This is a genomic window from Ruegeria sp. L11, assembly GCF_056531755.1.
Genome location: NZ_JBQFMI010000008.1, coordinates 1 through 56,500 on the forward strand (window position 1 = coordinate 1; position 56,500 = coordinate 56,500).

Genomic DNA, 56,500 nt, shown 5'->3' on the forward strand with positions numbered 1-56,500 from the left:
ACGAAGGACGAAACATCCTCGCCGAAAACCTCGGAACCTCTCTGCAGATCTACCAAAGCATCGAAAAACAAATGGGACGAGAAAAACTCAACCAACTCCTCGACCTGCTCGAAGAACTACAAGCCGTCAAAGTCTGACCGAACGCGCATTTGGCTGCGCGGGTCAGCATTGCCGCTTTTCTTTGAAAGACACAGGCTGGAGTTGCCTGGGCGACCGCACACTCCCATCACAAAACGTATTCCGTCTCAAGCTGAAATCTCCCCAGCCTCTGAGCACAATGCACCTTCACGTTTGACGACGGGCCACGTTCAGCCAAAAACCTCCAACTCCAGTAGCACATGGTGTCAAATCCATTTGGCCGCCAACGAACGAGGGCCTTCCACGCGGGCCAAGTCAGTCATTTCAATCACATCCAAGAGCCACGACACCTTTTGAAAGCTGGCTTTTCCTGCTCAACAAAATACTGGATGTTGGATACAATATCCTCTATAGCTGCACGTATCGATTGATTCAGGGAGGATCACATGCTCAAGAAACTCGCCGCACTGGCGGCCCTCACCACTATCACCACAGCTCCTGCGATGGCGGACACGCTGGACGATGTCGTAGATCGCGGGACATTGCGCTGCGGAGTTGTGTTGGATTTTCCGCCAATTGGGTATCGCGACGCGAATAACGAACCGGCAGGCTTTGACGTCGAATACTGCAATGATCTGGCCGCCGCACTTGAAGTTGAGGCCGAAATCCTGCCGTTGACCTGGGCCGAACGCCTGCCAGTGATCGTCACCGGACGCGCAGACGTTGTGTTCGGAGCAACCTCGGACAGCCTTGAACGGGCGCGGACGGTGGGCTTTACCATTCCTTACGCCATCTATTATGCGCAGGGTGTCGTGAATGCCGAAAGCGGCATTGAGACCTTCGAGGATATCCGTGGCAAGCGCGTGGCCGCCGCGATCGGCACCGTGCCCGAGCAGGAATGGCTGAAGATCGCCGCCGAATGGGGCGAAGAAGGCAATTACCAGGGCTACCAGTCCGAGAATGAGGTTTTCCTGGCGGTGGCTCAGGGCAAGGCCGATATCGGCATTACCACAAACACTGCCGTGCTGCCGATTACCCAGCAATATGACACTGTTGTTGCCGGCCCTCGCATGCCATGGACCACCGACTACACTTCGGTTGTAGGCAAGCGCGAAGATGTCACCTGGCTGAACTTCCTGAACCTGTTCGTGACCCACCAGGTGCGATCGGGCCGCTATCAGGAGCATTGGGGTAAATATGTCGGCGGCGAAGCGCCTGAGCTGCGCATTCCCGGCGTAATGTACTGACCCTTTCCTACTCCATGCTTTCGTCCGGCTATGGCCGGGCGAAAGGACCGGTAGATTGCGTGAGGAACACCCGTGTTCGACTATAACTTCCATTGGCGGCCGGTGATGAAAAGCCTGCCGGACCTGCTTGAGGCATCGCTGCTGACGATACAGGTTGCCGTGCTGGCAATGGTCCTTGGCATTATCATCGGACTTTGTCTGGCGCTGACGCGGCTGCACCTGAAAGGTCCGCTTTACTGGTTCGCCTCAGCCTGGGTCGAACTGGCGCGCAATACTCCGGCGCTGTTCCAGCTGTTCTTTTTCGGCTTCGGGCTTGGTGCCTTTGGCCTGCATCTATCGCCGTACTTCATCGTGCTGGCCGGGCTGACATTCAATTGCGCCGGTTATCTGGCTGAAAACTTCCGTGGCGGCTTTCAGGCCGTCCCCGAGACACAGCTACGCGCGTCCCGATCGCTGGGCATGACCGCGTGGCAGGCTTACACACGCGTCGTGATTCCGCAGGTGTTTCGCATTGTCTATCATCCGATCACGAACCAGATGGTCTGGGCTGTTCTAATGTCGTCACTGGGTATGCTGGTCGGCTTCCGGGAATTGTCGGGCGAGACCCAGTTCTTTGCCTCGCGCACTTTCCGAATCTTTGAATATTTCGCCGTCACCGCGGTCATTTATTACGTGATCGTCAAAATCATCCTGCTTGCCTCGCGCCTGCTGGCGTCCCGGCTTTTCCGCTACTGAAGGAGGCACAGATGCAACCCACTGTCAGCTTTTTCAGCGGCTTCAACATCAACGATCTGTGGTTTCTGGGCGAAGCCGCGCTGCGAACGCTCTGGATTTCAGTGCTTTCGATTTCCATTGGAACGGTTTTTGGCGTGGTGTGCGGTTGGCTTCTGTACGAGGGCAAACTGGCAGCGACCCTGACGTTGGCTCCGGTTCTGGATATTTTCCGGTCGGTCCCTCTGATCATCCAGCTGGTGCTGTTTTACAACTTTGCACCTATTGTCGGGCTCAATCTGGACCCGTTTGCCTCGGGCGTGGTGATCCTGTCCATCTACACGGCAGCACTGGTTGCGAATGTGGCGCGCGGCGGGATTGAAGCCGTTGGTGATCCGATGCGCCGCGCCGCGCGCAGCCTGGGCATGACCTATTGGCAGGATCTGCGATATGTCGTCTTCCCGATCGGAGGGCGCGCGGTGTTCCCTGCATGGGTCGGGGTCGCGCTGGGTGTGATGAAAGACAGCGCGCTGGTCTCGGTTCTGGGCTATGTTGAACTGCTGAAAGCCAGCCAGATCCTGATCACCCGCACGCAGGAACCATTCCTGATCCTGACAATCGCTGGCGCGTTCTATTTCGCGCTCAGCTATCCGATTTCGCGGTATTCCGCGTCGCTAGAAAAAAGGTGGGCCCAATGATCGAAATTCGCGACCTGCACAAATATTTCGGATCGCTGCATGTGCTGAAAGGTATCGATCTGGATGTGCAGAAAGGAGAAGTTCTGTCGGTGATCGGTGCGTCAGGCTCCGGCAAATCGACCCTTCTCTATTGCATCAACGCGCTGGAACCGATCCAGCAGGGATCGGTCAGGGTTGATGGCATTGATGTTCATGCAAAAGGCACCGACATCAACAAGCTGCGCACAAAGCTGGGGATGGTGTTCCAGCAATGGAACAGCTTTCCGCATCTGACAGCACTGGAAAACGTTGCGTTGGCCCCGAAGATTGTCAAAGGCAAGTCGAGAGACGAGGCGCGTGACATTGCCGCAAAGCAGTTGACCCATGTAGGGTTGGGCGAAAAGCTGAACGTCTTCCCCTCGGCCTTATCGGGTGGTCAGCAGCAGCGTCTTGCCATTGCCCGCGCGCTGGCGATGGAGCCGGAATACATGCTGTTTGACGAAGCAACCTCGGCGCTGGATCCTGAACTGGTGGGCGAAGTTCTCGACACGATGCGGCTTTTGGCCGAAGAAGGGATGACGATGATTTGCGTCACGCATGAGATGGGTTTCGCTCGTGATGTATCAGACCGGGTTGCTTTTTTTCATCAGGGCGTGATGGAAGAGATCGGCCCGCCCGCCCAGATTTTTAACGAAGCCCAATCTGAACACACCCGCAAATTCCTGGCGAATGTGCGATAAAAGCCCCCGCCCCAAAACAATTAGGAAGGTTACCTTCATGTCCCAGAATATCTTCACCGGCACCATGCCAGCCCTGATGACCCCCTGCAAACCGGACCGGACACCGGATTTTGACGCGCTGGTGAAAAAGGGCAAGGAAATGATCGCAGCGGGTATGTCTGCCGTGGTCTATTGCGGCTCGATGGGCGACTGGCCTCTCTTGTCGGATGCCGAACGGATGGAAGGTGTCGAACGTCTGATCGCGGCCGGACTGCCCGTTGTCGTCGGCACAGGTGCGATAAATTCGAAATCCGCCGTGGCGCTTGCCGCGCATGCGCAAAAGGTTGGAGCGGCAGGGCTTATGGTGATCCCGCGTGTATTGTCGCGTGGATCGTCCATCGCGGCGCAGCGTAATCATTTCAAAGCGATCCTGTCGGCCGCACCTGATATTCCGGCAATCATCTATAACAGCCCGGTTTACGGCTTCGCGACGCGCGCCGATCTGTTCCTGGAATTGCGCGCAGATCATCCCAACCTGGTTGGGTTCAAGGAATTCGGTGGCAAAAGCGATCTGCGCTATGCGGCGGAACACATTACCTCGAAGGATGATCAGGTTACACTGATGGTTGGTGTGGACACCGAGGTCTACCATGGCTTCGTCAATTGCGGCGCCACCGGTTCGATCACAGGGATTGGCACTGCCCTGCCGAAAGAAGCACTGCTGCTGGCTGCCCTGTGCCAGAAAGCGGCGGCCGGTCATGCCGAAGCGCGCCTGCGCGCGCGGGAACTGGAAGAGGCCTTTGGTGTGCTGGCCAGCTTTGACGAGGGCACCGATCTGGTGCTGTATTACAAACACCTGCTGGTCCTGAACGGCGAAGAGGAATACCGTTTGCACTTCAACGAAACCGACGAGTTGACAGATGCCCAGCGCAACTATTGCGAACAGCAATACGACCTGTTCCGCACTTGGTTTACTGATTGGTCCGGCCAAGGCGGGGTCATTGCTGAATGCATGTGATTGACAGTCACACAGGGGGAATGCCTACGCGGGTGATCCTCGACGGCGGCCCCGATCTGGGGTCCGGCCCGCTGGCAGAGCGTGCACGACGCTTGGCCACCGAGCATGAGGCGTTCTACAAATCCATCTTGCTGGAGCCGCGTGGGCAGCCCGGAATGGTGGGGGCGCTTCTGGTCGCGCCCGAAGATCCAGGGTGTGAGACCGGCGTGATCTATTTTGATGCGGATGCAGTTCTTGGCATGTGCGGGCATGGCACCATCGGTCTGGGCGTCACTCTGGCACATATGGGCAGAATCCGGCCGGGCACGCATCGGGTTGAAACTCCGGTCGGTGTCGTCTCGGTGGATTTACTGGACGCCAATACCGTACGCGTCACAAATGTCGAGAGCCGTCGCGTGCGGGCAGCAGTGCAGATTGAGGTTGGCGGCTATGGGTCGATAACCGGCGATCTTGCCTTTGGCGGAAATTGGTTCTTCATTGTTGATCCCAGCCCAATCCCGGTGAACCCGGGAAACATTCGGGCGATGACCGATCTGACCATCACCATACGCGAAGCCTGCATCGCACAGGGCGTGCATGGCGAAAACGGAGAACTGGTCGACCATGTGATCCTTCAGGATCAATCCCCCAACAAGGATGTTCACAGCCGCAACTTTGTACTGTGCCCGGACAATCAATATGACCGGTCGCCCTGCGGTACCGGCAGTTCGGCGCGCCTCGCCTGTCTGGCGGCAAACGGGGTGCTGGAAGCAGGGGAAGAGATTGTGCAGGAAAGCGTGATCGGCAGCCCCTACGTGCTGAGCTACCAACCCGGCCCGAACGGGGGTGTCATTCCCACCCTGACCGGGCAGGCGCATATCATGTCGGAAGGCAGGTTGGTTTTCGCGCCGAATGATCCGTTCCGTGATGGCATCGCGCTTTGAAGTCAAGGCCGGGGACAGACGCTGTCCGGTCCCCGACCCCGTACCACTATTTGAGAACCTGTAACCATGCAGCATGACACCAAGACGGACATAGTTGTGATCGGTGCTGGCATCATTGGCATCAGCGCTGCGCTAGAGTTGCAAAAGCGGGGAAGGCAGGTGCTTGTGCTGGACCGTGAAGGCGTTGCAGCCGAGGCGTCAAAGGGCAATGCCGGGGCCTTTGCCTTTACAGATATCGTGCCGCTTGCAACGCCTGGGATCATGCGCAAAGCGCCAAAATGGCTGCTTGATCCGTTGGGGCCTTTGTCGATCCCGCCCGCTTATGCGCTGAGTATTGCACCGTGGATGCTCCAGTTCTGGCGGGCCAGTTGGCGCGATCGTTATGCAGCCTCACTATCCGCACAAGCCGCGCTGATGAACCACAGCCGTGCGGCGCTGGAGCGTCAGATCGAGCATGTAGACGGCGAGGCGCTGATGCAGCGCGAAGGCCAGTTGCAGTTGTTCGAGAGTGAGGGCGAATTCCGTGCCAGCCTGCCCACCTGGAACCTGCGCAAGGACCATGGCATCCCGTTTGATCTTCTGGACAGCCCGGATGCTATTGCCGAAATTCAGCCCGGGCTGAACCGGCGATTTACCCATGCGGGTTTTACCTCGACATGGATGAATACCGTCGACCCTGCCCGCTGGACCGAGCATCTGGCGGCACAGTTCATCGCGCGCGGTGGGCAGGTAAAGATCGCAGGGATCACGGCACTGAAACCAACCGATGACGGCGTGCGCCTTGACACGGACAACGGCGACATTTCGGCAGGTCAGGTGATTGTTGCCGCCGGAGCCTGGTCACACCAGCTGGCCAAGACCCTGGGGGATCATATCCCGCTTGAGACCGAGCGGGGTTATAACACGACCCTGCCCGAAGGCGCTTTTGACCTGCGCACTCATCTGACCTTTGGGGGGCATGGGTTTGTGGTAACCCGGATCAACGGCGGCGTGCGCATCGGCGGTGCAGTCGAACTGGGTGGATTGAAGCTGGCCCCGAATTACCGGCGCGCTGACACGTTGCTGGCCAAGGCCGGGCGCTTCATGCCAGACCTGAACCTGGAAGGCGGCACGCAATGGATGGGCTTTCGCCCATCACTGCCTGACAGCCTGCCAGTGATTGACCGATCTTCGCGCGCACCACACGTACTTTATGCCTTTGGCCATGGTCATCTGGGGCTGACCCAATCCGCAGGCACGGCCGAACTGGTGGCCGATCTGGTCACTGACGCCAAGCCGGTGCTCGATATGTCACCTTTCTCATCCACACGCTTCTAATCTGGAGAACACCTTATGAAAATCACCGGGCTGAACGTATATCAGGTGGATCTGCCGCTGAAAGAAGGCCGCTATAGCTGGTCCAACGGCAATTTTGTCGAAGTGTTTGACAGCACCGTTCTGGAAATCATCACAGATGAAGGGTTGAAGGGCTATGCCGAATGCTGCCCGCTTGGCTCGGCCTATCTGCCGTCTTTTGCGCTCGGCGTCCGGGCCGGGCTGGCAGAGCTGGCCCCGCATTTGATCGGGCAGGACCCACTGAATATCGGTCAGATCAACCGTACGATGGATGCGGCCTTGCGGGGTCATCCCTATGCTAAGGCTCCGGTGGATATTGCCTGCTGGGATCTGCTGGGCAAGGCCACGGACCAGCCGCTTTACACATTGCTGGGGGGCGCTGCGCAGGATGATGTGGTGCTTTATCGCGCGATCAGTCAGGAAGCTCCCGAGATCATGGCCAAAAAGATCGAAGGCTATGCTGCCGAAGGCTACACCAAGTTTCAGCTCAAGGTGGGTGGCGAGGCCAATGACGACATCGACCGTATCCACGCCACCCGCGCCGTTCTGAAAAAGACGGACCTGCTTGTAGCAGACGCCAATACCGGCTGGACCCGGCACGAGGCCGCACGCGTGGTGGGCGCGATTTCGGGTCTGGATGTCTATGTGGAACAGCCTTGCCTGACCTATGAGGAATGCGTGTCGATCCGCCGCCGCACCGCGTTGCCTTTCGTGATGGACGAGGTGATCGACACTCCCAACACGCTGGTCCGCGGCATTGCCGAAGACGCGATGGATGTGATCAACCTGAAGATCTCGAAAGTCGGAGGGTTGACCAAAGCCCATCTTATGCGGGACCTGTGCGTGGCGCACGGCATCCCCATGACGATCGAAGACACCTGGGGTGGTGACATCACCACCGCAGCCATTGCACATCTGGCCCGTTCAACGCCGTCCGAGTTCACATTCTCTGCCACGGATTTCAACTCTTACGGCACCGTGGACATTGCCGAGGGTGCGCCAAAGCGTGTCAACGGCCGGATGACCGCACCCGCCCGTCCGGGTCTGGGTGTTACACCGATTTTCGACGCTCTGGGCGAGCCTGTCGCACAATATTGAGAGATCCGATGCGGAGCAGCAAAACCGTTCATGTCATTTCAGCCCACGCAGAAGGTGAAGTCGGGGATGTTATCGTTGGGGGCGTTGCCCCGCCACCAGGCGACACCTTGTGGGAACAGCGCAGCTTTGTCGCGGGCGACCAGACGCTGCGCAACTTCGTTCTGAACGAACCTCGGGGCGGTGTTTTCCGTCATGTCAATCTTCTGGTGCCCCCGAAACACCCCAAGGCCGACGCGGCCTTTATCATTATGGAACCCGAAGACACACCGCCGATGTCGGGTTCGAACTCGATCTGTGTTTCAACCGTATTGCTGGATGGCGGGGTCATTCCGATGCAAGAACCAGAAACTCATATGGTGCTTGAGGCCCCGGGCGGGCTGGTTCATGTGCGGGCGGAATGCAGCGGTGGCAAAGCGCAACGCATTTTCGTGCAGAACCTGCCCAGCTTTGCCGACAAACTGTCCGTCCCACTTGAGGTACCCGGATTGGATACGATCATGGTTGATACCGCCTATGGGGGTGACAGTTTTGTCGTGGTCGATGCACAGGCGTTGGGATTCGAGATTGTCGAACATGAGGCCCGTGACATTGCCCGATTGGGGGTGAAGATCACCAATGCAGCCAATGAACAGCTTGGGTTTTCGCATCCTGAAAACCCGGATTGGGACCATATCTCATTCTGTGCTTTCTGCGGCCCGATCAGCGAGACCGAAACCGGATTGACCGGAAAATCTGCCGTGGCGATCCAACCCGGCAAGGTTGATCGGTCGCCTACAGGTACAGCGGTTTCCGCGCGCATGGCGCTGATGGCGGCAAAAGGATTGATGTCGCCGGGTCAGACGTTCGAGGCGGTCTCGATCATCGGATCACGGTTCACCGGTCGGATTGTCGATACCACCGAAGTGGCCGGCCGTACCGCGATTGTCCCCGAAATCAGTGGGCGCGGCTGGATCACCGGAATTCACCAACACATGCTTGACCCGGATGACCCCTGGCCTGGCGGGTATCGCTTGTCGGACACCTGGGGTGTCTGACTAAACAGTGCATTGGCCGCGCCCGCTCTCAGGGAAAGGCAGTTACAGAAGGTTCCATTCGCTCTTGGTCTTACCTCGCTGTCTCAGCAGGGTTGAATCACCATGGATATTGGATGCATTATCAAGCGGAGTGTCCTTAATCAGCTTTCTGGGTGGCCGAGTCGCGGCTCAGCTTGGAATAACGCCGGTAACCGGTAGCTGTACCCAAACAAGTGGCAGGAAAGATATGGCAGGAAAGCGCGCTATAACCAAGCAAAGCCTACCAGATGTCATCGCGAACGATCTTCGTGAACGTATTCTGAACGGTGAACTTGCCGAAGGTGAAGCTATTCGTCAGGAAGCTCTGGCCGAAGAATACGACGTATCTCGGATGCCCATCCGCGAAGCCCTAAAGCGTCTGAACGCTGAAGGCCTGATTCAATGGGCCAATAATCGGGGCGGATCCGTTACCAAACACTCCCTGAATGAAATTGGAGAAATATTCGACCTTCGAATGCTTATTGAAGTCGATCTTTTCCGCAGAGCCATTCCGCAGATGACATCTGCCGACTTTGCACGATGCAACGAGATATTGACGCAGATGGAAGCGTCTTATGACGAGAATGACGTCAGCAAGTGGGGGATCCTGAATTACCAATATCACTCCGCCCTTTACGCGGCGTCGCAGAGGAAACTGACGAATGAATTGCTGGACCGCGTCAATCTGCAATCAGACCGCTATGTCCGAATGCATTTGAGCGTGATGAAGCAGCGGGAACCCGCGAAAAAAGAGCATCGAGAGCTGTTGAAACTGGCGCAAGCAGGGAACGTTGACGAAGCCTGTAACATGCTGATGCGGCACATCCGGCGAACAAAGGAACAGCTGCTGGAGATGATCGTAGCAAAACGCGCCATGGAGGAGACCTAACAGGGCGCTTGATTGTCTCTCTTAATTGGATACATTATCCATAGCTTCAGAATCGTAAATATGGAACCTTCATGACCTGCTCCCCCCATGGTAAGCACCTCATCGCTGGAAATTGGCTTTCAGGTGACACGTTTTTTCAGTCACAGCCCGCTTTTGGACCGTCACACAGTTTTTCGGTGGGGCGCCTTCAGGATGTTGACGCGGCTGCGGAAGCTGCCGAAGAAGCGTTCTGGAGCTATGGTTTGTCGACCCGGGAAGACCGCGCGGCATTTCTGAATGCCATCGCAGATGAGATCGAAGCCCGCGCCGAGGCGATTACTGCAATCGGAACGCAGGAAACCGGCCTGCCCGAGGCCCGTCTGCAAGGAGAGCGGGGTCGCACATCGGGCCAACTTCGCTTGTTTGCCACACATATTCTGAGTGGTGAGTATCTGGATCGGCGTCACGACGGCCCGTTGCCAGACCGCTCGCCGCTGCCGCGCCCGGATCTGAAAATGATCCAGCGCCCAATTGGCCCTGTCGCCGTATTCGGTGCTTCGAATTTCCCTTTGGCCTTTTCAACCGCAGGCGGCGACACCGCGGCCGCCTTGGCTGCTGGGTGTCCCGTTGTCGTAAAAGGGCACAGCGCCCACCCGGGTACCGGTGAGATCATAGCCGAGGCTATACATGCTGCCATCGAACGCTGCAAAATTAATCCCGGTGTCTTCAGTCTTATTCAGGGGGGTGACCGGACCGTGGGTTCCGCTTTGGTACAGCACCCGCTGATCAGGGCTGTCGGGTTCACTGGCTCATTGGCTGGTGGTCGGGCACTGTTCGATCTATGTGCCGCACGTCCTGAACCAATCCCGTTTTTCGGTGAACTTGGCTCGGTCAACCCGATGTTCATTCTCGATGCTGCTCTGACGAACCGGGGCGACAACATTGCTCAGAACTGGGCAGGGTCGCTGACCATGGGCGCAGGTCAGTTCTGTACCAACCCCGGGGTCGCCGTTTTGCTGGCGGGTGCAGCAGCGGACCGCTTCGCCGAAACCACGCGAACCGCCTTGTCAGAAACACCCGCGCAGACCATGCTGACCGACGGCATCGCCGACGCTTACCGAACTGGTCAGGCAAGGATCGCCAATACAACAGGTGTGCAGGAGGTTCTGACCTCGATGTGTGACCAACGCACCGCGTCCCCGTACCTGTATCGTACCAATGCTGCGAACTGGCTGGAAAACCAAACCCTTGGTGAAGAGGTTTTTGGCCCGCTGGGCGTAATAGTGACCGCCGAAACGCCTGACGAAATGCGGGCCGTCGCACACAGTCTGCAAGGTCAGCTGACCTGCACCCTGCATATGGATGATGCGGACATGGACACCGCGCGTTCCCTGATGCCGATCCTCGAGCGCAAGGCCGGGCGTGTACTGGCCAATGGCTTTCCCACGGGCGTCGAGGTCTGCGACAGCATGGTGCATGGCGGCCCCTACCCCGCTTCGACCAATTTCGGTGCTACTTCTGTCGGCACATTGTCGATCCGGCGGTTCTTGAGACCCGTGTGTTACCAGAACATGCCGGACGCATTGTTGCCCGAACAATTCCTCTGATCCTTCAACAACACGCTGCAAGAGCGTCAAGGCTCATCGCAAGGATAGCGATGAGCCACGTGTCCTATGCTCGAATTTACCGAAGGCTGTGCTTCGGCCTGTTCAGTTACCTTGCTAAGCGCCTATCAGTTTGCTCGACTTACGGCTCTCAGTTCCATAGGTGTAAGCCTGTTGTTCACACGTTCTGACCATGGCGGAGACAACCGCCTGCATACCCGTATGTGCTCAAACTAGAAATCGTGGGCCAAAAAACAACTTGCTACAAATACACACCATAATGCATAAATATTGCTAGCATTTTAGAGTATTTGAATAAGAATAACACATTTCTGGGGGCAAAAATCGAGCTTGGCGCGCTTCGCGCTTACTTAGACCCGTTGGGGGAAGGGGCTCTGGTTTGACTTGGTTAAAGATTGTGTTGGTTGTATTTGTTGTCGCGCTCATGCCGGCGCAGGCCCTTGCCAACATCGGAACTGTCATCAGCGCCAAACAAGGCGCTCAGATCATTCGCGCCGGAAACGCGCAACCTGTCATTTCAGGAATGGATGTGGTGTCGGGCGATACGATTTCTACAGACCACAGCGGTTTGGTGCAGATCGTTTTTGTGGATGAAACCAAAATTGCCGTTGGCCCCAATGCGCATATGGTTTTGGACGTGACCATGCTGCGCGGCAACCGAAAGGCCAAAAGCTTTGCCGTGCAGGCCTTGGGCGGCAGCTTTCGATTCATTTCAGGCAAAAGCAGAAAAAGAGCCTATTCGATCAAGACCCCGACAGCGACAATGGCAGTTCGTGGCACAACCTTCGATATGTGGGTCGTATCACAAACCCAAAGCGCAATGCTTGTCCTGCACGGAACTGTTCAAATGTGCAGTGCACAAGGGTCTTGCAGGTCCACAGGCCGCGTGTGCAGCATGTATGCCACCGGTGGAGGCGGAACAGTCGGGCGGCCCGCTGATCAGGCACAGTACGATCAAGCACTGAAAGAGGGATTCCCATTTATTCAGTCGCAGGAAGGCCTTCTGCCTCCTTTGCAGGTACGGGTTGAGGGATGTTCTGGCGAAGGCGCGCCCGTGCAGCAGGCCAAAGTCGACAGGGCCGATTTTCGCAGAACTGCGCCCCAGCCGCGCCCAGTCAGCGTCGCAGCGCCGCCAGCACCTCCGTCAAACCCAGAGCCAGAAGTAGAACCAGAACCGGAGCTGGAAGAACCAGAACCAGAACCGGAACCGGAGCCAGAAGAACCGGAACCGGAACCGGAAGAGCCTGATCCGGAAGAGCCTGAACCGGAACCCGAAGAACCTGATCGAGAGGAACCAGGTCAGGAAGATCCAGAGCAGCAAGAATCAAATAGTGAGCTGTTCCGGTAGCGATGTCGAAAAAGCGGAAATGGACTCACTTGTCCGGGGAACGACATGAGCGACGAAAAGCGCAAAACCAGGACAGGGAAATGGGCGTTCCGCCTTGTCGGATTGTGTCTGATCCTGGTGGGTTGTTTCATCCGGGTCATGGATCCTTATCCTGTGCGAATGACCCGTCTGATCTATTTCGACGTTCTGCAAAGGTCGTCTCCGCGAGAGTTCAATCCTGACCTCCCCATCCGGGTTGTAGATATCGACGAAGCCTCTCTGGCCAATTGGGGGCAATGGCCCTGGCCCCGAACACTGGTGGCGCAGATGGTTCAAAATCTGGGTGAATACGGTGCTGCGGCCATCGCGTTTGATATGTTGTTCGCTGAACCTGACCGATTTTCGCCCTCGCGTCTTCTGAACGATCCATCTTTGGCAGGGGTCCTCACAGTGGAACGCCACGCTCAGAAGCTCGATAACGATGTCTTGCTTGGGATGGAAATCGCCTATTGGCCAGTCGTTCTTGGGACTGCCGCACGATTGTCGGCGGAAGGAAACCCCATCACTGCAAAAGCAGGTATCATTGAGTTCGGGGAAAATCCCGCCGCGGGTCTAATTTCAGTTCCTCATTGGACGCCAATCGCGCCCCCTTTGGACCGGACCGCTGCGGGTATTGGTGGGGTCAACGTCTCGCCCATCGGCGGAACCGGCATCATGCGCCGTGTGCCGGTTCTTTGGCGCGGGCCGGACGGGCTGTTGCCGGGTCTGTCAATTGAAGCCCTGAGAGTTGCCTTGGGTGAAACCAATATCGTAGCCGAAGGTGCGCAGGACGAAACAGGCATCATGTTGGCGGTTGAGGTCGGGGGATACCGTATACCAACGACAGAAAACGGCGAGATTTGGCTGAGATACCGGCGGGATGCGCCCGAACTGTACATCTCGGCCAGCGATATCCTCAAAAGCTCGGATGATGCGGATGTTCGGGCGGAAGTTGAGGGGCGGATCATCCTGATCGGAACGTCGGCCGCCGGTTTATTCGATATGCATCAGACAGCGCTTGGAGAGAGCGTTCCCGGCGTTTCAATTCATGCTCAGGTGCTGGAACAGGTCCTGACCAACGAAATGCTAAGCCGTTCGGACGTGACCGCAGCGCAGGAAATGCTTGCCTTCGCCTTTCTCGGGCTTGTCGTGATTGCCGTCATGTCCAGTTTTGGTGCGGTTGCATCTTTCATTGCAGGCGGTGTCGCCGCTGCCGCCGTTCTGATATTGAGTTGGCTGGTCTTTCAAAACCAGTCGGTTTTGTTCGACGCCACATTTCCGCTTATCGGTGGCATGGCCAATTTCGGGCTGCTGGCAGGGTATCTTTTCCTGTCCACCGAACGGGAAAAGCGCCAAATCCGGAAAGTCTTTTCTCATTACGTCGCCCCGGAAATCCTTGATGAGATGGAAGCCACCGGGCATCAGCTGCAATTGGGAGGCGAGACGCAGGATATCACAGTGATGTTTTCCGACATCCGGGGTTTTACACCTCTGTCTGAATCCGCATCTGCCACCGAACTGGTCTCGCTGCTGAATGCGCTTTTTTCCAGTATCGGCGACCAGATACTGGCTGAACGGGGAACCATCGACAAGTTTATCGGCGACGCCGTTATGGCGTTCTGGAACGCGCCTCTTCCTGTCGCTGACCACCCGTGCCGGGCGGCACTTGCCGCACTGAAAATGCGGCGCGCTTTGGCAGAGTTCAATGCATCCGACATCATGCGAAACCGCCCCCCTATCGCGCTGGCAACGGGGCTTGCCACCGGGCAGGCCTGCGTCGGCAATATCGGATCGCAGAAACGGTTCAACTATACGGTCATCGGCGACGTCGTGAATGTCTCAGCGCGGATCGAACAATGCTGTCGAACGGTCGACTACGACATCGTCGTTTCAAACGGTGTCCATGAAATCACGCAGGGGGATCTGGCCATGTTAGAGGCCGGGCATGTTGATCTGAAAGGCAAAGCCAACCCGGAACCCGTCTTTGTTTTGGTGGGCGATCAGACCCTGTTGAAAACAGCGGCATTCCAGGATCTCAGGGCTGCACATGCAGAGCTGATTTTGGCGATCACAAATCGACACCCAAACAGTCTGGTCAAGACCTTGTGCCAACAGTGCGAAGAACTGGCTGAAGACATCGAGCCCGGCTTGCGTCAGTTCTACAAGGCGCTGCCCGGTCGGGCCGCTGACTTCCGGTCGAACCTGCCATCCGGGCAATTCATGTTCACACGCCACAGTCTTGGATAACCGGTCACATCTTCCGGCGCTTGCACTCTTTGGGTCACGCTCACACCGGACCAAACTGGCGCAGAACGGGCTAGAAAAACTACCGTTACTGTAATCTTTGCCCGTCATTCCCGAAGTAATATGCGCGGTTGGGATCAAACCCGAATTGTACATCGTCACCCGGGGCAATTGCATGCTGGCCAAACAAACGGACTGTAATTGGCACGTTGCTGGTTTGCAGAATGACATTGGTATCACCGCCCAATTGCTCAACATGCGAAACGGTGCCGGCGATCGGCCCACCGCTTTCCAGGCGGATGTCTTCCGGGCGCAGCCCCAGTTCGCGCGGATCGCCCGGGGTCAGATTGTCCGCCGGAAGAAAATTCATGGACGGTGCACCAAGAAAACCCGCGACAAAGCGGTTTGCCGGGTTGTTGTACAGCTCCATCGGGCTGCCGACCTGTTCCACCCGTCCGTCGCGCAGCACCACTATCTTGTCGGCCAATGTCATCGCTTCTGTCTGATCGTGCGTGACATAAATCATCGAGGCCGAGAGTTGCCTGTGCAGATTTGCGATCTCGATCCGGGTGTTCATGCGCAAAGCAGCATCAAGATTGGACAGCGGTTCGTCGAACAGAAACAGCTTGGGTTGGCGAACGATGGCACGACCGATTGCAACACGCTGGCGCTGCCCCCCCGACAGTTCGGATGGGTAGCGGTCAAGGTAGGGCTCCAACCCCAGCATCCGGCTCGCCTCGGCGACGCGCTCGTCGATCACGGCTTTCGGCTGGCGTTCCTGTTTCAGGGCAAGGGTCAGGTTGCCGCGTACATTCAGGTGCGGATAAAGCGCGTAGCTCTGGAACACCATGGCGATGCCACGTTTCGAGGGCGGGGTCAGATTGACCTGCTCGCCAGCAATTCTGATCTCACCCGATGTGGCATCTTCAAGCCCTGCAATAACGCGCAGAAGAGTGGACTTGCCGCATCCGGAGGGGCCGACAAAAACCACAAACTCGCCGTCCTCAACCTCAAGATTGATGTCCTTCAGGACCTCTACATTGCCAAAGGATTTGTGAATGTTTTTCAGTGAAAGGGCGGTCATTGGCGGGTCTCCTCAAGAGAAACGGGTTGGCCAGTGCGGATGCTTTGATCAGCGGCCAGGCAGATGGCAAGGGATTGTACGGCGTCGGACATATGGCGGGTCAGGTCGATATCCTCGGCGATGGCGCGCAGCATATAGGCTTGTTCAGCATCGCACAGTTCCTGATGGCCGGGCTCATCAGGCATGTCGATAATCCTGTCGCCCTGCGGCGTGTGAACCAGAAGGCCACCAACCTTGGTGTGACCATCGATGTCTGCGGACGCGCCCTTGTTTCCGTCGGTGATCGAAACAGACCCGTTGGGCGAGACAATGTCCTTCACAAAAAACGCGGTTTCGGACATCATCGGACCCCAACCAGCCTCGTACCACCCGACCGAACCGTCGTCGAACACGACCTGAAACTGGCCGTAATTGTACATGTCAGGCGCGATTTCATCCGACAGGCGCAGACCCATGCCATGAACGCGAAGGGGTTTTGCGTCGGTGATCTGGCACATCACATCGACATAATGCACACCGCAATCCACGATGGGCGACGTGGTCTGCATCAGGGCCTTGTGCGTCTCCCACTCAGGACCCGAGGATTGTTGATTCAGGTTCAGACGGAACACATAGGGGCCACCCAGAGTGCGAGCCTCGGCGATCAGACGCATCCAGGATGGGTGGTGGCGCAGGATATAGCCGACCACCAGCTTACGGTTCAGCCGCGTTGCTGTTTCGACCACACGCTGCGCATCGGCAACGTTGGTGGCGAGCGGTTTTTCGACAAACACATGCGCACCCGCCTCCATCGCGGCGCAGGCGTAATCCGGGTGACTGTCCGAATAGGTCGCAACCACAACCAGATCCGGTTTGGTTTCGGTCAGAGCGGCCTCAAAACTTGAATACACCGAATAGCGCGTCAGATCAGGGTGATCCACGCGGCCGGATCGGTTCACCAGCCCGACAATCTGTGCGTCCGGGTGGTGGTGATGTGCCAGCGCATGGCTCAGCCCCATATTTCCAAGGCCTGCGATCAGGACGCGGGTCATTTCACCGCTCCTGACGTGATGCCGCGGATAAGCTGTCGCGAGAAGATCACATAGAGGATCAGCACCGGCAGGATCGCCATTGAAAGGGCTGACAAGACCGCATTCCAGTCTGTCACAAACTGACCGATGAAGACCTGGCTGCCCAGCGTCAGTGTCTTGGTCTCTTCCGCAGGAGCCAGGATCAGCGGGAACCATAGATCGTTCCAGATCGGGATCATGTTGAACACGGCAACCGTTGCCATTGCCGGACGCACCAGCGGCAACACAAGCCGAAAGAAGATTGTGTATTCGCTTAGCCCGTCAATGCGGCCCGCATTCTTGAGGTCGTCACTCACCTGTTTCATGAACTCGCTGAGGATGAACACCGCCAAGGGCAGGCCCTGCGCCGTATAGACAAGGATCAGCGCCCACAGGGTGTTCACCAGCCCGGTCGCCACCATCATTTCCAGGATGGCCACAGTGCCGATGCGGATCGGGATCATGATTCCAAGCGCCAGGTACAGACCCATAAGCATGTTGCCCTTGAACCGGTACTCACTCAGCGCATAAGCCGCCATTGCGCCAAACAGCAGGACCAAGGTCAGGGATGCAACTGTCACAATCAGAGAGTTCTGGAAATAAAGGAAGAAATCCCCCTGCTTCATCACTGTCTGATACCCGATCATCGAAAAACTGTCGGCATCAGGCAGCGCCAGCGGTTCGCGAAAGATCGCCTTGCGGGTCTTGAAGCTGTTGATCAGGATCACGAAAACCGGAAACAGTGCGATCAGCGTATAGAAGATCAGTGCACCATGCATCGCGAAGGTGTTTAGCGGGTTGGAGCGGGCCTTGTTCATGTCATCTGCTCCTTACAGCTGGTACCGGCGCATCCGGGTCTGGATGCCGAAAAGGTAGACACAGACACCCAGCAGGATGATTGCAAACATCGCACCAGCGATGGCCGAACCCATATGCGGATCACCCAATTGCAGCTGGAAGCCAAAGAATGTGCGATACATGAAGGTGCCAAGAATATCGGTCGAGAAGTCAGGCCCCGCCAGAGCGCCCTGTGCAGCATAGATCAGATCGAAGGCGTTGAAATTGCCGACAAATGTCAGGATTGAGATGATCCCGATCGAGGGCAGGATCAGCGGCAGCTTGATTTTCCAAAAGGCACTTGTACCGGTGATGCCATCCACTTCCCCGGCTTCCAGGATTTCCTCGGGGATCGACAGCAAGGCCGCGTAGATCAACATCATCGGGATGCCAACGAACTGCCAGACCGAAATCAAAGCCAGTGTGGTCAGGGCATATTCCTCCTTCCCCAACCACGGGGCAAAGAGGGATTTCAGCCCAACCGCGTCCAGCATCGAAGGCGCGATGCCCCAGATGGGCGACAAGATCAGTTTCCATGCAAACCCGACAATCACAAAACTGAGGATTGTCGGAATGAAGATCGCCGACCGATAGAGCACCGCAAATCGCAGGCGCGGATGGCTGAGAAGCGCGGCCAGCGCGATGCCGATGGGGTTCTGCACCAGCATATGGATCAGAAAGAACCAGAAATTGTTGCCCAGCGCATTCCAGAACTGTTCCGACCAAATCGGATCGAAGAACAGCGTTTGAAAGTTCTGCAGTCCAACAAATATGCGGCTCTGGTCGACTTCAGAGTAAAGGGCCAGACGGAGCGTGTTGAACAGGGGAAAGATCATCACCGCTGTGTAGACAAGCACGGCTGGTGCCAGAAACACGACGATATGCCAGCGGATGCGGGGGCGGGTCATGGGGAGCGCTTTCGATGGAATGCCGGGCGTACCCGGGCAACTCATGCTGCCCGGGTATGGTTCAGCTTACTGATGTGGTGCGTACCACGAGGCGAGGCCCGCCTGTAGTTCTGCACCCAGCTCTTCGGGCGACTTGGCACCTTTGATAGCGGCAACGGATGCACCCCAGGTCTCGTTCTCGAGGTTTGGTGTGCCGCGCGACAGGATTTGATAGGTCGAGCGGATAGTCGATTCACATTCTTCACGCCAGCCGACGATTTCCTTGGCCAGCGGGTCCTGCAACTCGACCGGAGTGCTCGACAGCGGGAAGAAGCCGGGCAGAGCGTTGCCGAAGATTTCAGCAAACTCAGGGCTTGCGACCCAAGTCAAAAAAGTTTCGGCGGCTTCAGGATTCTTCGTGGCCGCGTTCATGCCGATGCCGATATCCGTATGGTCCGAGATATAGCAGGTGTCGCCCGCGTTCTGAACCGGAGGCTTGAATGCACCCATCTCGAAATCGGCTTGTGCGTTGAAGCCGGAAATCTCCCATGATCCCGCAGGATAGATGGCCGCGCGGCCCAAAGTGAAGATGTTCTGGCTGTCGGGATAGGTCTGTGCTTCGTACCCGTCACCCAGATACGCACCCCAGCGGGCCAGCGTTGCGTACGGGGCTGTCCAGGCTTCATCGGTCAGCTTCTGTTCGCCTGCGATCAACGCCTGACGACCTTCTTCACCCTTCCAGTAGTTCGGCCCGATGTTATTGTAACCCATCGTGGCAGCTTCCCATTGGTCGTTGGTACCCATCGCCATTGGGATGTAAGTGCCGTCTTCCTTGATCTTGTCCAAGGCGGCAAAGAACTCGTCTTCCGTGGTCGGCACTTCGAGGCCCAACTCGGCAAAAGCGTCCTTGTTGTAGATGAAGCCGTGAATTACCGACGCCATCGGCACGCAGAAGCTGGCCGAACCGTCATCCGTCTGCCAGGCAGACTTTGCAACGTCCGAGAAGTTGTTCATCGCCTCGACCGAGGACAGATCGGTTAGATGACCAGCCTCATAAAGCGCCAACGAAGCATCGAAGGGGCGGCAGGTAATCAGGTCACCGGCAGACCCCGCATCAAGTTTCGAGTTCAAAACCGCGTTATATTCTGCTGGGGCAGACGGCGTGAACTGGACTTTGATGCCAGGATGCTTTGCTTCAAAGGCCGGGATGATCTGGTCCTGCCACAGTGTCAGGTCATCGTTACGCCAGCTTTCGATAGTCAGGGTGACGTCCTCGGCATAGGCGGCAGAGGCTAACAGCGTCCCACCAAGCAAGGCCAGTTTCAGGCTATTACGTTTCATTGTACTCTCCCATTTGGTTTGCAGTTATTTATCAGGTGTCAGTGCCGCGCTCAGAACTCCGCCCGCTTCTTTCAGGCGCGCATTGGCTGCCGCCAGTGAAACGCCGCGAGCGGCGATGAGAATGGCGGATTTGGTGTCTCCTTGCGCTTCAGCCAAGGCGTTTTGGGCGGTGCCTGCATCAACTCCGGCGATCCGGGCGACGATGCCGGTCGCACGCGCCCGCAGCTTTGCGTTGTCTGCTCGCAGGTTGACCATCATGCCCTCGTGAACATGACCCAACTTGATTGCCATAAGGCTGGACAGCATGTTCAGCGCGATTTTCTGGGCTGTACCGGCGCCCATTCGGGTTGAGCCTGAAATCAGTTCAGGCGGGGTGGCAAGCAGAATCGCGTGATCGCATTGCGCCAACAGCGGGCTGCCCGGGTTGTTGGCTATCCCGATCGTGCTGGCACCCGCGGCACGCGCAAGTCGCGCGGCCTCAAGTGTATAGGGGGTGGTGCCACTGGCAGAGACAGCAATGACCGTATCGTTGCACGTAAGCACGGCCAGCCCGTCGATCAGCCCATCGGTATCGTCCTCGGTTCCACCGGGCATATGCGCGGATTGCGGCAACCCTCCGGCCATCAGGATATGGACTTGGTTTTCATCAATGCCGAAAGTACCGCCCAGTTCCATTGCATCAGCCGCAGCCATCAGCCCCGAAGACCCCGCCGCCGCGTAATACAATGAACCACCTGATGCCAGACTGCGGGCCATGGCGTCGGCACCGTCGCAAATCGCACGCAGGGCGCCCTGTGGGGCACCGGCCGCTTCCTGCTGACCCCTGGACAGGGTCAGCGCCGCCTCTTCCAGCGGTCGGTTGCCCAAATCGTATGCGTCCGGGTGGAGTTGTTCTGTGATGTGTGGCAGCACGTGTTTCTCCTCGTTGCCAGAAAGCATACCTATACAATACCATTTGTCCACTAATTTTTTTTCAGCCGCTATTGGCCTTATTTTTCAATGTATTTTCGATCTTTCTGCCCTTATTGGATTTACTTTGGCATTTACAATTCAGCATAGGCATTATATAGGTATCATCATGCTTAGGTCGAAAAACAATCCAATCATCGCAGCAGACGGCGGCGGAACAACCTGTCGGATCGCCTATGACGATGGGGAGCAGCGGCTGGTGGTCGAGGTTGGCCCCGCCAACGTCGCCAGCGATTATGACGGCGCGATTGTGCGGCTGAAAGACGGCCTGAAGATGCTTGCAACCAAGCTCAATGTTCAGCCCGACACCCTGAGACCGGTACCGGCGTATTTTGGACTGGCCGGTGTTACCGGCGAACAGATCGCCCAGCGAGTAGCCGCGGATTTGCCGTTGGACAGGATACTGGTCGAGGATGATCGTCACCCTGCGCTGGCGGGTGCGCATCAGGCAACCGATGGTGCAATCGCCCATTGCGGGACGGGTTCGTTTCTGGCCCTGCAATCGCAAGCCGGCCGACGCTTTGCCGGTGGCTGGGGCTCTGTGCTGGGGGATGAGGCTTCTGCTCAGTGGATTGGGCGCAGAGCGCTTTCCGTTACGCTGGATGCATGGGACGGGCTGGTCTCAATTTCCAACCTGACCGAGGCCTTGCTGAACGAATTTGGCAGTACAAGCGGCATTGTCGCTTTCGCGGCTGCGGCCCAACCTCATGAATTCGGCCAAATTGCGCGACAGGTGACAGCGGCGGCGAGGTCAGGGGATGAACGGGCGGTTTCGCTTATGCGCGAAGGCGCCGCGCATCTTTTGCGGGCACTGGAAGCAATGGGCTGGACCCCGGCCATGCCATTATGCCTGACCGGGGGTATTGGCCCCCATTACGAGGCGTATCTGCCGGATCGTGCGCGTGGCGCAGTAACAGAGCCCAAAGGTGCGCCTATCGACGGGGCCATCGCCTTGGCCCGGGCTTTTCAAGTGGAGCATTCGGCATGAACGCAGCATCTTTTCTGGCTTCTGACGACTGGCTCGAAAACAGCGGCGGGCCGCGTTATGTCCGGCTGCGTCAGCGACTGGAGGAAGGCATCGACGCTGGTGTCCTGCCCCCGAATTCCTCATTGCCGCCCGAGCGCGAGATCGCCGAGATTACCGGCCTGTCCAGGGTCACCGTGCGCAAGGCCATTCAGGAACTGGTGAAACAGGGCGCAATCGTGCAGCGGCAGGGTTCCGGATCTTTCGTACGGAACGCCGCACCGAAACTGGAACAATCGCTTTCGCATCTGACCTCGTTCAGCGAGGACATGCGCCTGCGCGGCATGGAATCAACCTCCAAGTGGTTGGAACGGGGCGTTTTTCTGCCATCACCCGAGGAAACGGCGGTGCTCGGGTTGCCCGCTGACGGACAGGTGGCGCGCATTTGCCGCCTGCGAGAGGCTGGTGGACGCCCCATGGCAGTCGAACGTGCCTCGTTGCCATTGGACATTCTGCCAAATCCGCTTGCCGTGCGCGACTCACTCTATGATCTACTGGAAGAAAGCGGCTGCCGACCTGTTCGCGCCATCCAGAAGATTTCCGCCGTAAATCTTGAGGCTGAAGATGCAGCTCTGCTTGGTGTCGCCGAAGGCGCGGCAGGGTTGAGCATCCAGCGGATTTCCCATCTGGAAGGCGGGCGCGTCGCCGAATTCACAAAATCCAACTATCGCGGCGATGCCTATGACTTTGTGGCTGAGCTGCGACTTACTCCATGATCTGCGATTCTGATGGAAAGGCTGCCCCGATGACCCCGAAAACGACCCTGATGCGTCAGGAAATCGAAGAAATTCCTGTCGCTGTTGAGCGATTACTCAGCAATGGCGGAGACGCCCTGAGCACAGCAGCGGACGTCGCCCGGAACGGTGGGCTGAAGTTCATGATTTCGGCGGCGCGTGGCTCTTCAGACCACGCCTGCACCTTTCTGAAATACGCAAGTGAATTGCTTCTTGGCTTGCCGATGGCATCCGTCGGCCCATCGGTCGCGTCAGTGTATGGCGCTGACCTGCATGTGGCCGGGGCGCTTTGCCTTTCTGTTTCACAATCAGGAAAAAGCCCGGATATCGTGCAACTTACGCAAAGTGCCCGAAAGGCCGGGGCCAGCACCGTAGCAATCACAAATGACCCATCTTCCCCCCTTGCACTGGCGGCTGAGGCGGCTTTGCCGCTGCACGCAGGCCCCGAGCTTAGTGTAGCGGCGACAAAAACCTTCGTGACCTCGCTGGTTGCCGGGCTTTGGCTGCTGGCGGAACTGAAAGACGACAAAGATCTTCTGGCTGCGCTGCGTGGCCTGCCCAGGCACCTTGATGCCGCGACTCGGTGTGACTGGAGCAGGGCGGCGGCGGCTGTCACCCAAAGCTCGCTGTATACGCTTGGTCGCGGACCAAGCGTGGCGATCTCGAACGAGGCCGCGCTGAAATTCAAGGAAACCTGCCAGATCCATGCCGAAAGTTATTCCTCGGCCGAGGTGCTGCATGGCCCTGTCTCGATCGTGGAAGGCGGATTTCCGGTTATTGCCTTTGCCGCCAATGATCCCGCAGAGCCGCTGTTGGCCGAGGTTGCCGACACGCTCGCGGCCAAGGGGGCACAGGTATTTGCCACCAGCCCAATGGTCACAAAGGCCGAGGTACTGCCTCATGTCCGCACGGATCACTGGCTGACGGACCCGGTAGCCGCCATCGTGTCCTTTTATTCAATGGTCGAGCAGGTCGCTGTACAACGCGGGATCAACCCGGACGCGCCACGTCACCTGCGAAAAGTGACGGAAACGGTATGAGCGGCCAGGCGACCATCTACCACGGCGGGCTTGTTTTTGACGGCACCAAATTGCACGACGGTGCCGCGCTGCGGCTGGAGGCTGGCCGCATCACTGACATAGGCGTTGACGTGAATACAGACGCTTGCAAGCTTGTCGATCTGCAAGGCGACATACTGGCCCCCGGCTATGTTGACCTGCAAGTGAATGGCGGCGGCGGAGTGATGTTTAACGCCGCCCCGTCTGTCGAAACGCTTGCGCGCATTGCCGAGGCGCACCGGACGCTTGGTGCAACCTCGATCCTTCCCACCCTGATCACGGATACCGCAGCCAAGACCCGCGCCGCCATCGAAGCGATCAAGGCCGCGATTTCTGCGGGTGTTCCGGGGATCGCTGGCCTGCATCTGGAAGGGCCGCATCTTTCGGTGGCTCGGAAAGGTGCCCATGATGCAGCCCTGATCCGCCCCATGGATGACGAAGACCTGACGACGCTTGTCACGGCTGCGCATGCCCTGCCCGCATTGATGCTGACGGTTGCGCCTGAAAACGTATCAATTGCGCAGGTAAAAGCGCTGGTCTCGGCCGGTGCCGTTGTATCGCTGGGCCACAGTGATGCGGATTTTGATACCTGCCTGTCTTATGCCAAGGCCGGTGCGTCCTGCGTGACGCATCTGTTCAATGCCATGAGTCAACTGGGCAATCGATCTCCGGGGCTTGTCGGGGCGGTTCTGGCCTCGGGTCGATTGAACGCCGGACTGATCGCTGACGGCATTCACGTTCACCCTGAAGCCATGCGCACAGCCTGGGCCGCCAAGCGGGGTCCGGGCCGGATATTTCTGGTCAGCGATGCGATGGCACCAGCTGGCACGGACCAGCGCATGTTCGAACTGGAAGGCCGCCGCATCTCCCGCAAAGACGGGCGTTTGACACTGTCTGATGGTACTTTGGCGGGGGCTGATCTGGACTTGACCACAGCGCTGCGTGTCCTGACCACTCAAGTAGAAGTGCCGCTGGAAGACGCATTGGCAGCCGCAACTCGTATACCCGCCGAAGTGATGGGATTAACCGACGCGGGTCGGCTGGCCATAGGTGAGCAATGCCCGCTGATCCGTATTGCCAGAGATCTGAGCAACGTAGACGTGCTGGTTTGACCCAGCACACCAAACGTTTTTTGCTTTGCTCAGAACCAGTGCCACAAGACCTGCACTGACAAAATCCAGAGTTTCTGCAACCATTAGTCAATTCTCTGAACGGGAACGGATTTCAGGTAAGCAGCAATGGCCAATCGGTCTTCATCGCTTAGTTTCGAGGTGTTCTCGATAACTTCGACCATTTCGCCTCCGGCGCTGTCATAATCCGGTGTGAAACCGGATTTCAGATATTCAGCGATGTCAGCCTCAGACCAGTCAAGCTGGGCAGTGGTCAGACCGGGGATGCGCCCTTTGCCATTCGGATTTGGCGCTCCGGTCAGCCAAAGATCCCGCTTCAACCCTCCCAGTCTGTTTCGTGGTGTATGGCATTCTGAGCAGTGCCCCAATGCTTCCACCAGATACCGGCCCCGGATTTGCTGATCGGTCAAATCACCTTCAACCACCCAGCCCGAGCCTGAAAACAGAAATTTCCACAACCCCAGCGCGCGCCGGATATTGAAAGGGAAACCAACGTCATGCGGGATACTTGCCGCATCAGAGGCAGGCAGGGTGTTCAAAAACGCATGAAGCACCGCGACGTCCTCGACCGTCATCTTGGCATAAGACGTATAGGGGAAGGCCGGGTAATAATGTTGTCCCTTTGGTCCTGTTCCGTGTTTCAGGGCATTGGCCAGATCCAGCACGGACCATGATCCAATTCCGGTGTCTGGATCACTGGAGATGTTTGGAGCTACAAACGTACCGAAATCCGTTTCAAACCGGCGCCCGCCTGCTAGAACAAGCTTTCCTTCCGCGCGGGCATCCGGGGCCGAGTGGCATGAGGCGCATCCTGCTGAATAGAAAACAGACGCCCCTCTGGTCACGTCGGGGGTCAGACCGGCCAACTGTGCCGAATCAACTCTTTGCGGCCGGGTTAGCAGCAAACCGGCCAACCCGACCATAAGCATGACTAGAACGGCGAAAAGTAGAATGCGCCGCACTGATCAATACTCCTTTAATTTTCTGGTGCTCTGTAAGCTTTGTGACAGGCAGAGCAAGCTCCGCCAAGCTGACCCATCGCCCCTTTCAGGGCTTCAACATCCTGACCTGCCGCAGCCTGCATCGCAACAGCGGCATCGGCCAGTGCCTGCCCTTTAGCGCCGACATCTGCAAAGTTCTCCCAAATAGCGGGCAAGGCGCGGGTGGACGGGTCTGACACATTATCCGAACCGGCTGGCCACATCGCGGATTGGTCGATCTGCGACACGACGACGATATTATTTGCGGCACGCGTAGCCGCTTCGGCATCATATTCTGCCTCTCCCTTGGCCATGGCACCCAGCGTGCCAAGGTTGAAAGCGTAAAGCTGCATAATCGAAGTCCGCGCTTTTACAGCCGGGTTTTCGCTATCCTGAGCAATTGCAGTTCCAACTACGGCCAAGGACAAAAGACCTGCCGCAAAGATCGAAGATTTCTTCATCATGGTGTGGCTCCCTGTTTAATGTGCCATATGATAGCTTGAACGATTTTTCTTGTAATTGTTTGTTATTCGGCCTCACCTGTTCATTTATGAACAACGACAATTGGGACAATATTCGGTATGCCCTCGCCGTCAGCAAACACGGCTCGTTGAATGCGGCGGCGACAGCCCTGGGCGTTGCACATGCAACCGTCCTGCGCAGGGTTGCAGCCTTTGAACACCGATATGGCTGCGCTGTTTTTCGGAAAGACCCGTCGGGGTATTCGGTTCTTCCTGAAGCCAGAACAATTCTGTCCGCCATGGAAAGCGTTGAAGACGCCGTACTTTCGGTCGAACGCGCCGTTGTAGGCGCAAATCGTTCGCCTGCGGGTCATGTGCGTATCGCGTCTACGGACAGCCTTTGCCAGTTTATCCTGCCACAGATACTAAACTCAATTTCCGCCCTCTATCCCAGCCTCGAACTGACGATCCTCAGCGGTAACAGCCACCATGATCTGACCAGGTTAACTGCGGATATCGTTGTCCGCCCTTCGGTTCAACTAGGTGAAGGGTTGACCGGAGAGCGCGCAGGAACGTTGCGCTTCGGGGTTTATAGTGACGGTACCCATAACCAAAAATGGATGCGGCTTGATGGGGCCCTCAGCCGTTCACTCCCGGCCAAATGGTTGGCTGAACATGTTCGTGCCGATGACATGACAAACGGAGCAGACAGTTTTCTGGTGCTTCAGCAGATGGTAGCATCCGGTGTGGGGAGAGCTTTCTTACCTGCATTTATTGGCGACGCTGATCCCCGGCTTCACAGGTTGAACGACATTGATCCCGGGATCGAGGTTGCGCTTTGGGTCGCGACACTTGAGGAAATCGCACACACGCCAAGGTTTGCGGTCGTGCAACGGGCTTTGCTTGAACACCTGCCGCACGCACTGGCTGGATGACGTCACAACTAAAGTGAATTGGTGGGTCATTTGGCGTTGAAATCTCCAGCAAGTCGTGGCGGGTGCCCTGCACCCGCAACAAGACGTCCTGCGCCACGATGCTCAGGTTTTCACCGCCGCTCCAGGTAGTCGTTTCTAAATCTGTTTCGCCAAGACGTGTCAAAGGTACTTTAGGAAGGGCCAGATATGCGACACCTTGCTGCGAACGTTCCAACGCAAGTGGTGAAAAGCCCCAGAGAGAATGTGCCGCCCGTGCCATTCATCATTTACAAATATAAACATTCATCTTATTGATTTTGTATGAACAGAGACCCAAATTTCTCCCGGCGGACCTTCCTGTCCCAAGGCGCATGTCTGGCGGCGCTCTGCCTGCGACCCAGCTTTGCGATTGCGGAAATGACACTTGGCCAATCGGCAAGGATATCAACTTTGTCAGATGGGAATCTGTCATTGCCGCCCGAAATGGTCTTTGGGGCAATGCCCGAGGCAGAGCTGACAGAACTTCTGAACCGCTATCAGGCAGATCTGACCAGCTACGAGCCCGAGTGCAACATTGTGCTCTATCGCGATGACCAGAATACCATACTGTTCGACGTTGGGGCCGGGCCGGATTTCATGCAAACCGCTGGCAAACTTCCGGAAACTCTGGACGCCGTCGGGTTGTCTCCGGATGAGGTCACGCAAGTAGTTTTCACCCATGCTCATCCGGATCACATCTGGGGTGTGCTGGACGACTTCGGAGATCCCCTCTTTCCCAATGCCAGATATCATCTTGGCCGCAAGGAATGGGACTATTGGTGGAACCCTGCAACCGTTGACACGATAGGAGCCGACCGCACGGCATTCGCGGTGGGCGCAAAGCGGCGCATGGAAGCCATCGAAGACATGGTTGCGTTCTTTGATGACGGGCAGGAAATCCTTCCCGGTATCGCAGCACGCGCTAGTTTCGGGCACACGCCCGGACATATGGCGTTCGAAATTCGCAAAGGCAGTGACGCGGTGATGGTCGTCGGCGATGCGCTCGGCAATCCGCACGTCGCGTTCGAGCGTCCGGACTGGCGCAGCGGTACGGATCAGGACCCTGACGCCGCGGCAAGTGCCCGGAAATCGCTGCTGGATCAGATTTCTCATGCCCAAATGAAGGTTATTGGATTCCATTTGCCAAATGGCGGAATTGGCCGTGTCGAAAAGGCCGGTTCGACCTATCGATTTATTGGAGAGCCTGCATGATGCGCGCTTTGTTGATTGCCTGTTCCCTGGCCACACAAACCTGGGCCAGCGAGGATATTGCAGACCAGTACCCGCAGAGCGTTCTTTACTCGAAACCTGTCGAATTTATTCCCGGCGTCTTTTCCGCCATCGGTGCAACCGCACCCCCGACCTATGAGAATTCGGGCCACAACAACAACCTCAGCTTTATCGTGACCGGGGAGGGCGTTGTCGTCATCAACGGTGGCGCGGCCTATGTGCTTGCCGAAGCGCTTCATAAGGAGATTCAAGCGCTCACGGATCAGCCCGTGAAGCTTGTCTTCAACGAAAACGGTCAGGGGCACGCCATGCTGGGGAACGCCTACTGGTCGGAACTTGGGGTGCCCATCGTCGCTCATTCAGATGCGGCGGCTGAATTCGAAGAATATGGGCCGCAAATCCTTGAAGGGATGCAGGAATATAACAAGGACAAGGCAGAAGGAACGTTTCTGTCCAGTCCGACAGAAACGTTTGACGATGAATACGTTGTCGAACTCGGCGATTTTCGCATCGAGGCCAAACATCTTGGACCTGCGCACAGCCCCGGCGACATTTCGATCTGGCTGCCCAATCAAAGCCTTGTCATTGCCGGTGACATGGCATTTCACGAACGTATGCTGCCGATCTTTCAGGACACCTACACCGCAGATTGGCTTGAGACCTGGGACAATGAGTTCGAAGCACTGGAAGCCACATATGTGATCCCCGGGCACGGTCATCCTACGAACATGGATCAGGTGCGCCGGTATACACGCGACTATCTTGTCTACCTGCGCGCAAAGATCCAGGAACATATGGATGCAGGCGGGGATCTGGCCGAGGCCTATTACGTCGACCAAAGCCCTTATGCCCATTTGGACACGTTCGAAGAACTGGCCACGAAAAACGCGGGTCGGGTCTACGAACAGATGGAATTCGAATAAGTCAGGACCGCCGAAGAACGGGCATTCGCATCATCATCCGATGGGTGGCGACGGCCCCAACCCACATCGAGAAGACGGCAAGCCACGCAGTCAGCGACAAGGCCGATCCCCCGGACAATCCGGCACCAACGGCGCAGCCACCTGCCAACATTGCACCAAAGCCCATCAAGACGGCCCCGACAAGGTAACGCTCCATCGGAGTATCCGGGCCGAACTGTTCGATCTTCCACTCGCCGGAAAGAACTGCAGAAACAGCGGCGCCAATTGCAACGCCCGGAACCAGACCAATGCCAAAGGACAGCGCAATGTTCCGTTCGGCCACCAGCGCCATCAATGTGTCCGTTGCCGGGCCGGTGAACGTGACCGAAGACACCGGCACGACTTCGAAGGAGGCTTGCGCAATCGCAAATGTCATCAACCAGCCAAGCGCCACGGCGACACCAACTCCGGCTGCCGTGACAATCTTTGTCACTGTCACCTGCTGGCGCGTTGCAAACACGACGGCCAGAACAAATGTCCCTGCGGCAAAGACTGTGTATGCGATAGGCGAAAAACCAAGTAGTGCCGAAAGGTCGCGCGCATTGCCACCTGTGATCGTCCAAAGACCGGACAGCGCCTCGCGCGCGGGGCTGAGCACACCTGTGTAAGCCGCTTGCGCGACCAACGTCAGAACCAACCCTGTCACCATTGCCCGCAGATTGCCGCATGAGGCCAACACCAACAGGCGCGACGCGCATCCGCGCGCCAAAATCATTCCGACGCCAAACATCAGACCGCCGATCACCGCCCCACTCAAGCTGCCAGTCGACGCAATCGATCGCGCCCCGGACAAATCCAGCCATTCAATCGAAACGAACCCCTGAACCAGGGTCAGCGCCGACGTGAATGCGATCAGCCAGACGGCCAGACGGGGCCCAAGCTCGCCCTCGGCGACTTCAACAGTGGATGCCCGCAAACAGAAATGAGATTTCTGAGCGGTAACTCCGAACAGGATGCCAACAAGCAAACCGGCGACAGCCAATGTGCCCGAATCTCCCAGCAGATCGATGAGGCGTTCCATAGACAAAAACTCTCACCTCTTTACGTGTCCGTCTTTGCCTTCCGTCAAGTTCTCACTGTGCGGCCATCGGTTTGCGCGCAAGCTGGCACTGTGTCCACAACGCACCCAATGCCTCGACCAACAGGGTTACATCTTCTGACGAATGTACAGGTGAAGGCGTAATCCGAAGACGTTCGGTGCCTTTTGGGACAGTGGGATAGTTTATCGGCTGGATATAAATCCCGTAGTCGCGCATCAAGACATCCGAGATAAAGCGGCACTTAACCGGATCGCCGACCATGACCGGGATTATGTGGCTTGGATTGGGTGTGTGCGGTATGCCCAAAGCGTCCAGCCTGCCTCGAACCTCGCATACGCGTTGTTGATGCAGACACCTCTCCTCATTGCTTTGTTTGAGGTGCCGTACGGACGCTGCGGCACCAGCGGCGACGGCCGGGGGCAATGCGGTAGTAAAGATAAATCCGCTGGCAAAAGAACGGACAAAGTCGACAAGTTCCTTTGACGCCGCGATGTATCCACCAACCACGCCGAACGCTTTGCCCAACGTGCCTTCGATGACCGTCAGGCGATCCATCAACCCTTCGCGTTCGGCGATGCCACCACCACGCGGCCCATACAGCCCTACTGCATGAACCTCGTCCAGATAGGTCATCGCGCCGTACCGATCCGCCAGATCGCAGATTTCGGCTATTGGTGCTATATCGCCATCCATCGAGTACACACTTTCAAACGCGATCAGTTTTGGCGCGTTGGACGGCAGGTTCATGAGATGTCGTTCAAGGTCTTTCAAATCGTTATGCTTCCAGACCCGCTTTGCGCAACGACTGTGGCGGATACCCTCGATCATCGACGCGTGGTTCAATTCGTCGGACAGAACCGTGATACCGGGAATTCGAGAGGCCAGAGTTCCCAAAGCAGCCCAATTTGAAACATACCCGGACGTGAATAGCAGCGCTGCTTCCTTGCCATGCAGATCTGCAAGCTCGCGCTCAAGCAGAACATGCTCATGCGTGGTCCCCGAAATATTCCGGGTCCCACCAGCCCCTGCGCCGCAGCTATCAATCGCCCGGTGCATGGCTGCCAGAACCTTTGGATGCTGACCCATTCCCAGATAGTCGTTCGAGCACCAGACAGTGACTTTCTCAGGTCCGTTTTCTGCGTGGTTGTGTGCAGTTGGAAATGCTCCGCAATGACGCTCAAGCTCGGCGAAGACCCGGTAATTTCCTTCGTCCTGCAATTGCCTCAACTGGTCACGAAAATACTGTTGGTAGTCCATGTCAGTTTCCAACGGCTTCTTCTACAATACCGGCCAACAGGGCTTCGACTTTCTCCATCGGTCCGTCAGGATAGCTTCGGTAGCCCACTTTGACACCGCCTTCGTCCTCGGCCACAAAGATCCCGTAGGGGCAATAGCCGATATTCATCGGGTCGGCCTCCATCATCTCGCGCGAGAGCTTTGCGGAACAGAAGATAAATATTTCAGCGGCTGTGAAAATCTGCTTGTCGCTGCCGACATCCGCCCCCGTCCGATTCAGCATGTCACCAACATGGCTCACATAATCGATAACCAGCCCCTGCCCAACAATTGCTGATTCAACGGCAAAGGTTGCATCATCAAAGCTCCCGTCAAAGGGAACGGCAATGACCTCCTCAGCAATAACCGGGTTTGCCAATACAACTGAAAGTGCGGCTGATGCGATAAAGTGTTTCATGATGATGTTCCTCCTCCTGAACCACATTTCTTCAGATTTCACCGCCAAGACTTTGACACCGGTCAAAGCCTTGGCGTTTCTTAGCCGAACATGTCCGATGTGATACCAGCATACCAACCCAGCGACTCTTGGTAGGTTGCTTTTCTCAGGTCGGAATCTTCGCCGGTTTGGCTGATAAAGCCATCCACCTTGGCAATTTTTTCAGGCGTCGCCTCATAAGTCGCACCGACCTTGACCCCGTCATCCGTATCAATGAGCGACCAGCACGTGTTCGAGAACTTGGCCGGGAAGATCTTTGATCCGGTCAATGCGCCACGAACCGCATTGGCACAGACTTTCGCCTGGCTGTTGGCCGAAAAACCGGATTTCGGCATGTCACCTTGCTGGCTGGCATCACCAAGAACATAGATGTCAGGATCAGCTTTCGATGACATGTCCGCCGCGTTCACCGGTGCCCAGTTGCCATCGGTTACACCGGCCATTTCCGCAATACGCCCGGCTTTCATGGCCGGGATCACGTTGCAGACGTCGACCTTGGTTTCTTCACCGTCGATGGTCACCGTCATGGCATCCGGATTGACCGAGACATTGCCGCCGCCAAAATCCTCTCCGATCCAGTCGATCATGCCTTCGTAGTGGTCGGCCCACCCCTCCTGGAACAAAGACATCTTGGAGAATTTGGCTTTCGGATCAGCAATGATGATTTTCGCTGTCGGATTGTTCGCCTTCAGAACATGCGCAACCATCGAAACCCGCTCATAAGGTCCGGGCGGGCAACGGAACGGGTTCGGTGGTGCGACCATCGCAAAGGTTCCGCCTTCGGGCATCGCCAGAACCTGCGCCTTCAACAGCTCGGTTTGAGAGCCCGCCTTATACGCATGCGGCATCTTGTTCTGTGCAGTTACATCCCACCCCTCGACCGCGCCGTCGACAAAGTCGATACCCGGGCTCAGGATCAATTTGTCATAAGGAATAGATCCGCCACCCGCCAATGAGACAGTTTTGGCGTCGCGGTCGACACCCACGGCCCAATCGTGAACCACGTTGATACCGTATTTTGCGGCAAGCGTGCCATAGCTGTGCGCAATGTCCGAAAGCTCTTGAAACCCGCCCAGATACAGGTTCGAGAAAAAACAGGTGTAATATGTTTTGGACGGCTCGATCAGAATGACATCAATCTCACCCTTGCTGTCTTTGGCGATATAGCGCGCCGCGGTTGCGCCGCCTGCCCCGCCCCCGATCACCACGACACGGGGCTTGCCCTGCGCCAGCACCATCGGGGCCGACAGCCCGGCAGCAAGTACCCCTGCGGTTCCCAGAAATGTCCGTCTGTCGAGTGTCATCGCGTTTCCTCCCCTTAGGCATTGTCACTGTGGGTTGTTGAAGTAAGCGGCCAATGCCGCGATCTCATCACTGCTCAGGCGGCCCGCGATCATCTGCATGACGGGATGGGGCCGCTGCTTGTCCTTGTAGGCGTGCATGGCGACAACAAAATCCTGGTCGGGCCAGTAAACGATCGAAGGAATCCCATCATCGCCACCCTCTATCTGGTGGCACGTCGTGCATTCGCTGCTCAGGTATTCGCCATATTCGGGATCGCCCTGAATCGCGAGGATTTCGGGGTTGACGGAATGGTCCGTTCCCTTTGCCGTTGGGTCGGCTTCGGGGATGTCTTGCGGGTTGTCGGAAAACACACGCAAATAGGCAATTACATTGGCCCGGTCTTCCGGGTTCTCGAGCCCGCGAAAGCTCATTCTGGTGCCGGATGCGAATGCGCGGGGGTTTTCAATGTAAGCCGACAATGTGTCGGCATGCCATTCCAGACCCGAGGTACCCGCACGGATCAGGCTTTTGGAATAGGTGAACTCCTCAAGCCCGGCAGCCCGGCGGCCAAAAATACCATTCAGGTGCGGACCGATCCTGTTTTCAGCGCCCGCGCCGACCTGATGACATCCTTCGCATTGGGCAAACACAAGTTTGCCAGCTGCTGCATCGCCAAGGTCCTCAGTCGCGGCGGCAGCGGTTGCCAGGATACTCGCAGCAAACATGACACCTGTTGCCCACCGCCGCCACATGATCAGCTTCCGAACGACTTAAGGTAAACAATGACAGCGTCGATATCATCCTGTTTCTTGAGGCCGGCAAAGGACATACGTGTCCCCTTCATATAGGCTTTGGGTTTGGCCAGAAATGCAGCCATTTCTTCATCTGTCCAAACCAACCCATCCTCGGCAGCAGCTTTCATCGCCTGAGAGTACTTAAAGCCTTCGGCACCAGCCGCATTGGCACCGGCGACACCGTTCAGTGCCGGACCGGTGCGATGCTTGGCCCCGTCCCCGACCTGATGGCAGGACTTGCACTTCTTGAAAACTTTTTCGCCATTTTCGATCATCTCAGGATCAAGTGCCGCTATGTCCTCAGCAGGTTCATCGACTTCGACGGATGCTTCTTCGGAAACAGCCGCCTGGTCCGGACTGTCAGCCCCGGCTTCGTCAGGCGTTACATCCAGAACGGCGGCGCGCTTGGTGATTTCCACGCCTTCTTTGCAATCCGTCAAGCATGGCTCATCCGTCCAGAAATGCGCCTCGGCCGCTTCGCGGTCATCCACGATGAAACCCCCGGCATTCGGCATTTCCACTTCAAGGAAATTTTCGTGCGACAGCGTGAACTCATCATCAACGATGTCGTTGGAATACAGTATATAAGCGACAATCGCGTAAACTTCGTCAGGCTCCAGCGTTTGTGCGTCTCCAAACGGCATCGAACGGTTCACATAATCCCATACCGTCGAAAGGTGCGGCCAGTAAGAGCCCACTGTTTTCAGCGGGTCTTTATCTGCAAGCGTGCCCTCGCCGCCCGCCAGTTTCGGCCAGTTGTCCACACCTTCAGCAAAATCGCCATGACAGATCGCGCACCGTTCGGCAAAGACCTCTTCGCCGGTGAACACGTCGCCAGAACCTTCGGGCAATCCGGTTCCGTCAGGTGCAATGTCGTGGTCCCACGCCGCGATTTCTTCGGGCAACGCAGGGCGCCCAAGTCCTAGCTTGTCTGCATGGGCTGGAACCGCCACGCTCAACCCAAGGGCCGAGGCGGCCAATAGCTTACGATACTTCGACATTTTCCGCCTCTCCGTTTTCCTTGATCCACCAGGTCTGGATACAATTGTTGTGGTAGATCGAGTTCTCGCCCCGCACGTCCCGCAGTTGAGCTTTGCTGGGTTGGACGTAACCGGTCGAATCCTTCGCGCGGGCCTGTAACAGCATCTCTGAACCGTCCCAGTTATAGTCCAGATAAAACCGGGTCAGCGCCTTGTCTGTCCCGGGGGCCGCCAGACGTGCCGGAACCCAGTTCTTGCCACCATCCACCGACACGTCGACGCCGGTAATCGAGCCCCGCCCGGACCAGGCCAACCCGGTGATCACCAACGGCCCCGGCCCATGCGTGATCGGCGCTTGCGGGCTGGGCGATGTGACGACCGATTTGGCGTCCATGACCCATGTCCACTTGCGTGATGTTCCGTCTTCGAGAGTATCCGTATACTTGGATGTCTCTTCGCGGCTTTCGATAGCCATCTCGGTGACCTCGACCCGGCGCAACCACTTGACCCACATGTTGCCTTCCCAGCCGGGAACGACAAGACGAACGGGATATCCGTGCTCCTTGCGCAAAGCCTCACCATTGGCCTTGAACGCAACAAGTACGTCATCCATTGCCTTTTCCAGTGGGATCGAGCGACCATTCGAGGAAGCATCGGCGCCTTCTACGTAAACCCATTTGCCTTCGGGCTTTACCCCGGCCTCTTCCAGCAGAGTGCGCAGCGGAACACCGGAATATTCCATGTTGTGGATCATTCCGTGCGTGAACTGCGCGCCGTTGAGCTGCGCACCGGCCCATTCCATACCCGTATTGGCAGCGCATTCGCAGAAATAGATACGGTTCTCGCGCGGGAAACGTTCCAGATCTTCATATGTGAAAATCAGCGGAGTTTCGACCAGACCGTTGATCATCAGACGGTAGTCCGCCTTGCTCAGTTCGATCGCACCCGAATGGTGCCGCTCGAATGCGCATCCCTGCGGGGTGATCGTGCCGTCCAGCGCGTGGATCGGCGTGAAATTGATCGAACTGATTGTGTCTGCGGTCAACCACTCGACGTTGCGCCGTACGACATCACTCTCGAATTGGATTGGCAGGCCGTAGGGGGTTGCATCTACACCTTCGCCCGTTGCCTGTGCCCATTCCTGAACCTGAGTGATCAGCGGGTCAGGGCCTGCGGCGCGCGCCGCTGAGGCACCGACCGCACCTACGCCAACCGCGGCAGCACCGCTTAGAAACTGGCGACGCGATGGGGCTTTTGCCCTTGGATTCTCGCTCATTTTGTTTGCCTCCGTCATTCGATCAGCAAATCTTGTATTCAATGTTTGACATTCGGTTCGCGCTGTCAGGCTCCGATCACCTCGACCGATGTATTCGGCTCGACGGTGACGGTGCCCTGATTACGAATGTGGTTTTCGACGACATCCCAGATGGGCGGGCCTTCGGTGCCCTCGTTGACGCTGGCCCAACCGGCCACAACATAGGATTTCGCCGGATCAATCGCCTCACCCGTCTTGAGCAGGGTCATGTCGCTGATCCGCTGCCCTTGCGGTTTGGTGACATCGATACGGTATCCAAGGCCGCCGACACGCACCATGTCGCCACCCTGCTGGTAATAGGGATCGGGGTTGAACAGGTTGTCGCCAACATCCTCGAGGATCACGTGAATGAATTCACCCGTCATTTCCGTACGATACGCATTCGGATAGGACATCGAAGTGACATTCCAGATATCCTCACGCGTGATCTCCTGACCGGGCAGGATCGACGGACCCCAGCGCACACCCGGCGACATGGCAATGTCTGCCTCGCGCTCGCTGATCAGTGCATCGCAGATCAGATCGTCCCACGTGCCATTGAAGTTTCCGCGCCGATAAAGCAGCGAGTCCGTCTTGCCGATCACTTCGCTTAGTGCCGCATCATATGGTGCACGCTGTTCGTTGATCAGGGCCGTGAGTGCCGGATCAGGTGCGATGACGTCTGAAAAGATCGGGATCAGCTTGTGCTTCAGCCCCATCATCTGGCCATCCCGCACGTCCAGATCAACGCGGCTGACGAATTTGCCGTTCGAGCCGGACGCGATAATATGCGTCTTTTCGACCAGAACCGGTTCAGGCAAAGCGTCATGGGTGTGACCGCTCAGGATTACGTCAATCCCTTGAACACGGCTCGCCATTTTTTTGTCCACGTCAAAGCCGTTATGGCTGAGGACGACGACCACATCGGCACCTGCGTCGCGCACCTCGTCCACCATGGCCTGCATGTTCTCATCCCGGATCCCGAACGAGTACTCCGGGAACATCCAACTGGGGTTGGCAATTGGCATATAGGGGAAAGCCTGTCCGATGACGGCAACCTTGGCCCCGCCGCGTTCGAAGAACTTGTAGGGCTTGAAAAGCTCCGCAGGTTCATCCCATTCCGCGTCAAAGATATTCTGACCCAGCGCCGCAAAAGGCAAACCCTCAACGATCTCGTTGACCCGCTCGCTGCCCAACGTGAACTCCCAATGGAATGTCATCGCATCGGGCTTGAGTGCATTCATCACGTTGACCATGTCCTGACCCGCTGTCTGATAGCAGGTATACGAGCCATGCCAGGTGTCGCCCCCATCCAGCAACAACGCATCTGGCCGGTCGGCACGGATGGCGTTGATAACGGTCGAGACCCGGTCAAGCCCTCCGACGCGGCCATAGGTCTTCGCCAATGCAGCAAAGTCATTGTAGGTCAGCGCATAGGCGGACGGGCTGCCATCTTCGATCCCGTAAGCCTTGCGAAACGCGGCCCCCGTCACATGCGGCATTTGCCCGCGCGCGTCTCCGATGCCCAGATTGACCTCGGGCTCGCGGAAGTAGATCGGTTTGAGCTGCGCGTGGATATCCGTGATATGAATCAGGCTGATATTTCCAAAGGTCTCAAATTCCAGCAACTGGTCCTGGTTCAGGCTTTGCTGGGCCGCCAGCCTTGCCCAGTTCCCGAAACCGGATGCCCCGTACAGCGCTGAGGCCGCCATGGAGACCTGTAGAAAATCACGTCGCGATATCATTTGTCGGCTTTCCTGTTTCACATATAAATGTGTGAATGTAGTAGAAATGAAAAACCCGCGCCCGGAAATCCCGGCGCGGGTTCTTTGTTACTGACGCACGGCCGGCGTTTCGACCGAAAGCCCGTTGCCGCGCGATGCTACATAAAGCTCCAGTGCCCGGAATTCGTCCGAACCTTCAGCAAATGTTTCAGCGCGTGTATCACGAATACAGCCGCGGAAACGGTTGTGGCGCGAGATCAGCTTGGCCTGTTTCAGACGATAAGTCGGGAAACCGTTGACCATCCCTTGGCTCAGATGGTCGGCCCGGATCATGTTGCCCCAGTTGTCTTCGTGACAGTTGGCGCAGCTCAGCTCCAGCTGACCATATCGGGTGTAGTACATTTCCTTGCCCTGCTCCCAATATGGGGCAGCATCGCCATCAATGGCGACATTCATGGGCAGCCCTCGTGACTGAAAGGCAATCAGCGCGACCATGCCCTGCATATTGGCACCAGACCATTTCCACGCATCTGCTTCCATGCGTTCCGTACGGCACTTGTTGATCAGATCTTCCATCACAACCAGCTTGCCGGTATCCGCATCGACCTTCGGCATGGACGCCTGCAGCCCTTTGAAGCTTTCCACATCATCGTGGCACGAAGAGCAACTTTTGCCAGCCGCGCCATCGACAGCCTCATAAAGATCAGCCGCCTGGTCGACAAAAATCATAGCCGGGTTGTCGAAATCGTCGATCTGCAACGCCTGCGTTTCATCGGTTCTGAAATGCCACCCCGAGTAGATCGTATCGAAGTTCTCGACATGGGCCGGGGCCTCGGTCACCGAAACCATTTCCAGCTCTTCGTTGATCACCAGCTTGTCTTCGTCAGGTCCAGCTGCCACTGAAATCGGGAAAGCCAGAACTGCCGCGATCGCCGTGAGTGCTTTTTTATTCATTGCGTTCCTCCCTTGGGTGATCAGCGCAGGTTTTTACCACCGGCGCTGATCTGCCGTTACGGTCGAGCCGTCAGGCGATCTCGATCGGTTTTTTTGTGTCGTAAACGGACCCGTCATCGTCATACCACGTGAAAACGAATTCCCCGGCTTCAGGCACGGTTGCATCGAACTGAAAGTACGGGTTTGTCGAAATCGCCGGCTCCATCGTCACGTCTATCACCAGCTCTCCGTTAAACTCGCAGGTGAACCGATTGATGATCGAGCGCGGAATGACGTTGCCTTCCTTATCCTTACGCTGGCCACTTTCCATATTGTGGCTGATCAGTGTTTTGATCGTGATTGCTTCGCCAGCAGCGGCTGTTTTTGGAACCTTGACGCGGGGTTTTACACCGGATGCCATTGGTTTTTCTCCTGTTCTTCAGGGCGCGTGGCGATCAGCCGCCGCAGCCGCCAATTGTCACTTTTACGGTTGCCGAAGCCTTGGCAAAGCTACCATCAGCCATTTTGGCCACAGCAATGACATCTTGCGTTCCTGCAAGACGAATGCGGGTCGAAGCCGCCTGCGCAGCAGCCAGCGGGCCAAAGTTGAACGTGGCAACGCCGGGCTCGGGGTTTCCAGCCGCTACGATCAGAATTGCTGCCGCACCCGGCGCGCTGACTTCGATCGGAACGGTATTTCCGTTCTCGGCAATTTCCGGCGCCGTCAGCGTCACACCGCCGTCAGCCACGTCTGCACCGCCAGTAAACGCGGCTATCGCGTCTTCCGCAGCCGCATTTGCGCGGAACGGCATCAGGGTCAGGACCGCAGCGCCCAGACCAAGAGCCAGAGTCTCGCGACGAGAAAATTCCATTTTCAATCTCCTTTGGATCCTCACGAATTCACGCCTGAAAGCGTGATTATTGTTCTTTAAGGGTTGCGAGGAACGCGACGACGTCCTCGATTTCCTGTGCAGTCAGGATTGACGTCAAAGGCCCTGACGGGGCTTTGCCCGTATAGGCGTCGCCCGGACGGATATAGCCGTCATCCTTGTAGAAAGCCGGCATGACCGTTCCGTCAAACGTCATCTTGGCATTTGCGACCAGTCCTCGAAGCTCCGCCTCGGACCACCGATCCCCGGCCCCATCCAGCAGCGGACCGACTTCGCCATGGAACGGAATATCCGCCAAAGCCGTGACCTGATGACAGGCCACACAGTTGCCCTTGGATTTCTCGCCCACGATGACCGCACCGTTTGCCGCATCGCCGGCGACGCCGGTCAATGAAGCCTCGATCGCACCATAATCGTCGAACTGTACCTCTTTTGGTCCTGTTTCTGCCGCGATGGCGGCACTGCCTGTTATGATACAAGCCAAAGTCAAGTGTCTCAGCTTCATGATCCCTCCCATTTGCTACCGCGCCGATGGCGCTTTGCGACCCAAAGCCTCTGTGTACCGTAGTCGACGGGCAGGGTTCATCGCAACATTAAATTCATCTTAATGAATTTTTTTATTTATACTGCACCGCGTCAATCTTGCGAAACATTGTTTCGTTCTTGAATGCGGCGCGCATGATACCGTTGAAAATCTTCTCCATTATCAAGCTCGTACCGTTTTTCATTGACCCAGGTAAAAAGATCGAGGGTCGTTCCCTTCGAGAACGCCCCGGGCATGACCGCAACGGCCGCTTCGATTGCTGTGACATCCTCTGACACGTCCTCCGGCAGGAAAACCAAAGTAGGGGTGAACAGAATCCCCCATTTGCGCATCAGTGATCTTTGCTCGGCTTCTTCTCCGTCAAAATCGACGGCCATCGTACTTCCGTGTAAGTCTAGCTGAACGACAAAGAAGTTCTCCTCGATATACGCAGACAGGTCGGGTTGCGGGAAAACCTCTTCATGCATCTTTTTGCAGTAGATGCAGCCCTGTTGTTCAATGAACAGAACCAGCCGCTTGCCTTCCCCCCTCGCCTCTTCAAGGTCTTCACGAAGGTCTTTGAACGTGTCTCGCATCCACGGCGTTTTATGCAGGCCGTCATCCCCCAGTTCAGCTGCGGTAACCGCCCCAGCAAACAGCCCTGCAATCAAGAACAATACTATCCGTTTCATGGTGTTCTCCCGAATTAGCCAATGGCCGCCAGCCAAGGCATGTGATCCAGCATCCATTGTGCGATTAGATTTATGGAATTGGTCGCGATCAGGATGCCAAAAAGAATCAGCAAGACACCCATCGCCTTTTCAATCATTCCCAGATGTTTCCGGAAACGTGCCATCCATTGCATGAAGGGCCGAACCAGAAAGGCAGCAAGAACAAACGGCGCTGTCATGCCAACCCCATAGACGAACAAAAGCGTGGCACCGCGCCAGACGGTCTCGGTTCCGGCCGCCGTGAACAGGATCGCCGCCAAAACCGGCCCGACGCAAGGCGTCCAGCCAAAGGCAAAAGCCAGCCCCAGAATATATGCCCCGATCACGCTTACATTTGTCGTCTCGCCGATATCTGCACGAAACTGTCGATACAGGAACCCGATGCGGAAAAGACCCAGAAAATGCAGGCCCATCGCGATGATGATGAGCGCAGCGATCCATCGCAGAATGTCGAAATACGCGCGAACCAGCTGACCGAAGATCGACGCCGTGGCCCCAAGCGCCATGAAGACCGTGATGATCCCGGCGGCAAAAGCTATCGCTGACAGGGTCGCCCGGCGGCGAACATCCGGGGTGATCGTCGAACCGGCCGAAATCTGCTCCATCCCGACGCCTGCAAGATAGCTGAGGTAGAAAGGGACAATGGGCAGAATGCAGGGGGACAGGAACGACAAAAGCCCCGCGATCAGAGCCCCTGCAAACGTGATGTCGAGCATGGTCAAATCCGTCCAGACAGGTTACTATTCACACATTCAAAATAATAAAGATGTACTACCCAGGTCAATCGGAGCTTTTGATGCGTCACGTAATACATACATTGCTCGTCATCACATTGCTGATCTGGCCTGCTACGTTGCGGGCCGAAATGGTATTGCTGATGGCCGAAGAAGACGGGTGCATGTGGTGCGCCCGCTGGGACGCCGAAATATCCGAGATCTACCCGCTGACAGCCGAAGGTAAAGCTGCCCCACTGCAACGAACGGATATCCACGCAACCACACCCGTAGGGATTACCCTGGACCGGCCGCTTTTTTATACGCCGACCTTTGTATTGCTGGAGGACGGTCAAGAAATCGGCCGGATCGAAGGTTATCCTGGCGAAGACTTTTTCTGGGGGCTATTGGGTGTTTTACTACGTGACGCCGGAGTTAAGATCGAGAGCTCTGGTTAAATCCTCGGGATTTACATATACTGTTTTGAATACGTGAAGCCACGAAAGCGAGATGATCGTGTTGGACAAACCGTCGAAACTGCCCGTGTTCACCAAGGACATGTGCAACGAGGACTTGGACAGGATGATGGATAACGCCCAGACGGCGTCCAATTTCCTCAAGGCGATCAGCCATGAGGGGCGGCTGATGATTCTGTGCTATTTGTCATCTGGAGAAAAATCCGTCACGCAGATGGAGGAAATGCTGTCGGCCAGGCAGGCTGCCGTTTCCCAACAATTGTCCCGCTTGCGCTTTGAAGGGCTGGTCAAGACACGGCGCGAAGGAAAAACGATCTATTACAGATTGGCGGACGACCGGTCGACTCAGATCCTGGAAGTCGTCTACAATCTTTTCTGTCGGGACAAGTAGAAGCCCGAAAGAAACACCGCCAGCTTTGGGAGGAGACTGGCCATGTTCGAACTTCTGGGAGACGCCAATACAGTTGCGCTGATCGGTCTGGTCGGCGGCATTGTACTTGGTCTTGCTGCGCGCATCGGGCGGTTCTGCACCTTGGGTGCAATAGAAGATTATCTTTATGCAAATGACGACCGGCGCCTGCGTATGTGGGCCGTTGCGATAGGTGTTGCGATTGTCGGCAGCCATTTGGGCATGGCGTTAGGGTGGATTAATCCGCTCAGCACGACCTATATTGCGCAGACATGGAATCCGATCGGATCGGTCATTGGCGGATTGATGTTCGGATATGGCATGGCCATCAGCGGAAACTGTGGCTATGGCGCGCTTGCACGCCTTGGCGGCGGCGACCTTCGGTCATTCGTCATTGTCCTGATCGTGGGCCTTTCCGCATATGTGGTCATGTCCGGCCCTCTGGCCTATGTCAGGATCTGGCTTTTTCCCGAAGCTATGGATCTCGGTAATCCTCAAAGCGTCAGCTTCCTTGCCGAACGGCTGACGTCGATACCGGCATGGGTTACAGGAACGCTTGTCGGCTCTGCCATAGTAGTATTTGCCCTGACAAATGATCGGTTTCGCAAATCACCTGCGCAGGTTTTATGGGGTACGGTGGTCGGATTGGCAGTCGTTTCAGGCTGGCTTGGCACAAATTGGGTGGCCACACACGGGTTTGAAGGTGAGACCTTGCAAACACATACGTTTGCCGCGCCTTTGGGTGATACCGTGTTCTATCTCATGACCGCCTCAGGCAACACGCTCTCGTTTGCGGTCGGTTCGGTTACAGGGGTTTTGATTGGTGCTTTCCTCGGGTCATGGTCAAAAGGACATTTCCGCTGGGAAGCCTGCGAAGATCCACGTGAGCTTAAGCGGCAGATGCTGGGGGCGGCAATAATGGGGCCCGGAGCAATAATTGCGGTTGGATGCAGTGTCGGACAAGGCATCTCCGCTTTTTCTCTGCTGGCCTATAGCGCGCCCATAACCTTTGCGGCGATCTTTGCCGGAGCGGCCCTTGGCCTGCGACAGCTTGTATCAGGATTGTCTTTCATTCCAGAACGTTAAGCCCCGCTATAAGCTGCGGTTTCTTCGAACAGGCCCTGCGCAGGTTTTCGGGGCATTCATCAAGCCCCGAAAACCTGCAACAGACCTTTCGATCAGCCATTGGCCATGATGGAATCCAGCGTGTCATGTTCCGCTACAAAATGGTCTGGTGCGACTTCTTGCAGCTTTGGAACATAATCACTGTGACCGTTGACCAGCCGACTGGGCAAAAAACGCAACGCGGCTTTGGGATCCAGCGGCGATGGCAGTTCACCCGGCAGTTTGAGGCGCTGCCGCGTCCGCTCCACATCCGGGTCCGGTATCGGCACGGCCGAGATCAGTGATTTGGTATAGGGATGGATCGGTTCCGAACAGATCACCTCACCATCACCCATTTCCACAATTCGCCCGAGATACAGGACCATGATCCGGTTCGATACCGCGCGCACAACGGACAAATCATGGCTGATGAAAATCATCGACAGGCCAAATTCCTGCTGAAGTTCCTTTAGCAGCTCGACAATCTGGGCCTGAATGGAAACGTCGAGCGCTGAAACGGCCTCGTCGCAGATAATCAGCCTGGGCTTGTTGATCATCGCCCGCGCAATGCCGACGCGCTGGTTCTGCCCTCCGGACAGCTCGTGCGGGTAACGGTTGATCATGTTGGCCTGCAGACCAACCCGTTCCATCATCGCGGCGACCATCTGCTTGCGTTCCCGGTCCGTCAGATCGGGGCGGTAGGTTTTCAGCGGCTCAGCAATCGACGCTGAAATCGTCATGCGTGGATCAAGACTGGCCAACGGGTCTTGGAACACGATCTGCAGGTCCTTGCGGTACTTGTTCAGCTCGGATCGCTTCAAGCCGACGATCGGATGGCCCAACCAGCTGACCCCCCCCGCGCTGGGTTCGATCAGTTGCAAAACCGCGCGCGCCAGTGTCGATTTTCCGCAACCGGATTCGCCCACGACACCCAGAGTTTCGCCCTTGCGAATATCAAAGCTGACACCATCGACAGCTTTCAGCGGAACCTTGCGCCCGAACAACCCGCCAGAGACATGAATGGGGAAATGAACCTTGACGTCATCGACCTTGAGAAGGGGTTCTTCGGCCTTTTCCAAAGCGCGCGGCGCGTCACCGGCATCAATCCGGGGCATCGCCTCCAGCAAGGCCCGCGTGTATTCGTGTTGCGGATTTCGGAACAGCCCGCGTGTTTCACCGTCTTCGACGAATTCGCCCATCCGCATGACCTGAACCCGGTCGCACATGCGCGCAACGACGCCCATGTCATGTGTGATCAGTGCAATTGCAGTGCCTTCATCCTTTTGCAGATGAACCATCAGATCAAGGATGTCTGCCTGAACCGTAACATCCAGCGCCGTCGTCGGCTCGTCCGCAATAAGCAGTTTGGGACTGCACAGCATCGACATCGCAATCATCACACGCTGTCGCATTCCACCGGATAATTCGTGCGGGAACTGGTCCAGACGGCGGTCCGCTTCGGGAATGCGCACCCTGTCCAACCACTCCAGACAGCGCGCGCGCGCGGCTGACCCCTTCAGGCCCTCGTGGACCTGCAGCACTTCACGCATCTGTTGCCCAATCTTCAGATGTGGCGTTAATGCAGTCAGAGGATCCTGAAAGATCATGCCGACATCGTCGCCGCGAATCTGGTTCAGCTTGTTCACTGGCAGGTTCAAAATCTCCTGACCGTTCAGCTTGGCTGACCCGCTGGCATGTCCGGCAGGGGGCAGCAAACCCATTGCCGCCATGAAGGTCTGGCTTTTGCCGGATCCACTTTCACCGACGATACCAAGGCATTCGCCCGGATTGATATCAAAACTGATGTCTTTGACCGCCTCAACGACACCATCGGGGGTGTCAAATCGGACGCTCAGGTTCTTTACTGAAAACAGACTCATATCAGCGGTCCTTCGGGTCCAAAGCGTCACGCAAACCATCGCCGATGAAGAACATCGTGATGATAATGGCGACATAGAATGTCAGCGGGAACATCAATTGCCACAGCGTTCCATAGCCCATGGTTCCCGCCCCTTCTGCGATCAGTCTTCCCAGTGACGTGTAGGGTTCGGAAATCCCCAGACCCAGGAATGAGATGAAGCTTTCAGTCAGGATCATCTCGGGAACCAGAAGCGAGGCATAGACGATCACGACACCCAGCAGATTGGGCAGGATATGGCGATACATGATCGTAAATTCACTGACGCCCGCCGCTCGGGCGGCCTCGATGAATTCGCGGTTCTTCAGGGCAAGCGTCTGCCCGCGCACGATACGTGACATGGTCAGCCAACCAACCGCGCCCAGTGCGATGAAAAGCGTGAAGAAGGATCGCCCGGCAACAACCAGCAGAAGAATGATGATCAGAGTTGTCGGGATAGCCAAAAGGATGTCGACAAAACGCATCATCGCGCCATCCGTCCGCCCGCCAAAATACCCGGCAGTAATGCCGTAACACGTACCAACGATCAAAGCGGTCGCCGCCCCGATCAACCCCACAAGCAGGGACGTCGTGGTTGCCTGAATGACGCGGCTGTACAAATCGCGCCCCAAATCATCGACACCGAAATAGTGACCCGTTTCCATCGACGGCATTCCCATGCCCCGGACATCGCCCATGACATTCCAGTCGATCTCTTCATTGCTCCAGACCGCAAAATACGGGCCAATTATCGTGAACAACACGATAAGCAGCAGAATGAACACGCTGGCCATTGCCGCTTTGTTTCGTACAAAGCGCATTCGCGCATCCTGCCAGAGCGAACGCCCCTGAACGGCTGTATAATCGGTGATTTCTTCGGCCAGATGCGCGGCTTTTTGTGATTTTCCTAGCATATCCAGCCCCTCAGTAGCGGATCTTCGGATCGAACCAGGCATAGGCCAGATCGGTCAGCAGGTTTACCAGAACGGTCAGAACGCCATAGAGGATCGTAACCCCAAGCAGCACGGCATAGTCGCGTGATAAGGCCGAGCCGACATAAGCCTGCCCCAGACCACCGGTCGAGAAATAGATGTCAACAAAGACGGATCCGGTCAGCACATAGACAAACACCGGCCCCAGATAAGATACTACCGGCAGCAAGGTCGGCTTCATCGCATGGCGCCAGATCACGGTTCTTGTCGGCAGGCCCTTGGCACGGGCGGTTCTGATGAAGTTCGAATTCAGAACCTCCAGCATTGAAGACCGGGTGATCCGTGCAATCGACCCCATGTAAGATGTCGCAAGGGCGATAACCGGCATGATCAGATAGGGCCACTGACCACCATTCCACCCGCCGCCGGGCAACCATCCCAGCCACAGGGTGAAGGTCAGGATCAGGATCGGACCCATGATGAAGTTGGGCAGCGCCTGCGCTGCAATCCCCAGCCCAACCGCAAAGTAGTCGATCCAGCTGTTGTGCCGGATTGCGGCGGCAATCCCCAGTCCGATGCCCACCACAGTAGCGACCAGAAAGGACAGCGACCCATAGGTCAGCGAGATCGGAAAGCCCTGCGCGATGATGTCGTTCACATCGCGGTCCTTGAACTTGAAGGACGGGCCAAAGTCGAAATGCACAACGATATTGTACAGATAATCCCAGAGTTGCTTCCACAACGGCTGGTCCAGACCGTACCGCGCCTCGATATTGGCCAGAACCTGCGGCGGCAATGTCCGTTCCGAGGTAAAGGGCCCACCGGGCGCATAGTGCATCAAAAAGAAACAGGCGACGATCAGCAGCAGGATCGTCGGTATGGCGGTCAGCACCCGCCGAATGACATAGGCAAGCATTCAATGCCCCCAATAGATGGCGCTGCCCCGAAGAAAACTTCGGGGCAGGTCATGGTCAGAAGATGATTACTCGGCGATTTTGTAGAGGTTCTTGGAGTACCAGTTTTGCTCTACGTTTTTGACCGGCCAGTTTCCGACATCGCTGTCCATCATGTAGACACCAGCATAGTGATAGATCGGGATAACGGGGGTTTCCTGAGCGATAATACGCTCGACCTCGGTGTACAGCGGAGCCGGATCGTCCGAAGTTTTGGCTTCGGCCAGCAACTCGTCCACGCGGGCATTGTTATACTTGCCGTCGTTGTAGCCCGAATCCGACTGCAACAAGTCAAGGAAGGTTGAGGCTTCGTTATAGTCACCACACCACGCGCCGCGGGCCAGATCAAAGTTCTGGTTGCCCCGCTCTTCCAGGAAGACTTTCCATTCCATGTTGGCCAGTTCCACATTGGCGCCCAATTTTTGCTTCCACATCTGGCTCAGCGCTACGGCAACTTTCTTGTGTGCTTCCGAAGTGTTGTAAACCATCGAGAAGGTCAGAGGGTTATCCGCGCCAAAGCCGGCCTCGGCCAGCAGTTCCTTGGCCAGCTCATCGCGCTCGGCCTGGCTCATTGATGCCATTTCAACGACCGGGACAGTAAAACCTGCGGTTGCTTCTGGCACGAATGTATACGCGGGCGGCTCGCCACCGGCCTTGATATTCTTGGTGATGATGTCCCGGTCAACGGCTAGCGACAGGGCCTGACGAACTTTGGGATCCTTGAATTCTTCAGGGCCGCTGTCCGACACGTTAAACGTGTAGTAGTAGTTGCACAGGCGCGGGAAGCTGATAGCCTCGCCCGGATGCTCTTCCTGCAGACGCGGGAATTGACCGGCAGGAACTTCGGTCCGGTCCAGTTCACCGGCCAGATAGCGGGTCAGGGCTACGTTTTCATCATTGATGACCAGTGCCACAACCTTGTCGATGATGGTGTTGTCATTGTCCCAGTACATCTCGTTGCGCTCACGGACGGAACGTTCCTGCGGCAAGTGCTCGGTCAGAACATACGCGCCATTCGACACGATGTTTCCCGGTTTGGTCCATTCATCACCAAATTCCGCGATCACCTTCTGAGGTGCCGGGAAGGTTGTCGAATGCGTTGTCATCTGCGGGAAATACGGCAGCGGCGCGCTCAGCGTGACTTCCAGGGTTGTGTCATCGATGGCTTTAACGCCTAAGTCATCAACCGGCTTTTCGCCTGCGATGATTGCCGATGCGTTTTCGATCGACATCAGCTCCATGAACCACGCGTAGGGAGAGGACAGTGCCGGATCAACCGCGCGTTTCCATGCAAAAACGAAATCTCCGGCGGTTACCGGGTCGCCATTCGACCATTTCGCATTGTCGCGCAGTGTGAAGGTATAGACTTTCTTGCTGTCATCCACGGTGTAACCTGTGGCAACGCCCGGAACCAGATTGCCATCCTCATCCTGGTTCATCAGCCCTTCAAACAGGTCACGTACAATTTCAGCACCGGAAACGTCTTCGACAACCTGCGGATCGACCGAGCTGTGCTCGTCCAGAATGCGGTAGGTAAAGGTCTGATCGTCCGCCAGCGCTTCGCCGGTTTCAGGATGCGTGCCAGCGGCAAACGCGGCACCTGTGATCATGGTCGACGACAAAAGCCCCGCCACTGAGTTCCGAATGTATCTGTTCATGATTTCTCTCCCATATTTTCGTCGCCGCGCGGCCCCACTTGATCGGGGTCGCACGCAGCAGCCGGATTAGACCGACGCCCGCTGGGACTTCGTCCATTTCGATTTTGGTTTTGCCAATTCGCAAGGAACACTGCGTCGCAGCTTTCTTGGTTTCTGTCGGTAAAGAAGTTGCGAAAGTTGTCTTTCACTGCGTTGAACCGTGACATCTTTTGGCTCTGGGATAAAGCCTTGATGAAATTTTAGGCAACCACAAGCAGAAATATCTCCAACGACCTATCGCTGGCAATTTTCTGAGGATCAGCTCGGTCTTCGTGACATTTTCGTGAAGCCACGCGAAATCCGAACAATCCTCCGTGCCCGAATGGCGACTGCATTCTGGCCTCGGACAAACCAAAAAATACGCGAATCAGTGACGTCATGTCAGCAATCCTTTGGTCCATTACATGTATCGCGCGGTTCAGAATACCACGGGTCAGATCACTGCGCTTTGCCAGGCTCTGTTGCACAGAGTTGAGCGCGCCGAGTAGTTCGGGTGATCGCATGGGCCTTTTCGTCAACACGCAGCTTCGACGATTGCAGTGGCATGACCGGCATAACCCCGAATATCCAGCACCTCTCCAAACGCATTGCAGAACATATCGAAGAACCTTCGAACGGTGACGACCCGGCTATTATCGCCCAAGCGGGCCGCTTTGGCGGCTGGTCGTTTTATGTTGAAAATGGCGTTCCAGCCTATGCCTACAACTGGTTGGGGATCGAGATACTTACCGTTTCGGCGTCCGAACCTGTGACCGAAGGTACTCATGAAGTCGTCCTCGATTTCGATTATGACGGTGGAAGCCCTGACAAAGGCGGGACGGCACCCTCTTTGTTGACGAGATACAGGTGGCGCAGGGCAGGACCGACCAGACGCAGGCCATCATCTTTTCGGCGGACGAAACAGCAGACATTGGCTTCGACCTTTCCACACCGGTGGCCAAAGCGAACGGCACCGAAGCAGCTTTGCGCTTTACCTGCAAGGTAATCTCGGTGACGGTGGCGGTTGAGTAAGATCGCTCTGAAAGAGGAGAGGCGTTCAGGCATCTGCCACAGCGGGTGCGTGGAACCATTGATGGAAACACGCTAATCATGACGACTGAAAGGCCTTCGGCACTGCTGAAGCTGGCGACGGGAATTGCTTTTGTGGCTATTCCCGCTGTTGTTTTGGCATTTATTTTTCAGGTAGAGTCGGACCGGCATTGCCATCTACATTTTCAAGTCGCTCGCCTCCTCGCTAACGATTTGTAGGATCCTGTTTCTCTGGATCTTTCCCGAAGGGCCCTTTGGAAGATCAATCAGAATATGAACTTTGTCAGGAGACTTGAAACGGCCTAGCTGGGACTCACAGATCTTTGACAAAGCTTGCGGCGTCAATTCAGAACCTTCTCGAATTTTGACCGCTGCCTCGACGGTTTCACCGTAGCTTTTGCAAGGGCGGGCAAAGGCCGCAGCTTCAACAACGTCGGGGTGTGAATAAAGCGCCTCGTCAATCTCACGAGGGGCTATATTCTCCCCTCCCTTAATGATCAGTTCTTTCAATCGACCGGTCACATAAACATACCCGTCCTGATCCATGCGGGCGAGATCTCCGGTCAGCAACCAGCCATCCGAAGTAAATGTGCCCGCAGTAGCATCCGGGTCATTGAGGTACTCCAGCATCACATTCGGACCGCGTATGACCAACTCACCTTCTGTTCCGGTAGGTACAGGCCGAAGTTCCGCGTCCAGAATTGCAACCTCATTTCCATATGCAATGCCGGGTGAACCAATCTTCCGAACGCCGGGGGGCAGCGGGTTTGACAGAATCTGAGCGGCAGTTTCCGTCAAGCCCATGGTTTCCACGATTGGGATTTCGAAACGATCCTCAAAGCCACGCTGCACGTCCGGCGCCAAGGCTGACGACGCAGAGCGCCCGAAACGCACGCGTTGCCGGGATTGCGCATCCGGACTAGTCTCAGAGTGCAGCAGGTGCGAGATAATGGTCGGCACGACCGAGAACCACGTTGCCTCGGCCTTTCCAAGATTGTCCCAGAACTTGCTGGAAGAAAATCGTTCGCACACGGCCAACGATCCGCCTGAGACCAGTGTTCCCATCACCGTCACGCAGAGCCCGTTAATATGATAGATCGGCAAGACGCAAAACCCGCGATCAGCCTCGGACAATTCATGGGCAATTTTGGTCGTCCAACCCCCTGCCAACAGGCTGGAATGTGTGTGGACCACCCCCTTGGGGCGACCGGTTGTTCCGGATGTATACATCAACAACGCGTGGCTATGAGGCGAGAGGCTATGCAGGTTACTGCCGGACTCAACGGCATCTGCCACCTTCAACTGTTTGATTTTCGCAGGATTGGCCGTTCGCCTGAACAGGTCCGTTTGATCGGAATGTACAAATCCATAGCATGCGCCGCTGTGTTCCAGCGCATAGGCAACGGCGCTGTCACCCGCGACAAGATTGATCATCGTGGCCCGAAACCCGCCATAGAGAACGCCAAAAAGGACCTCAAGCGCTTCCCGGCAATTGGGGTAGAGGATGGCGACGCTTTCTCCCTTCGCCACACCCCGTTCGGTCAACATGCTTGCGATGCGGCGAGCTGAGTCACGCAATTCACCCCAATTCAGGTCCCGCGCCCCGTCCGGGAAAACGAACCCGGTTCCCCCGCGGCTTGCCCGACGGTCAAGCCAGTCCCGGACGGTTCCCTTGGGTGGTTCGATCATTGCCCCGCCTCCGACCAATAGCCGCCAAATATCGCTTCCAATTCGGGCTCGCGCGGCGGCGTTTCACGGATGATCTTTGTCGTTTGAACGAAATGCCGCCAATGCAGATTGGTGTCGATGGAATTGCCTCCCCAACTGCCGCAGCCCATTGACAGCGAAAAGGGCATGCAGTTGGTGAAGCTGCCACCAGTGGCAAAGGTATGCGCCTGGTTTACAATGACCCGGCAGGTGGGCAGGTCACGACCCAACCCAACCGCGCGCGCGTCGTCGCTGGTATGGATTCCGACAGAATGCCCCGCGCCCTGGTGTTCCAGAATACGAGCCGCGATTACCTTGGCTTCTTCAAAATTTGCCGCTCGATAAAGCGCCAGAACCCGGCTGAGCTTTTCCCCCGACAAAGGATGATCCGGGCCAATTCCGTCAGTTTCCACGGCTAGGAACTTGGTCCCCTCGGGGACCTTATCCGCCATATCCAGTGCTTCAAGCATCTTGCCAGCGTCCTGCGCGATTACAGATCGGTTGAGATGCCCATCGGGCCACAGCCGTGCGATGATGTTTCCAGCCTCGGAAGATGGCACCAAGGCACCGCCTTCAACGGCGATCGCGGCGACAAAGGCGTCATAGACCGCATCTACAACAACCAGCGCATTTTCAGACGAGCAGGACGTCGCGTTGTCGAAGCATTTCGATGCCGTGATCTTGGAAGCAGCTGCGGCCAAATCTGCGGTTTCGTCCACAATCACCGTCACATTGCCCGCACCAACCGCCACTGCTGGCGTTCCACAGGATTGCGCGCGTTGGACGTTGTTCTGGCTGCCGGTACAGATCACGCGATCTACGGCTTCCATCAACCTTTGTGTCTTGGCCTTGGATCCGGGCGCAGGGATCATCTGGACCAGATCGCAATCGAGGCCGAGCTTGTCAAACTCTGAATGGATAAAAGCGATCAGCATCTCGCAGGAAGCGACTCCTTTGGGGGATGGTGCCACCACGATGGAGTTGCCTCCTTTGAGCGCATTGATGATATTGTTCGCCGGCGTCGCAGCGGGGTTGGTCGATGGAACCACAGCACCGATTACACCGATTGGACGTGCAATCTCGGTCATGCCGGTTGCTGGATTGTCGCTAATGATGCCGTGGGTTTTCACGTCAGCGATATCGCGCAACAAGCCCAGAGTCTTGCGGTGGTTCTTTGTAATCTTGTCCGGAACATTACCCAGACCGGTGGTCGCAACAGCGATTTCCGCCAGTGCCCGATTGCGTGTTGGCTCCATGATTGCCCATCCCGCCGCCAGCGCCGCCTTGTCGTACAGCGCCTGACTGCCGATTTCTTCAAAGGTCGCTTGGGCCTTGCGCGCATGCGCTACTATGCGATCAACTTCGTCGATCTCGGGGGAAACCCCTTCCTGAGCGTTCATCTCGGTCCTCGATTGTTTGATCGGGGCGGACCCACTCCGCCCCGTAGGGAGTTGACTGGTTCAGAGCCCAGCCAACAATTCGTTCAGTGTTTGCTGACGTTTCTCCCACATCTTGATCACTTCATCGCGTGTCATGATGTGCATGGGCGATCCGCCGGCTTCCATCTTTTTCATCACACGATCGTTGGCGAACATCTCGGGAACCGTTTCCGCAAGTTTCTCGATCACGTCAGGCGGCGTTCCCTTGGGCACCATCACGCCCCGGAAATTGACCGACGAGTTGTCGACATCGAGCCCCTGTTCCATCATGGTCGGCACGTCGGGCAGGAACGCGTTTCGCTCAAGATCTGCGACACCCAGGATTTTGACGTTGCCCGCCTCTTTTGCGCGGAACGCATCCGACAGGTTGTTTATACCACCCATGACTTCGCCAGCAATTACCGCTTTCATGGCCGCCGCGCCACCACCTTTGGTCGGGATATAGGCCATCGTTGTTCCTGCAGCCTTGTCGATTTGAAGAGCCGCAATGTGGTGACCAACAAAAAGCCCAGCCCCGGACACGGTCAGCTTGCCGGGGTTTTCCTTGGCATATGCGACAACACCTTCCATCGAGTTGAACGGGCTGTCCGCACCAACCACGAAGACAGCCGGGTCGGCGCCCCAGTTGGCGATGGGCTCAAAGCTGTCGACCGAATACTCGACCCCACCCTTAATAGATTGGGCGATGAAATGTGGAACATTGTAGGCAGCAAGCGTGTAGCCATCGGCGTCGGCCTGGGTTGCGAACCAGTTCCAACCCACACGCCCTCCGGCGCCCGGTTTGTTTATGATGGCGATTGGCATTCCCAGCGCGTCTTCATTCCCGGATGTCATGGTGACAATCCGCGCCTGAAAGTCGGTTGCGCCACCAGCGCCGTAACTGACCATCATCATGATTGGGCGTTCGGGATACTCCTCGGCAACCGCCGCGCCCGCCAGGCTCGTGAGGGCCAGTGCTGCCCCTGTAATCAACCGTTTCATTTGCGTTTCCTCCCTATTTTGGTTCATCCGCATCCCTTGCGGTCAGAACAGAAATTCCCTTGGTGTGTAGACTTGCAGAAGCATGGCAAAGAGCCCGTACATCACCGCCACAAAGATCGCTGTGATGACACCGCGCTTGACCCAGGTTTTGGCTTCGGAATGTGGGTCTGGATCGTAAATCGACAGCAGAATGAAAAACGCGATTGCCGTTGCTGTGTAGAACCCCAGCGATTTGGACGCCCAGAAGACATAGATAAGGATGACGAACAGGCCCGGCAGCATGTTGATGAACATCATGCGGGTCACGCCGTTGCCTACCTTGGACAATCCCATCAGCGCTTTGCCGAAGGTCCACCCTGCCAAAACCACAAAGACCGAAGCGATAAGACGCGGAAATAGAAATGCCTCGACCGGTTGCTGAGTAAAGCTGACCCAGGTTACCCAAAGTCCTACAGCAAAAACCAAACCCGACCCGATTATGTGTTGTGTGCGGTTCATGCCTGTGCCTCCTCTTTGGTGGTATAGCGCCGGTGGCGAAGTTCCATCCAAACCGAGTAGGCAATTGAGGCCAGTACAACGGCGATCAGCAGAAGATTCAATCCGCCCGTCAAGAAGTAAGAGGCTTTGCCGACGGTCGCGTCCGCGATCATTCCGCCCTGAATGAAGTTGGCTTCGGCAATCGGACCAAGGATCAATCCCAGAACCAACGGAGCAGCCGAGAATCCAAATCGTTCCAGAAAGAACATCCCGATGCCAAGGCACGCCATGACGTAAACATCCCCCATCGAACTCTGAACCGAGTAGGCGCCGAAGACCGAAAGGGCCAGAACAATGGCCGCCATGACCGATTGCGGCACCTGCGCGACACGCGCGGCCAGACCGGCAATGTATAGGCCGAAGACGCACATCAGGACCTGGCCGATCAGCATGGAGTTTATGAACGTCCACGCCACGTCCGGGTGGTTGTCGAACAGATCCGAGCCCGGGAAAATTCCGTGAATCAGCAGCCCGCCCAGCAAAACGGCTGCGGTTGGGCTACCCGGGATCGACAAGGTCAACAACGGTACCAGAGATGGGCCCACCATCGCATTGTTGGCGGACTCCGCGGCAATTACGCCCTCGGAATGACCCGTGCCGAACTTGTCCTTCTCGGCTGAAAACTTCTTACTCTGATCATAGGCAACCAGCCCGGCAATTTGCCCGCCAACGCCTGGGATCAGGCCAATGATGGAACCTGTCAGTGTGCCGATGCTTAGTGCTCGGGTACGGCTGAACAATTCTCGCAATGCGGCCATGATCGAATGGCGCTGTACTTCGATGACTTCAGCACCCGTGTCGTGGCGTCCCTTTGCAAACATCGTCAGCACCTGAGGGATCGCGAACAGACCGATCAGTGCCGCGATAATGTTGATGCCGCCGCCCAGTGCAGGGTGAAAGATAAAGCGTTGCGCGCCCATAATGTCGTCGAAACCGACTGTCGCCAGCCACAATCCGATACAACCCGATAGCAAACCTTTGACCACGGATGCAGAATCTAGCGTGCCGATCACAGTCACCCCTAAAATGGCCAGCCAGAAC

General features: G+C 56.6%; 56 protein-coding genes (1 of these 56 cut by a window edge). 24 read left to right on the plus strand and 32 right to left on the minus strand.

Annotation, left to right across the window (positions count from 1 at the left end; all coding sequences use genetic code 11):
- Positions 1 to 524 precede the first annotated feature (524 nt).
- The 13 genes from ACR0CE_RS13535 to ACR0CE_RS13595 all read left to right on the plus strand — a co-directional run bounded on the left by ACR0CE_RS13535 (position 525) and on the right by ACR0CE_RS13595 (position 14,964).
- Complete coding sequence (locus ACR0CE_RS13535; RefSeq protein ID WP_480483375.1) at positions 525 to 1,325, plus strand: transporter substrate-binding domain-containing protein; 801 nt, start codon at positions 525 to 527, stop codon at positions 1,323 to 1,325.
- Positions 1,326 to 1,397: 72 nt separating this feature from the next.
- Positions 1,398 to 2,060, plus strand: a complete 663-nt coding sequence (locus ACR0CE_RS13540) for an amino acid ABC transporter permease (protein WP_209507537.1) — start codon at positions 1,398 to 1,400, stop codon at positions 2,058 to 2,060.
- Between the two features lie 11 nt (positions 2,061 to 2,071).
- A complete protein-coding gene (locus ACR0CE_RS13545; protein WP_480483377.1) occupies positions 2,072 to 2,734 on the plus strand; it encodes an amino acid ABC transporter permease in 663 nt (220 codons plus the stop codon).
- Complete coding sequence (locus ACR0CE_RS13550; RefSeq protein ID WP_480483379.1) at positions 2,731 to 3,453, plus strand: amino acid ABC transporter ATP-binding protein; 723 nt, start codon at positions 2,731 to 2,733, stop codon at positions 3,451 to 3,453. The genes ACR0CE_RS13545 and ACR0CE_RS13550 overlap by 4 nt, the downstream gene beginning before the upstream one ends.
- Positions 3,454 to 3,490: 37 nt before the next feature.
- Complete coding sequence (locus tag ACR0CE_RS13555; RefSeq protein ID WP_480832927.1) at positions 3,491 to 4,450, plus strand: dihydrodipicolinate synthase family protein; 960 nt, start codon at positions 3,491 to 3,493, stop codon at positions 4,448 to 4,450.
- Positions 4,441 to 5,373 carry a 4-hydroxyproline epimerase gene (locus ACR0CE_RS13560; protein ID WP_480588204.1) on the plus strand — a complete coding sequence of 311 codons (933 nt, stop codon included), beginning with the start codon at positions 4,441 to 4,443 and terminating at the stop codon, positions 5,371 to 5,373. The genes ACR0CE_RS13555 and ACR0CE_RS13560 overlap by 10 nt, the downstream gene beginning before the upstream one ends.
- 66 nt (positions 5,374 to 5,439) lie before the next feature.
- Positions 5,440 to 6,690, plus strand: coding sequence for an NAD(P)/FAD-dependent oxidoreductase (locus ACR0CE_RS13565; RefSeq protein ID WP_480832930.1), 1,251 nt, complete (start codon positions 5,440 to 5,442; stop codon positions 6,688 to 6,690).
- Positions 6,691 to 6,705: 15 nt separating this feature from the next.
- Positions 6,706 to 7,806, plus strand: a complete 1,101-nt coding sequence (locus ACR0CE_RS13570; RefSeq protein ID WP_480483388.1) for a cis-3-hydroxy-L-proline dehydratase — start codon at positions 6,706 to 6,708, stop codon at positions 7,804 to 7,806.
- An 8-nt stretch (positions 7,807 to 7,814) separates the two neighbouring features.
- Positions 7,815 to 8,840: a trans-3-hydroxy-L-proline dehydratase gene (locus tag ACR0CE_RS13575; protein WP_480832932.1), complete on the plus strand. Its 1,026-nt coding sequence runs from the start codon at positions 7,815 to 7,817 to the stop codon at positions 8,838 to 8,840.
- Positions 8,841 to 9,066: 226 nt separating this feature from the next.
- Positions 9,067 to 9,747 (plus strand): GntR family transcriptional regulator, encoded by a 681-nt coding sequence (locus ACR0CE_RS13580; protein ID WP_480483392.1) that lies wholly within the window; start codon positions 9,067 to 9,069, stop codon positions 9,745 to 9,747.
- A gap of 71 nt (positions 9,748 to 9,818) precedes the next feature.
- Entirely contained in the window at positions 9,819 to 11,333 is a 1,515-nt protein-coding gene (locus ACR0CE_RS13585) for an aldehyde dehydrogenase (NADP(+)) (protein ID WP_480832934.1), read from the plus strand.
- Positions 11,334 to 11,730: 397 nt separating this feature from the next.
- Positions 11,731 to 12,699, plus strand: a complete 969-nt coding sequence (locus ACR0CE_RS13590; RefSeq protein WP_480832935.1) for a FecR family protein — start codon at positions 11,731 to 11,733, stop codon at positions 12,697 to 12,699.
- 45 nt (positions 12,700 to 12,744) lie between these two features.
- Positions 12,745 to 14,964 (plus strand): CHASE2 domain-containing protein, encoded by a 2,220-nt coding sequence (locus ACR0CE_RS13595; protein ID WP_480832937.1) that lies wholly within the window; start codon positions 12,745 to 12,747, stop codon positions 14,962 to 14,964.
- Between the two features lie 85 nt (positions 14,965 to 15,049).
- Here ACR0CE_RS13595 and ACR0CE_RS13600 read toward each other — a convergent pair whose 3' ends face one another.
- The 6 genes from ACR0CE_RS13600 to ACR0CE_RS13625 all read right to left on the minus strand — a co-directional run bounded on the left by ACR0CE_RS13600 (position 15,050) and on the right by ACR0CE_RS13625 (position 21,071).
- A complete protein-coding gene (locus ACR0CE_RS13600; RefSeq protein ID WP_480507645.1) occupies positions 15,050 to 16,045 on the minus strand; it encodes an ABC transporter ATP-binding protein in 996 nt (331 codons plus the stop codon).
- Positions 16,042 to 17,076 (minus strand): Gfo/Idh/MocA family protein, encoded by a 1,035-nt coding sequence (locus tag ACR0CE_RS13605; protein WP_480832940.1) that lies wholly within the window; start codon positions 17,074 to 17,076, stop codon positions 16,042 to 16,044. The genes ACR0CE_RS13600 and ACR0CE_RS13605 overlap by 4 nt, the downstream gene beginning before the upstream one ends.
- Positions 17,073 to 17,912 carry a carbohydrate ABC transporter permease gene (locus ACR0CE_RS13610; RefSeq protein WP_267366204.1) on the minus strand — a complete coding sequence of 280 codons (840 nt, stop codon included), beginning with the start codon at positions 17,910 to 17,912 and terminating at the stop codon, positions 17,073 to 17,075. Before ACR0CE_RS13610 ends, ACR0CE_RS13605 begins: the two co-directional genes overlap by 4 nt.
- 12 nt (positions 17,913 to 17,924) lie before the next feature.
- Entirely contained in the window at positions 17,925 to 18,839 is a 915-nt protein-coding gene (locus ACR0CE_RS13615; protein ID WP_209597484.1) for a carbohydrate ABC transporter permease, read from the minus strand.
- A 66-nt stretch (positions 18,840 to 18,905) separates the two neighbouring features.
- Positions 18,906 to 20,159, minus strand: a complete 1,254-nt coding sequence (locus ACR0CE_RS13620) for an ABC transporter substrate-binding protein (protein ID WP_267366202.1) — start codon at positions 20,157 to 20,159, stop codon at positions 18,906 to 18,908.
- A gap of 24 nt (positions 20,160 to 20,183) precedes the next feature.
- Positions 20,184 to 21,071, minus strand: coding sequence for an N-acetylmuramic acid 6-phosphate etherase (locus ACR0CE_RS13625; RefSeq protein WP_480832942.1), 888 nt, complete (start codon positions 21,069 to 21,071; stop codon positions 20,184 to 20,186).
- A gap of 166 nt (positions 21,072 to 21,237) precedes the next feature.
- Between ACR0CE_RS13625 and ACR0CE_RS13630 the strand changes: the two genes are divergently transcribed.
- From ACR0CE_RS13630 to nagA, 4 genes are read left to right on the plus strand one after another with little or no spacing between them, the layout of a single operon-like run.
- On the plus strand, positions 21,238 to 22,116 hold the full coding sequence (locus tag ACR0CE_RS13630; RefSeq protein WP_480832944.1) for a glucosamine kinase nucleotide-binding domain-containing protein: 879 nt from the start codon (positions 21,238 to 21,240) through the stop codon (positions 22,114 to 22,116).
- On the plus strand, positions 22,113 to 22,868 hold the full coding sequence (locus ACR0CE_RS13635) for a GntR family transcriptional regulator (RefSeq protein WP_209597491.1): 756 nt from the start codon (positions 22,113 to 22,115) through the stop codon (positions 22,866 to 22,868). Before ACR0CE_RS13630 ends, ACR0CE_RS13635 begins: the two co-directional genes overlap by 4 nt.
- 29 nt (positions 22,869 to 22,897) lie before the next feature.
- A complete protein-coding gene (locus ACR0CE_RS13640) occupies positions 22,898 to 23,926 on the plus strand; it encodes an SIS domain-containing protein (protein WP_480773802.1) in 1,029 nt (342 codons plus the stop codon).
- Complete coding sequence (gene nagA / locus ACR0CE_RS13645) at positions 23,923 to 25,056, plus strand: N-acetylglucosamine-6-phosphate deacetylase (RefSeq protein ID WP_480832947.1); 1,134 nt, start codon at positions 23,923 to 23,925, stop codon at positions 25,054 to 25,056. Before ACR0CE_RS13640 ends, nagA begins: the two co-directional genes overlap by 4 nt.
- A gap of 83 nt (positions 25,057 to 25,139) precedes the next feature.
- Here nagA and ACR0CE_RS13650 read toward each other — a convergent pair whose 3' ends face one another.
- A complete protein-coding gene (locus ACR0CE_RS13650) occupies positions 25,140 to 26,036 on the minus strand; it encodes a c-type cytochrome (protein WP_480832949.1) in 897 nt (298 codons plus the stop codon).
- A gap of 14 nt (positions 26,037 to 26,050) precedes the next feature.
- The gene (locus ACR0CE_RS13655) at positions 26,051 to 26,518 is read right to left on the minus strand and encodes a c-type cytochrome (protein WP_480559064.1); all 468 of its coding nucleotides are present in this window, start codon (positions 26,516 to 26,518) and stop codon (positions 26,051 to 26,053) included.
- Positions 26,519 to 26,604: 86 nt separating this feature from the next.
- On the opposite strand from ACR0CE_RS13655, the gene ACR0CE_RS13660 reads away from it, so the two are divergent.
- From ACR0CE_RS13660 to ACR0CE_RS13670, 3 genes are all read left to right on the plus strand, one after another.
- On the plus strand, positions 26,605 to 27,450 hold the full coding sequence (locus ACR0CE_RS13660) for a LysR family transcriptional regulator (protein WP_480832951.1): 846 nt from the start codon (positions 26,605 to 26,607) through the stop codon (positions 27,448 to 27,450).
- Between the two features lie 300 nt (positions 27,451 to 27,750).
- Positions 27,751 to 28,680 carry an MBL fold metallo-hydrolase gene (locus tag ACR0CE_RS13665; protein WP_480832953.1) on the plus strand — a complete coding sequence of 310 codons (930 nt, stop codon included), beginning with the start codon at positions 27,751 to 27,753 and terminating at the stop codon, positions 28,678 to 28,680.
- On the plus strand, positions 28,677 to 29,621 hold the full coding sequence (locus tag ACR0CE_RS13670; RefSeq protein ID WP_480832955.1) for an MBL fold metallo-hydrolase: 945 nt from the start codon (positions 28,677 to 28,679) through the stop codon (positions 29,619 to 29,621). Before ACR0CE_RS13665 ends, ACR0CE_RS13670 begins: the two co-directional genes overlap by 4 nt.
- A 1-nt stretch (position 29,622) precedes the next feature.
- Here ACR0CE_RS13670 and ACR0CE_RS13675 read toward each other — a convergent pair whose 3' ends face one another.
- The 14 genes from ACR0CE_RS13675 to ACR0CE_RS13740 all read right to left on the minus strand — a co-directional run bounded on the left by ACR0CE_RS13675 (position 29,623) and on the right by ACR0CE_RS13740 (position 42,301).
- Complete coding sequence (locus ACR0CE_RS13675; RefSeq protein ID WP_480832957.1) at positions 29,623 to 30,681, minus strand: YeeE/YedE family protein; 1,059 nt, start codon at positions 30,679 to 30,681, stop codon at positions 29,623 to 29,625.
- Between the two features lie 52 nt (positions 30,682 to 30,733).
- The gene (hemA, locus tag ACR0CE_RS13680) at positions 30,734 to 31,957 is read right to left on the minus strand and encodes a 5-aminolevulinate synthase (RefSeq protein WP_480832959.1); all 1,224 of its coding nucleotides are present in this window, start codon (positions 31,955 to 31,957) and stop codon (positions 30,734 to 30,736) included.
- A 1-nt stretch (position 31,958) separates the two neighbouring features.
- Positions 31,959 to 32,393: a DUF302 domain-containing protein gene (locus tag ACR0CE_RS13685; RefSeq protein ID WP_480488033.1), complete on the minus strand. Its 435-nt coding sequence runs from the start codon at positions 32,391 to 32,393 to the stop codon at positions 31,959 to 31,961.
- 80 nt (positions 32,394 to 32,473) lie between these two features.
- Complete coding sequence (locus ACR0CE_RS13690) at positions 32,474 to 33,736, minus strand: FCSD flavin-binding domain-containing protein (protein ID WP_480488031.1); 1,263 nt, start codon at positions 33,734 to 33,736, stop codon at positions 32,474 to 32,476.
- A gap of 24 nt (positions 33,737 to 33,760) precedes the next feature.
- Entirely contained in the window at positions 33,761 to 34,441 is a 681-nt protein-coding gene (locus ACR0CE_RS13695; RefSeq protein ID WP_480483433.1) for a c-type cytochrome, read from the minus strand.
- Positions 34,442 to 34,470: 29 nt separating this feature from the next.
- Positions 34,471 to 35,511 carry a c-type cytochrome gene (locus ACR0CE_RS13700; protein WP_480832962.1) on the minus strand — a complete coding sequence of 347 codons (1,041 nt, stop codon included), beginning with the start codon at positions 35,509 to 35,511 and terminating at the stop codon, positions 34,471 to 34,473.
- Positions 35,495 to 36,766, minus strand: a complete 1,272-nt coding sequence (soxC, locus tag ACR0CE_RS13705; RefSeq protein ID WP_480539217.1) for a sulfite dehydrogenase — start codon at positions 36,764 to 36,766, stop codon at positions 35,495 to 35,497. Before soxC ends, ACR0CE_RS13700 begins: the two co-directional genes overlap by 17 nt.
- Positions 36,767 to 36,831: 65 nt before the next feature.
- Entirely contained in the window at positions 36,832 to 38,529 is a 1,698-nt protein-coding gene (gene soxB, locus ACR0CE_RS13710) for a thiosulfohydrolase SoxB (RefSeq protein ID WP_480832964.1), read from the minus strand.
- Between the two features lie 87 nt (positions 38,530 to 38,616).
- Positions 38,617 to 39,462 carry a sulfur oxidation c-type cytochrome SoxA gene (soxA, locus tag ACR0CE_RS13715; protein WP_480832965.1) on the minus strand — a complete coding sequence of 282 codons (846 nt, stop codon included), beginning with the start codon at positions 39,460 to 39,462 and terminating at the stop codon, positions 38,617 to 38,619.
- A gap of 70 nt (positions 39,463 to 39,532) precedes the next feature.
- Complete coding sequence (gene soxZ / locus ACR0CE_RS13720; protein WP_209507503.1) at positions 39,533 to 39,862, minus strand: thiosulfate oxidation carrier complex protein SoxZ; 330 nt, start codon at positions 39,860 to 39,862, stop codon at positions 39,533 to 39,535.
- Between the two features lie 34 nt (positions 39,863 to 39,896).
- A complete protein-coding gene (soxY, locus tag ACR0CE_RS13725; RefSeq protein ID WP_480507616.1) occupies positions 39,897 to 40,313 on the minus strand; it encodes a thiosulfate oxidation carrier protein SoxY in 417 nt (138 codons plus the stop codon).
- Between the two features lie 46 nt (positions 40,314 to 40,359).
- On the minus strand, positions 40,360 to 40,836 hold the full coding sequence (soxX, locus tag ACR0CE_RS13730) for a sulfur oxidation c-type cytochrome SoxX (protein WP_480832967.1): 477 nt from the start codon (positions 40,834 to 40,836) through the stop codon (positions 40,360 to 40,362).
- A gap of 131 nt (positions 40,837 to 40,967) precedes the next feature.
- Positions 40,968 to 41,546, minus strand: coding sequence for a thioredoxin family protein (locus tag ACR0CE_RS13735; protein WP_480833015.1), 579 nt, complete (start codon positions 41,544 to 41,546; stop codon positions 40,968 to 40,970).
- A gap of 14 nt (positions 41,547 to 41,560) precedes the next feature.
- Positions 41,561 to 42,301 (minus strand): cytochrome c biogenesis CcdA family protein, encoded by a 741-nt coding sequence (locus ACR0CE_RS13740; RefSeq protein ID WP_480832969.1) that lies wholly within the window; start codon positions 42,299 to 42,301, stop codon positions 41,561 to 41,563.
- Positions 42,302 to 42,381: 80 nt separating this feature from the next.
- Here ACR0CE_RS13740 and ACR0CE_RS13745 point away from each other — a divergent pair, with 80 nt between their 5' ends.
- The 3 genes from ACR0CE_RS13745 to ACR0CE_RS13755 are packed head-to-tail and all read left to right on the plus strand — an operon-like array spanning position 42,382 to position 44,269.
- The gene (locus ACR0CE_RS13745) at positions 42,382 to 42,756 is read left to right on the plus strand and encodes a hypothetical protein (protein WP_480832971.1); all 375 of its coding nucleotides are present in this window, start codon (positions 42,382 to 42,384) and stop codon (positions 42,754 to 42,756) included.
- 52 nt (positions 42,757 to 42,808) lie between these two features.
- A complete protein-coding gene (locus ACR0CE_RS13750) occupies positions 42,809 to 43,165 on the plus strand; it encodes a metalloregulator ArsR/SmtB family transcription factor (protein ID WP_480483447.1) in 357 nt (118 codons plus the stop codon).
- Positions 43,166 to 43,207: 42 nt separating this feature from the next.
- Entirely contained in the window at positions 43,208 to 44,269 is a 1,062-nt protein-coding gene (locus ACR0CE_RS13755; protein ID WP_480832973.1) for a YeeE/YedE family protein, read from the plus strand.
- Between the two features lie 92 nt (positions 44,270 to 44,361).
- On the opposite strand, the gene ACR0CE_RS13760 is transcribed toward ACR0CE_RS13755, so the two are convergent.
- The 5 genes from ACR0CE_RS13760 to ACR0CE_RS13780 all read right to left on the minus strand — a co-directional run bounded on the left by ACR0CE_RS13760 (position 44,362) and on the right by ACR0CE_RS13780 (position 50,532).
- Positions 44,362 to 46,167 carry an ABC transporter ATP-binding protein gene (locus tag ACR0CE_RS13760; RefSeq protein ID WP_480832975.1) on the minus strand — a complete coding sequence of 602 codons (1,806 nt, stop codon included), beginning with the start codon at positions 46,165 to 46,167 and terminating at the stop codon, positions 44,362 to 44,364.
- A gap of 1 nt (position 46,168) precedes the next feature.
- Positions 46,169 to 47,098, minus strand: coding sequence for an ABC transporter permease subunit (locus ACR0CE_RS13765; protein ID WP_209507494.1), 930 nt, complete (start codon positions 47,096 to 47,098; stop codon positions 46,169 to 46,171).
- A gap of 10 nt (positions 47,099 to 47,108) precedes the next feature.
- Positions 47,109 to 48,032, minus strand: coding sequence for an oligopeptide ABC transporter permease OppB (gene oppB / locus ACR0CE_RS13770; protein ID WP_209507493.1), 924 nt, complete (start codon positions 48,030 to 48,032; stop codon positions 47,109 to 47,111).
- A gap of 66 nt (positions 48,033 to 48,098) precedes the next feature.
- Positions 48,099 to 49,727: a peptide ABC transporter substrate-binding protein gene (locus ACR0CE_RS13775; protein ID WP_480623655.1), complete on the minus strand. Its 1,629-nt coding sequence runs from the start codon at positions 49,725 to 49,727 to the stop codon at positions 48,099 to 48,101.
- A gap of 553 nt (positions 49,728 to 50,280) precedes the next feature.
- A complete protein-coding gene (locus tag ACR0CE_RS13780; protein WP_480832977.1) occupies positions 50,281 to 50,532 on the minus strand; it encodes a hypothetical protein in 252 nt (83 codons plus the stop codon).
- Positions 50,533 to 50,612: 80 nt separating this feature from the next.
- Here ACR0CE_RS13780 and ACR0CE_RS13785 point away from each other — a divergent pair, with 80 nt between their 5' ends.
- The gene (locus tag ACR0CE_RS13785) at positions 50,613 to 50,777 is read left to right on the plus strand and encodes a hypothetical protein (protein ID WP_480832979.1); all 165 of its coding nucleotides are present in this window, start codon (positions 50,613 to 50,615) and stop codon (positions 50,775 to 50,777) included.
- A 195-nt stretch (positions 50,778 to 50,972) separates the two neighbouring features.
- Here ACR0CE_RS13785 and ACR0CE_RS13790 read toward each other — a convergent pair whose 3' ends face one another.
- The 5 genes in view from ACR0CE_RS13790 to ACR0CE_RS13810 are tightly spaced (at most 60 nt apart) and all read right to left on the minus strand, a layout consistent with a single transcriptional unit that may run on beyond the window.
- The gene (locus ACR0CE_RS13790) at positions 50,973 to 52,484 is read right to left on the minus strand and encodes a class I adenylate-forming enzyme family protein (protein ID WP_480832981.1); all 1,512 of its coding nucleotides are present in this window, start codon (positions 52,482 to 52,484) and stop codon (positions 50,973 to 50,975) included.
- Entirely contained in the window at positions 52,481 to 53,902 is a 1,422-nt protein-coding gene (gene sauS, locus ACR0CE_RS13795) for an acylating sulfoacetaldehyde dehydrogenase (protein ID WP_480832983.1), read from the minus strand. Before sauS ends, ACR0CE_RS13790 begins: the two co-directional genes overlap by 4 nt.
- 60 nt (positions 53,903 to 53,962) lie before the next feature.
- Positions 53,963 to 54,922 carry a Bug family tripartite tricarboxylate transporter substrate binding protein gene (locus ACR0CE_RS13800; protein WP_480832984.1) on the minus strand — a complete coding sequence of 320 codons (960 nt, stop codon included), beginning with the start codon at positions 54,920 to 54,922 and terminating at the stop codon, positions 53,963 to 53,965.
- A gap of 42 nt (positions 54,923 to 54,964) precedes the next feature.
- Positions 54,965 to 55,420: a tripartite tricarboxylate transporter TctB family protein gene (locus ACR0CE_RS13805; protein ID WP_480832985.1), complete on the minus strand. Its 456-nt coding sequence runs from the start codon at positions 55,418 to 55,420 to the stop codon at positions 54,965 to 54,967.
- Positions 55,417 to 56,500: the 3' portion of a tripartite tricarboxylate transporter permease gene (locus ACR0CE_RS13810; RefSeq protein WP_480546023.1), read on the minus strand. It continues 428 nt past the right edge of the window; only the last 1,084 of its 1,512 coding nucleotides appear in the window; its start codon lies beyond the right edge, outside the window; the stop codon is at positions 55,417 to 55,419. The genes ACR0CE_RS13805 and ACR0CE_RS13810 overlap by 4 nt, the downstream gene beginning before the upstream one ends.

Excerpts from the sequence above, each read along its gene's own strand:
- ACR0CE_RS13765 (WP_209507494.1), bottom strand. The coding sequence starts at position 47,098 with ATGCTAGGAAAATCACAAAAAGCCGCGCATCTGGCCGAAGAAATCACC.
- soxB (WP_480832964.1), bottom strand. The coding sequence starts at position 38,529 with ATGATATCGCGACGTGATTTTCTACAGGTCTCCATGGCGGCCTCAGCG.
- ACR0CE_RS13605 (WP_480832940.1), bottom strand. The coding sequence starts at position 17,076 with ATGACCCGCGTCCTGATCGCAGGCCTTGGAAATATGGGGCTGAGCCAT.
- ACR0CE_RS13800 (WP_480832984.1), bottom strand. The coding sequence starts at position 54,922 with ATGAAACGGTTGATTACAGGGGCAGCACTGGCCCTCACGAGCCTGGCG.
- ACR0CE_RS13555 (WP_480832927.1), top strand. The coding sequence starts at position 3,491 with ATGTCCCAGAATATCTTCACCGGCACCATGCCAGCCCTGATGACCCCC.
- ACR0CE_RS13655 (WP_480559064.1), bottom strand. The coding sequence starts at position 26,518 with ATGATGAAGAAATCTTCGATCTTTGCGGCAGGTCTTTTGTCCTTGGCC.
- ACR0CE_RS13665 (WP_480832953.1), top strand. The coding sequence starts at position 27,751 with ATGAACAGAGACCCAAATTTCTCCCGGCGGACCTTCCTGTCCCAAGGC.
- ACR0CE_RS13775 (WP_480623655.1), bottom strand. The coding sequence starts at position 49,727 with ATGAACAGATACATTCGGAACTCAGTGGCGGGGCTTTTGTCGTCGACC.
- ACR0CE_RS13550 (WP_480483379.1), top strand. The coding sequence starts at position 2,731 with ATGATCGAAATTCGCGACCTGCACAAATATTTCGGATCGCTGCATGTG.
- soxA (WP_480832965.1), bottom strand. The coding sequence starts at position 39,462 with ATGAATAAAAAAGCACTCACGGCGATCGCGGCAGTTCTGGCTTTCCCG.
- ACR0CE_RS13535 (WP_480483375.1), top strand. The coding sequence starts at position 525 with ATGCTCAAGAAACTCGCCGCACTGGCGGCCCTCACCACTATCACCACA.
- ACR0CE_RS13755 (WP_480832973.1), top strand. The coding sequence starts at position 43,208 with ATGTTCGAACTTCTGGGAGACGCCAATACAGTTGCGCTGATCGGTCTG.
- ACR0CE_RS13685 (WP_480488033.1), bottom strand. The coding sequence starts at position 32,393 with ATGAAACACTTTATCGCATCAGCCGCACTTTCAGTTGTATTGGCAAAC.
- ACR0CE_RS13615 (WP_209597484.1), bottom strand. The coding sequence starts at position 18,839 with ATGACCCGCCCCCGCATCCGCTGGCATATCGTCGTGTTTCTGGCACCA.
- ACR0CE_RS13740 (WP_480832969.1), bottom strand. The coding sequence starts at position 42,301 with ATGCTCGACATCACGTTTGCAGGGGCTCTGATCGCGGGGCTTTTGTCG.
- ACR0CE_RS13600 (WP_480507645.1), bottom strand. The coding sequence starts at position 16,045 with ATGACCGCCCTTTCACTGAAAAACATTCACAAATCCTTTGGCAATGTA.
- ACR0CE_RS13780 (WP_480832977.1), bottom strand. The coding sequence starts at position 50,532 with ATGAGTACCTTCGGTCACAGGTTCGGACGCCGAAACGGTAAGTATCTC.
- ACR0CE_RS13595 (WP_480832937.1), top strand. The coding sequence starts at position 12,745 with ATGAGCGACGAAAAGCGCAAAACCAGGACAGGGAAATGGGCGTTCCGC.
- ACR0CE_RS13570 (WP_480483388.1), top strand. The coding sequence starts at position 6,706 with ATGAAAATCACCGGGCTGAACGTATATCAGGTGGATCTGCCGCTGAAA.
- ACR0CE_RS13630 (WP_480832944.1), top strand. The coding sequence starts at position 21,238 with ATGCTTAGGTCGAAAAACAATCCAATCATCGCAGCAGACGGCGGCGGA.
- nagA (WP_480832947.1), top strand. The coding sequence starts at position 23,923 with ATGAGCGGCCAGGCGACCATCTACCACGGCGGGCTTGTTTTTGACGGC.
- ACR0CE_RS13660 (WP_480832951.1), top strand. The coding sequence starts at position 26,605 with ATGAACAACGACAATTGGGACAATATTCGGTATGCCCTCGCCGTCAGC.
- ACR0CE_RS13690 (WP_480488031.1), bottom strand. The coding sequence starts at position 33,736 with ATGACACTCGACAGACGGACATTTCTGGGAACCGCAGGGGTACTTGCT.
- oppB (WP_209507493.1), bottom strand. The coding sequence starts at position 48,032 with ATGCTTGCCTATGTCATTCGGCGGGTGCTGACCGCCATACCGACGATC.
- hemA (WP_480832959.1), bottom strand. The coding sequence starts at position 31,957 with ATGGACTACCAACAGTATTTTCGTGACCAGTTGAGGCAATTGCAGGAC.
- ACR0CE_RS13805 (WP_480832985.1), bottom strand. The coding sequence starts at position 55,420 with ATGAACCGCACACAACACATAATCGGGTCGGGTTTGGTTTTTGCTGTA.
- ACR0CE_RS13575 (WP_480832932.1), top strand. The coding sequence starts at position 7,815 with ATGCGGAGCAGCAAAACCGTTCATGTCATTTCAGCCCACGCAGAAGGT.
- ACR0CE_RS13675 (WP_480832957.1), bottom strand. The coding sequence starts at position 30,681 with ATGGAACGCCTCATCGATCTGCTGGGAGATTCGGGCACATTGGCTGTC.
- ACR0CE_RS13700 (WP_480832962.1), bottom strand. The coding sequence starts at position 35,511 with ATGTCGAAGTATCGTAAGCTATTGGCCGCCTCGGCCCTTGGGTTGAGC.
- ACR0CE_RS13635 (WP_209597491.1), top strand. The coding sequence starts at position 22,113 with ATGAACGCAGCATCTTTTCTGGCTTCTGACGACTGGCTCGAAAACAGC.
- soxC (WP_480539217.1), bottom strand. The coding sequence starts at position 36,766 with ATGAGCGAGAATCCAAGGGCAAAAGCCCCATCGCGTCGCCAGTTTCTA.
- ACR0CE_RS13745 (WP_480832971.1), top strand. The coding sequence starts at position 42,382 with ATGCGTCACGTAATACATACATTGCTCGTCATCACATTGCTGATCTGG.
- soxX (WP_480832967.1), bottom strand. The coding sequence starts at position 40,836 with ATGAAGCTGAGACACTTGACTTTGGCTTGTATCATAACAGGCAGTGCC.
- sauS (WP_480832983.1), bottom strand. The coding sequence starts at position 53,902 with ATGAACGCTCAGGAAGGGGTTTCCCCCGAGATCGACGAAGTTGATCGC.
- ACR0CE_RS13695 (WP_480483433.1), bottom strand. The coding sequence starts at position 34,441 with ATGTTTGCTGCGAGTATCCTGGCAACCGCTGCCGCCGCGACTGAGGAC.
- ACR0CE_RS13585 (WP_480832934.1), top strand. The coding sequence starts at position 9,819 with ATGACCTGCTCCCCCCATGGTAAGCACCTCATCGCTGGAAATTGGCTT.
- ACR0CE_RS13640 (WP_480773802.1), top strand. The coding sequence starts at position 22,898 with ATGACCCCGAAAACGACCCTGATGCGTCAGGAAATCGAAGAAATTCCT.
- ACR0CE_RS13760 (WP_480832975.1), bottom strand. The coding sequence starts at position 46,167 with ATGAGTCTGTTTTCAGTAAAGAACCTGAGCGTCCGATTTGACACCCCC.
- ACR0CE_RS13610 (WP_267366204.1), bottom strand. The coding sequence starts at position 17,912 with ATGAACAAGGCCCGCTCCAACCCGCTAAACACCTTCGCGATGCATGGT.
- ACR0CE_RS13560 (WP_480588204.1), top strand. The coding sequence starts at position 4,441 with ATGCATGTGATTGACAGTCACACAGGGGGAATGCCTACGCGGGTGATC.
- ACR0CE_RS13735 (WP_480833015.1), bottom strand. The coding sequence starts at position 41,546 with ATGAAACGGATAGTATTGTTCTTGATTGCAGGGCTGTTTGCTGGGGCG.
- soxY (WP_480507616.1), bottom strand. The coding sequence starts at position 40,313 with ATGGAATTTTCTCGTCGCGAGACTCTGGCTCTTGGTCTGGGCGCTGCG.
- soxZ (WP_209507503.1), bottom strand. The coding sequence starts at position 39,862 with ATGGCATCCGGTGTAAAACCCCGCGTCAAGGTTCCAAAAACAGCCGCT.
- ACR0CE_RS13545 (WP_480483377.1), top strand. The coding sequence starts at position 2,072 with ATGCAACCCACTGTCAGCTTTTTCAGCGGCTTCAACATCAACGATCTG.
- ACR0CE_RS13620 (WP_267366202.1), bottom strand. The coding sequence starts at position 20,159 with ATGAAACGTAATAGCCTGAAACTGGCCTTGCTTGGTGGGACGCTGTTA.
- ACR0CE_RS13670 (WP_480832955.1), top strand. The coding sequence starts at position 28,677 with ATGATGCGCGCTTTGTTGATTGCCTGTTCCCTGGCCACACAAACCTGG.
- ACR0CE_RS13580 (WP_480483392.1), top strand. The coding sequence starts at position 9,067 with ATGGCAGGAAAGCGCGCTATAACCAAGCAAAGCCTACCAGATGTCATC.
- ACR0CE_RS13790 (WP_480832981.1), bottom strand. The coding sequence starts at position 52,484 with ATGATCGAACCACCCAAGGGAACCGTCCGGGACTGGCTTGACCGTCGG.
- ACR0CE_RS13750 (WP_480483447.1), top strand. The coding sequence starts at position 42,809 with ATGATCGTGTTGGACAAACCGTCGAAACTGCCCGTGTTCACCAAGGAC.
- ACR0CE_RS13565 (WP_480832930.1), top strand. The coding sequence starts at position 5,440 with ATGCAGCATGACACCAAGACGGACATAGTTGTGATCGGTGCTGGCATC.